Origin of the sequence: Rhodococcus sp. D-46 (genome assembly GCF_011290655.1) — a bacterium.
GTDB classification, from domain to species: domain Bacteria; phylum Actinomycetota; class Actinomycetes; order Mycobacteriales; family Mycobacteriaceae; genus Rhodococcus_F; species Rhodococcus_F qingshengii.
The window spans coordinates 1-44,180 of the sequence record NZ_JAANTF010000017.1 but is presented as its reverse complement, the minus strand read 5'-3'; the positions used below and the strand labels follow the sequence as shown (position 1 = coordinate 44,180).

At 60.8% G+C, this 44,180-nt stretch carries 40 protein-coding genes and 1 pseudogene; 23 read left to right on the top strand and 18 right to left on the bottom strand.

Translation table 11 applies throughout. The features are described from left to right. Positions 1–128 precede the first annotated feature (128 nt). The 3 genes from G9U53_RS31850 to G9U53_RS31840 form a co-directional block, all read right to left on the bottom strand. Positions 129–1,619 (bottom strand): hypothetical protein, encoded by a 1,491-nt coding sequence (locus G9U53_RS31850; RefSeq protein WP_165639917.1) that lies wholly within the window; start codon positions 1,617–1,619, stop codon positions 129–131. A 421-nt stretch (positions 1,620–2,040) separates the two neighbouring features. Further along, the gene (locus G9U53_RS31845; protein WP_165639916.1) at positions 2,041–3,873 is read right to left on the bottom strand and encodes a hypothetical protein; all 1,833 of its coding nucleotides are present in this window, start codon (positions 3,871–3,873) and stop codon (positions 2,041–2,043) included. Between the two features lie 321 nt (positions 3,874–4,194). Further along, positions 4,195–4,743: a hypothetical protein gene (locus G9U53_RS31840; protein WP_047269201.1), complete on the bottom strand. Its 549-nt coding sequence runs from the start codon at positions 4,741–4,743 to the stop codon at positions 4,195–4,197. 268 nt (positions 4,744–5,011) lie between these two features. Between G9U53_RS31840 and G9U53_RS31835 the strand changes: the two genes are divergently transcribed. From G9U53_RS31835 to G9U53_RS31770, 14 genes are all read left to right on the top strand, one after another. Further along, positions 5,012–5,590: a hypothetical protein gene (locus G9U53_RS31835; protein WP_165639915.1), complete on the top strand. Its 579-nt coding sequence runs from the start codon at positions 5,012–5,014 to the stop codon at positions 5,588–5,590. Positions 5,591–5,774: 184 nt separating this feature from the next. Further along, positions 5,775–7,490 (top strand): TraM recognition domain-containing protein, encoded by a 1,716-nt coding sequence (locus G9U53_RS34295; RefSeq protein WP_165639914.1) that lies wholly within the window; start codon positions 5,775–5,777, stop codon positions 7,488–7,490. A 763-nt stretch (positions 7,491–8,253) separates the two neighbouring features. Beyond that, positions 8,254–9,906 carry a conjugal transfer protein gene (locus tag G9U53_RS31825; protein WP_165639913.1) on the top strand — a complete coding sequence of 551 codons (1,653 nt, stop codon included), beginning with the start codon at positions 8,254–8,256 and terminating at the stop codon, positions 9,904–9,906. Between the two features lie 53 nt (positions 9,907–9,959). Beyond that, a complete protein-coding gene (locus G9U53_RS31820) occupies positions 9,960–10,277 on the top strand; it encodes a hypothetical protein (RefSeq protein WP_064113437.1) in 318 nt (105 codons plus the stop codon). A 42-nt stretch (positions 10,278–10,319) separates the two neighbouring features. After that, positions 10,320–10,883 (top strand): hypothetical protein, encoded by a 564-nt coding sequence (locus G9U53_RS31815; RefSeq protein WP_143542724.1) that lies wholly within the window; start codon positions 10,320–10,322, stop codon positions 10,881–10,883. Continuing rightward, positions 10,880–13,921 carry an ATP-binding protein gene (locus tag G9U53_RS31810; RefSeq protein ID WP_099698682.1) on the top strand — a complete coding sequence of 1,014 codons (3,042 nt, stop codon included), beginning with the start codon at positions 10,880–10,882 and terminating at the stop codon, positions 13,919–13,921. Before G9U53_RS31815 ends, G9U53_RS31810 begins: the two co-directional genes overlap by 4 nt. Positions 13,922–13,949: 28 nt before the next feature. Then, complete coding sequence (locus G9U53_RS31805) at positions 13,950–16,943, top strand: hypothetical protein (protein ID WP_099698683.1); 2,994 nt, start codon at positions 13,950–13,952, stop codon at positions 16,941–16,943. 12 nt (positions 16,944–16,955) lie between these two features. Beyond that, complete coding sequence (locus G9U53_RS31800) at positions 16,956–17,519, top strand: hypothetical protein (RefSeq protein WP_165639912.1); 564 nt, start codon at positions 16,956–16,958, stop codon at positions 17,517–17,519. 107 nt (positions 17,520–17,626) lie between these two features. Continuing rightward, on the top strand, positions 17,627–17,953 hold the full coding sequence (locus G9U53_RS31795; protein WP_165639911.1) for a hypothetical protein: 327 nt from the start codon (positions 17,627–17,629) through the stop codon (positions 17,951–17,953). A gap of 251 nt (positions 17,954–18,204) precedes the next feature. Further along, positions 18,205–18,588 carry a hypothetical protein gene (locus G9U53_RS31790; RefSeq protein ID WP_165639910.1) on the top strand — a complete coding sequence of 128 codons (384 nt, stop codon included), beginning with the start codon at positions 18,205–18,207 and terminating at the stop codon, positions 18,586–18,588. Positions 18,589–18,966: 378 nt separating this feature from the next. Then, the gene (locus G9U53_RS31785; protein WP_165639909.1) at positions 18,967–21,327 is read left to right on the top strand and encodes a peptidoglycan DD-metalloendopeptidase family protein; all 2,361 of its coding nucleotides are present in this window, start codon (positions 18,967–18,969) and stop codon (positions 21,325–21,327) included. Further along, complete coding sequence (locus G9U53_RS31780; protein ID WP_165639908.1) at positions 21,324–21,893, top strand: hypothetical protein; 570 nt, start codon at positions 21,324–21,326, stop codon at positions 21,891–21,893. The genes G9U53_RS31785 and G9U53_RS31780 overlap by 4 nt, the downstream gene beginning before the upstream one ends. 89 nt (positions 21,894–21,982) lie before the next feature. Beyond that, positions 21,983–22,387 (top strand): hypothetical protein, encoded by a 405-nt coding sequence (locus G9U53_RS31775; protein WP_165639907.1) that lies wholly within the window; start codon positions 21,983–21,985, stop codon positions 22,385–22,387. After that, positions 22,384–23,637 (top strand): nuclease-related domain-containing protein, encoded by a 1,254-nt coding sequence (locus tag G9U53_RS31770; RefSeq protein WP_165639906.1) that lies wholly within the window; start codon positions 22,384–22,386, stop codon positions 23,635–23,637. Before G9U53_RS31775 ends, G9U53_RS31770 begins: the two co-directional genes overlap by 4 nt. Here G9U53_RS31770 and G9U53_RS31765 read toward each other — a convergent pair. The 5 genes from G9U53_RS31765 to G9U53_RS31745 all read right to left on the bottom strand — a co-directional run bounded on the left by G9U53_RS31765 (position 23,616) and on the right by G9U53_RS31745 (position 28,626). Continuing rightward, positions 23,616–23,936, bottom strand: a complete 321-nt coding sequence (locus tag G9U53_RS31765; protein ID WP_165639905.1) for a hypothetical protein — start codon at positions 23,934–23,936, stop codon at positions 23,616–23,618. The genes G9U53_RS31770 and G9U53_RS31765 overlap by 22 nt on opposite strands. Positions 23,937–23,968: 32 nt before the next feature. Continuing rightward, entirely contained in the window at positions 23,969–24,889 is a 921-nt protein-coding gene (locus tag G9U53_RS31760; protein ID WP_207624759.1) for a hypothetical protein, read from the bottom strand. 13 nt (positions 24,890–24,902) lie between these two features. After that, positions 24,903–25,808, bottom strand: coding sequence for a hypothetical protein (locus tag G9U53_RS31755; protein ID WP_165639903.1), 906 nt, complete (start codon positions 25,806–25,808; stop codon positions 24,903–24,905). Positions 25,809–26,295: 487 nt separating this feature from the next. After that, positions 26,296–27,951, bottom strand: coding sequence for a DEAD/DEAH box helicase family protein (locus G9U53_RS31750; RefSeq protein WP_242692862.1), 1,656 nt, complete (start codon positions 27,949–27,951; stop codon positions 26,296–26,298). 63 nt (positions 27,952–28,014) lie between these two features. Further along, the gene (locus G9U53_RS31745) at positions 28,015–28,626 is read right to left on the bottom strand and encodes a hypothetical protein (protein ID WP_165639901.1); all 612 of its coding nucleotides are present in this window, start codon (positions 28,624–28,626) and stop codon (positions 28,015–28,017) included. Between the two features lie 219 nt (positions 28,627–28,845). Here G9U53_RS31745 and G9U53_RS31740 point away from each other — a divergent pair, with 219 nt between their 5' ends. From G9U53_RS31740 to G9U53_RS31715, 6 genes are all read left to right on the top strand, one after another. Beyond that, a complete protein-coding gene (locus tag G9U53_RS31740; RefSeq protein WP_165639900.1) occupies positions 28,846–29,775 on the top strand; it encodes a ribonuclease H family protein in 930 nt (309 codons plus the stop codon). Between the two features lie 173 nt (positions 29,776–29,948). Next, the gene (locus G9U53_RS31735) at positions 29,949–30,476 is read left to right on the top strand and encodes a hypothetical protein (protein WP_165639899.1); all 528 of its coding nucleotides are present in this window, start codon (positions 29,949–29,951) and stop codon (positions 30,474–30,476) included. Continuing rightward, positions 30,473–30,724 (top strand): hypothetical protein, encoded by a 252-nt coding sequence (locus G9U53_RS31730; RefSeq protein ID WP_165639898.1) that lies wholly within the window; start codon positions 30,473–30,475, stop codon positions 30,722–30,724. The genes G9U53_RS31735 and G9U53_RS31730 overlap by 4 nt, the downstream gene beginning before the upstream one ends. Before the next feature lie 44 nt (positions 30,725–30,768). After that, a complete protein-coding gene (locus G9U53_RS31725; protein ID WP_165639884.1) occupies positions 30,769–31,164 on the top strand; it encodes a hypothetical protein in 396 nt (131 codons plus the stop codon). Between the two features lie 2 nt (positions 31,165–31,166). Then, the gene (locus tag G9U53_RS31720) at positions 31,167–31,928 is read left to right on the top strand and encodes a hypothetical protein (RefSeq protein ID WP_165639897.1); all 762 of its coding nucleotides are present in this window, start codon (positions 31,167–31,169) and stop codon (positions 31,926–31,928) included. A gap of 223 nt (positions 31,929–32,151) precedes the next feature. Continuing rightward, positions 32,152–32,520: a hypothetical protein gene (locus tag G9U53_RS31715; RefSeq protein WP_165639896.1), complete on the top strand. Its 369-nt coding sequence runs from the start codon at positions 32,152–32,154 to the stop codon at positions 32,518–32,520. 937 nt (positions 32,521–33,457) lie between these two features. Here G9U53_RS31715 and G9U53_RS31710 read toward each other — a convergent pair. After that, the gene (locus G9U53_RS31710; protein WP_165639895.1) at positions 33,458–33,820 is read right to left on the bottom strand and encodes a hypothetical protein; all 363 of its coding nucleotides are present in this window, start codon (positions 33,818–33,820) and stop codon (positions 33,458–33,460) included. 157 nt (positions 33,821–33,977) lie between these two features. Between G9U53_RS31710 and G9U53_RS31705 the strand changes: the two genes are divergently transcribed. The 3 genes from G9U53_RS31705 to G9U53_RS31695 all read left to right on the top strand — a co-directional run bounded on the left by G9U53_RS31705 (position 33,978) and on the right by G9U53_RS31695 (position 35,502). Next, positions 33,978–34,580 (top strand): hypothetical protein, encoded by a 603-nt coding sequence (locus G9U53_RS31705; RefSeq protein ID WP_165639894.1) that lies wholly within the window; start codon positions 33,978–33,980, stop codon positions 34,578–34,580. After that, positions 34,570–34,911 carry a transcriptional regulator gene (locus tag G9U53_RS31700; RefSeq protein WP_242692861.1) on the top strand — a complete coding sequence of 114 codons (342 nt, stop codon included), beginning with the start codon at positions 34,570–34,572 and terminating at the stop codon, positions 34,909–34,911. Before G9U53_RS31705 ends, G9U53_RS31700 begins: the two co-directional genes overlap by 11 nt. A gap of 126 nt (positions 34,912–35,037) precedes the next feature. After that, positions 35,038–35,502 (top strand): hypothetical protein, encoded by a 465-nt coding sequence (locus tag G9U53_RS31695; RefSeq protein WP_165639892.1) that lies wholly within the window; start codon positions 35,038–35,040, stop codon positions 35,500–35,502. Between the two features lie 859 nt (positions 35,503–36,361). Here G9U53_RS31695 and G9U53_RS31690 read toward each other — a convergent pair. From G9U53_RS31690 to G9U53_RS31650, 9 genes and pseudogenes are all read right to left on the bottom strand, one after another. Then, positions 36,362–37,366 (bottom strand): tyrosine-type recombinase/integrase, encoded by a 1,005-nt coding sequence (locus G9U53_RS31690; protein ID WP_347570844.1) that lies wholly within the window; start codon positions 37,364–37,366, stop codon positions 36,362–36,364. 236 nt (positions 37,367–37,602) lie between these two features. Beyond that, the gene (locus G9U53_RS31685) at positions 37,603–37,851 is read right to left on the bottom strand and encodes a hypothetical protein (RefSeq protein ID WP_165639891.1); all 249 of its coding nucleotides are present in this window, start codon (positions 37,849–37,851) and stop codon (positions 37,603–37,605) included. A 174-nt stretch (positions 37,852–38,025) separates the two neighbouring features. Beyond that, entirely contained in the window at positions 38,026–38,715 is a 690-nt protein-coding gene (locus G9U53_RS31680) for a hypothetical protein (protein ID WP_165639890.1), read from the bottom strand. 318 nt (positions 38,716–39,033) lie between these two features. Further along, positions 39,034–39,954: a hypothetical protein gene (locus G9U53_RS31675; protein WP_165639889.1), complete on the bottom strand. Its 921-nt coding sequence runs from the start codon at positions 39,952–39,954 to the stop codon at positions 39,034–39,036. Next, positions 39,951–40,775 (bottom strand): hypothetical protein, encoded by an 825-nt coding sequence (locus G9U53_RS31670; RefSeq protein ID WP_165639888.1) that lies wholly within the window; start codon positions 40,773–40,775, stop codon positions 39,951–39,953. Before G9U53_RS31670 ends, G9U53_RS31675 begins: the two co-directional genes overlap by 4 nt. A gap of 109 nt (positions 40,776–40,884) precedes the next feature. After that, the gene (locus tag G9U53_RS31665; protein WP_165639887.1) at positions 40,885–41,691 is read right to left on the bottom strand and encodes a tetratricopeptide repeat protein; all 807 of its coding nucleotides are present in this window, start codon (positions 41,689–41,691) and stop codon (positions 40,885–40,887) included. Positions 41,692–41,705: 14 nt separating this feature from the next. Beyond that, positions 41,706–42,323, bottom strand: a complete 618-nt coding sequence (locus tag G9U53_RS31660) for a hypothetical protein (RefSeq protein ID WP_165639886.1) — start codon at positions 42,321–42,323, stop codon at positions 41,706–41,708. Positions 42,324–42,673: 350 nt separating this feature from the next. Then, positions 42,674–43,288, bottom strand: a complete 615-nt coding sequence (locus G9U53_RS31655) for a hypothetical protein (protein WP_165639885.1) — start codon at positions 43,286–43,288, stop codon at positions 42,674–42,676. Continuing rightward, a pseudogene (locus G9U53_RS31650) lies at positions 43,285–44,052 on the bottom strand (IS110 family transposase); the annotation flags it as partial. The pseudogene G9U53_RS31650 and the gene G9U53_RS31655, both read right to left, overlap by 4 nt. Between the last annotated feature and the right edge of the window lie 128 nt (positions 44,053–44,180).

The window sequence follows — 44,180 nt, the reverse complement described above, 5'->3', positions numbered from 1 at the left end:
CCGCGCCGACAGGTCCGTGCGCGGCAGGGCAACATCCAGTGAAACTGTCATACCCACACTATAGACAAGCGTGGCCTTCTGTCACAAGTGGCGACTTGTCTATCGATCAACGTGTCCGGTCAGTACACCTAGTTGCCGAATCCACTGATCAGATTGACGGCGAAATCGTAGGCATTATTCGCTGCTGTCGTGGCGATTTCGGAGAACTGTTCCAGCGCTGCATCCTGCAGTTCCCCCTTGACGTAATCGAGTGCCTGATCCCGCGCCACGAGGACCGCCGCACCGGAATAGGTACAGCGCGCTAGGTCTTGGAAAAGTAGTTCCAAGTTCCGCTCGTGACCTCCGCTTTCGGCGTGAAGATGGTCGAGATGCCCGTCCCGTATTCCCCTGGCATACAGTCGCGCAGCGGTGACGGCGTCTGCGATTCGGCTGGATTCGGTTGCGGTGGCCAACGGCAGTCGATTGGCGAATAGACCACCGAGGTAGGGAATCGTTGCACGTTCATGAGGTGTTGCGCTTGGCATGTCGTCTGGTGCCGAACGGTAGCCGGTGAGTTCCAGCGCGCGGGGGAGATGGTCGTCGACGTACTGTGCGGCACGAACCCAGTCAGTGTCGACGATCCGAATCATTTCCGACTCCAAGAACACGAACATGACGAAATAGTGAGGATCATCGATTAACCCGATAGAGATCGAGTCGAGTGCTTCAGCGAACAGCGGCCGATCTTTCAAAGTGAGTGCTGTGCTTGCGGCCCAGTATCGCATTGAGTATTTCGGGATTGCGGAATGCCGCTCTGCCATGCGGGCAGACTTCATAAACGCCGCATGAGCTTGCAGATGACGCCCAGCTCCGTGCAAATAGCTTGCCTCTGCGACGTAGCATTTTTCTGCCGCAGCGAAGTTGTCATTCGCCTCGAATAGCTTTCCGGCACGGTCGAACACGTCCGATGGTTCGATGCGCGGGGGATCTGAAACGACATTCGTCAAGAGACCTGCACCGAGGCTGTACAAGTATGGCGCGATCTGCAAATCAACTGGTTGAGAATCAGTCGAGGACGTCGTCGCTGGCCGAGCCAGATTTTCGATTTCTCGCGCGTACAGGACTGCTGTGTGCGCAGCCGCCACAATCTGATCGCCGCCTTGAGCATCGATCATCTCTCGCTCTGCGAGACGCAACAATTCCGATCCGCGCTCATACTGACCCGTTGCGAAAGCGATCGCGCTATTGGCTGCAACTTGGCGGGGCACGTACGCCACCTTCGGAACTGGTGTGCGCCGCATCAAGTAGATCGACACAGCATGTGCTCTTGAAGCCTCATCGAATCGACCTAGGTAAGTCGCACTTCGAGCTATTTCAACCCAGTTGCTGATTGCGTCGTAGTCGTTGGCCGGCGGATCTGCGAGCAGTACTGCGGCCATTCGGTAGCGAAAATTAAGCGAGTCTGCGACTCTGCCTTCCGCATAGACTTGCTCGATCCGAGCTTGAAGTCCACCAGCTGAATCAGTCTCTGCAGGTGTCGGACTCACACACGAATGGACATACGAGTTCAGATCGAACGGTCCATGAAACGGATCGCCGGGCGTACTTGGCCACAAGAATGGGCCTGTCTCTGTGCTCATTTGTTATCTCCCATGGACAGCTGCAGGCCTACACCGCTCGTTGAGTGGCTGAGTTTAACGGCCGTCGCAACCTCATCGGTGAGCTTTCGCCAAGTCGCCTAACCGATTCTTTACCCGGCTGAAGCGTCGGCGATGAGGCTAAGGGGGATTCGGCCGGCTAGACAGCAGCGGCCGTGCGACGCTGCTGTCGGCGTCCGCCTTTGCCGTCTGAACGGCGGCGTGCAGGTATCCGGTTCGCTCGCCGGCGTAAGGCTAGTTCGTGTTGTAGTCGCTCGTCCGACAGTTTTCCTGGGCCGTAGATTTTTGATCCGTTCGCGGTTGTGATCGTTGATGCCATCTTGTCTCTCCTTTCGATTTCTCTGTGTCTGCCCAACAGTACGAAGTCATGTTCGGGCCCGCGGCACTCATCCGCTGGTGGGTCTTACGGTGTGCTCGTAGTTGTGTGTGTCGAGGCCTTCGCGCCTTGTGTTTCTACAGCCGCGACTCGGCGCATTGCGGCTGACCAATCGCAGTGCCCGCCGCTGTAGGTCGGGAAGCGCCCGTACAGGTCTCGCACCGGAGAGGACGGTTTCGCCGTCGCTGGTGCTGCGCGCCATTCGATCTCGCTGCACCACCACGCCCAGACTTTCGACTCGCGGCGATACCTGGTCTGTCTACGTTCGAGCATCCCTGCGACACCCAGATAGCCTGCGACACCTGCATACACGCGCTCGCGGTTCACCGCCTGCCCGCGATGGATCAGACGATTCGCCGTCAGCACGGTCAGAACTCCCTCAAACACATCGATCGAAACGCCCGTCGTGTGTCGGAGCCGAGCCCGAGACAATTCCGGGGCAACGCTCAGGGTCCAGTGGACCATCGCGGCTACAGGTCCGAGCTTGTGGTGTTGCCAGACATCACGACCCAAGTGATTGAGGTATGCCCGGGACCGCTCGAGAGCGTGTTCCGGAGCAAGGGGCAGGGGGTGGGTAACCTTGTGTCCGACCTTCTGGACTGCAGGTATGACTAACCGGTATGCGGCGGCCTTCGGGCCTGAATGTGGACGGGTTCTTACGAGCCAGCCGGCATCTATGAGCTCCCAGACGGTGGCGGCGAGGATAGTTTTGGTGGTGGCGGCCGCGATTGCCCAGCGGCGTACGTCGAGTTCGAAGTCGTCGGTGCTGTCAGCTCGGTACATGAGGTCTGCGATCACTGCGAGTGCTGCCCAGCGGCGGAAGCCTTGTGCAGATCCACGGAAGAATGGCGTGTTCTCGGCGGTCGCCAGCGCGGCACGGACGTGTTTGCGTGCATGACTGAGGACGTCGGCCTTGGGAGTAGCTGGTGCGGCTGCTACAGCGTTCAGGGCGCGCTCCCACTGGTGTGCGATGTGATCGTGGGGGGTCTTCCGTGTTCTGCGGCCGCCATGTCCGGCGCCGCCAGATTCAGTGCGAAGGTGTTCGAGGCCGGGGAGTTGGTCGGTGAGCGCAGCAGCGGTGATGTCGTCGAGGGACCAGTGTGCGTGCGCGGCGGACAACATGATGGACCACGAGATTCGGGACGTGTCGGCGGATGCGGACGGGGCGGTGTGTGCGAGAGCCCGAATGTGTTCGGGGAGTGGTCGTGTGGTGCCGGGGATCATTCCGCGGGTGCAGTCGATTGTCCGCAGCCGTTTCGTCAAGGTGACGGAATCGCAATGGCGGTCTGTACGCGTGGAAGCTGGGATGGTGCCGCCCGCCCATGCGGTGAGGTTGTCGACGACGCTGGGGTCAGCGCCGGTGTCGGCCCATGCAAGTGCGTCGGCGGCGTTTCGGCCGGCAGTTCTCAGTGGCTGTGATGGCGCGCCGTAGCGGTGGGGTGATCCAGGTGCGCGCGCGCAACCGGATGTGGGGTTGAGGAGGCCGGAGGCGTCGAAGGTGTCTTTGTACTTCTGCGTGAACGCCGCTGCGAGTGAACGAACTTGTGTGGCAGTGACGGTCTCGGCGAGTCGGATCCACAGGTGCCGACTGTGGCGGCCGCCGGAGGCGCAGAGTAGGTGCGGGGTGTCGAGTTGGTGTAGTCGACGACTGACTTGTTCGGCGGCTCTGCGTGCAGCGCCGGGCTGGTTACCTTGCCTGTCGTCGAAGTCGAGGCACAGCAGCCGGAAGCGGCCGCGCGAGTCTGCGAGGTAGAGAGCCCACGGCACCTCCGGTGCCTGGGAAGGCATCCGGGTGGGGGCGTAGGTGTGTTCGCCGGCGGTGTCGACGCGGATGGTGAGGCGCGGCGACCAGCTGCGCACCGTGTCGAAAACGGTAGTAGCGAATGTGCAGTTGTCGGGGTCGGTAGGTGTGACCGACCCGCCCGAATTGGGCAGGGAAGTGGACGCACACCGGGGCGTGCTTGTACCCTGGACATCACGTAGCAAGTGAGTCCCTTCTGGTGGGAGGGACACCATGTCGGATCACCGAGCTCCAACTCGGCCGACCTAACTCGAATACTCGAAACCCCGTTCCTGCAAGAGCGGGGTTTCGTGCATGTCAGGGTGTGTTTTTGCCCTGAGATGCTTGATTCTGTGGTGCCCTAATATTGAGTTATTGGGGCGCCGTCATCGGCGCAGAGACTAGATAGCCAGCGCCAATACCCCCTGCTCTTCGAGACGGCGGGGAATCGAACTCTCACTCAGCATCTTGCGTGCGAGCTTCGGGTCGAGTGCGAGTTCGTACATGTCGGCGAGCGCACCGGTGAAGGCATCGCCCTCGCAGTTGCGTACGCCGATGGTCAGGAGCGTCGAGAACACGAGCATCATCGGGATCTTCCCGTGAGGGGAGAGCGCGGAGCGGATTTCTCGGGCGCGGGTTTCGACGGGGGTCGGAGCGCGGCCTGTGATGCTGGTGATGGCGTCATGGGCGCTCGGGTCGAACTGCACCTGGCCGTCGACAGTGGTGCGTGTCAGCGGTAGCAGTTCCCTGAAGACTTCGTCGAACTGGTCGATGTGTCGGGTGCCGATGAGCAGCATGGTGCCCACGACGTCACCGAACGGGGTCTTGGTGTTGTCGGCGATGGATCGGATCGACGAATCGACATCCGCGCGGACGCGGGTGGCAATAAACTGCCGGTCGCCCTTGGACGGTCGTCCGCGGCTACCGGCCGCGCTGCAATTTGCAGGCATGGCACGCCTCTCAGATGGTGGTTTCATCTCCGATGTCGGTGACTTTACATCACTGCCGACACCTTTCGGATAAGGCTATGGGTTGATTTCCGCTGCGGGCTGCAGCGACACACCATTATCTGAAAATGGTTCGTGAGAGTGCGGCACGAATTGCCCGGCCCCTCAACACAGGCGGACCAGCAGCGATGCGAATCCGCCAGGCACCGGAACCCCTCGTGGAATGATCGCGAAATCGGAGACACACCGCATTCGGGAGGTTCGCAAATTCATGGGTAAAACGATTGGCGCGGACAGTGATCGAGAGTCGGGGTCGAGTTCGAACGCACAGTCACGGTTGTTTGCAGCGGTGCTGGCCCTCGCAGCTCTCGCCGCGGTTCCCGGCGTTGTCGTGGCAATCGTGTTCGCAGTCTTGGCATTCGAGATCCGGCGTGTACGAGTCAAGATGTGGACGATATGGGCGGCGGTGACCTCCATCATCGGCATCGCCGCCGCTGGTTTCTCCCTGACTACCTGGTTGTACTGGTCGACGTCCTTCACCACCCGGATCTGGCTCCACAGGCCGGCCGCAAATCTACCGCCAGACAGTTCAGGGTTACTCGGTTGGTCGCGGGCAAATGCTGACATGAGCATCCTGCACGTCATCTGGACCCAGTTGTGGTTCGGCGTGCCAGTAGGTTTCGCGCTCGCCGCCGTCTTGATCGTGCTGTTCCGTAGCCGCCCACGCGCGCTAAGAGGCCGAATCGAAGGCGCGGAGCACTCCAACATGCGGCCCGTGGGGATCCTCGATCGTCGGCGCCGTGACATCGAACGAAACAAAGTTGCCTCCGGGCACTACCTGAGGGGCTGATATGTGGAAATCTCGCTTAGGGCCGGTTGTCGCAGTTGGCCTCGGACGGTACGGGCAGCCAGTACTTCGCCCCCTCAATAGTTTTAAGAACGCCACGCTTATCGTCGGCGGATCCCGCACGGGTAAGACCCGACTGGCGTCGTCGATCAGCGACCAGCAAGTTCGGACTTTTGGCGGTGGTTCGGTGACGATCGACTACAAAGGCGACGACGCGGTCGTAAAGGAGAAGGCCCGGCTCGCACAGCAGGAGGGCCGATCGTTCCTTCATTTCTCCCTGCTTCCACCCAATGGCAGCGGCGAGTACCCGCAACTGCATCCCTATGCGCCGCCAGTCCCCGCACGCTATGACGGATTGGCGCGAGGAAATGGGAAGTCCAAAGCCGAGATGTTTCTCAAATCCGTACCGCGAGACGGTGACGCCGCCGCCTACCTGAGGTCAGCGCAGGAGGTCAGCGAATTAGCTTGGAACATAGCAGCATTGACTGGTTTCGACAGGACTGTTGGCCAAGACGGCAAGACCCGCATCTCTTCGCTGGAAGTGCTGACGAAGATGCTGTCGACGGCGACCGACGGGGAGTTGGAGCGGCAAGCACAGGCACTCAGCGTCGGCACGGTGCTCAAGTACTACCCGCACCTGTCCGAACGTGATGCGGAGGTTCGGATCGACTCGCTTCGCGGACGGGTGCAGGCGGTCAGCGCGGAGTTGAAGAAATCAGGCAGCATTGTCGCGAAAGCCGTCTCTTCCACTCGCGAACTGGCCTCCACTTACGTCAATTCCTCGGCGTTCTATCCCGGAACCTTCGGCACCGGTCGAGCGCCTGCCGGTCAAATCGACCTGATTCGTGCGATTCTGCGCGGTGAAATCGTAGTTTTCAGTTTGCCCGCGCAGATCTATCCGGATTTCGCCGCCATGATGGGAACGATGATCCTGCTTGATCTGCAGAATGCGGTGGCGACCCTACGAGGTCGGCAGGCTGCGGTAGCCGCATTCCTCGGTGTACCTCTTGGCGGTGCCGACAGCACCCCGTGGCCACCGTTCGTCGTACAGATCGAAGAACTCGGCTCAGCAGCGAATCAAGCATCAGCGGAGGCCCTGATCAACCTGATCAACAAGAGCGCCGACGTCGGCATTCGTGTTGTCGTATCCACCCAGTCCCTGTCGGACATCCGCACGATCGATGATGGGAAGGGAGTGTGGTTGCAACGACTGTTGGGGCTGATCGCCAACCTGTTTGTACTGCAGATCGGAAGTCGCGACGATGACGAGGAGGTATCCGACTTCTCAGGGTCCGTCACCAAGCAGTACGCAACGAACGAGACATCAGTGTCGAACAATCGCTTTCGTTTGTTCACTGGGGCATCGGAATCGAAGAAGGTGCGTGGCGCCGAGCAACAGGAGAATCGCATCCCGGTCGGCACCGCACAAGCCTTGGACCGAGACCAGCGGGAAATGCTGTTCGTGACCAAAGATCCGAAACTGCAGTCCGTGCACACCACCGCGCCGGAAGGCCCGAACAACTGGTACGAGGTGCTGGAGATGGTGACAGTCCTGGAAGCAGCCCATGGCTACAACCCATTCGACGCTGATCCCGAAGTGATCCAACAGATGCGTGACGCTGCCCGCGAACTTGGCGCAGGGCTCAACGCCGAACTGGCAAAGCCGGATTCGCTTCTCTATCAGATCGTCGACAATTCCGATGCGAAGGTGGATGTAACACCGAAGGCCGCACCGACACCGTTCACGGCGGACGTTTCCGCTATTGGTGAGCCGCCACCGGAAGATCTCTACGCCGACCCTTACGATGCCGGCGCCACCTTTGACGTCTACGAAGATGTGCCACCCGCGCCCGACCCCGCTGGATGGGATGCCCTGATCGCATCTGACCCGCGAGATCGCTGACCTCGCGTTCTTTACCGAGTAGGGCCCGGGCCTTCGACGCTGGGCCCTACTGATCTCATACCATTCACGATTTCTCCGCCGGAAAGTCCTGCGCACCAGCAGTTGCGAGGATCGCCGTCTTTCCATGAGGCGTTGCCCGCTCAGTCTCACGTCTTCCGAAGCAATCCGGTCACTCCAGCGACAAGGATCGCGGTGAATATCCAGGAGGAAATCCGTAGGACCGGAAACCGCCAGGTCACGAGGACTGACGCCTGTGAGCTCGTTGTCCAATCAGGTCGCCAGTTCGAGTTCGATGCCGGAATGACGTTTGTCAGTGCAAAATTCACAGGATTGAAGCACGGGTAGTCCGGGTAGTTGGCGCAGTTCTCGTTTGCCGTGATCACATGCGGAAGTTCACTCCCTGGGTTGATCGCGTCGTATGCGCTTGCTTCAGCCCGCGCGTCCGCCGGGTTCGTCGGAACGAAATCTGCGCGGTTGAAGAATACGAGCGCGATGCCGAGAACGAGCGCGAAGAGAAGCCACGCCGGATCACCTCAAGCGCAGGCAGTCTGCCTCCTGCAGACAAGAACCGCAGGTCAAGGAATTCGGAATCGCGTGTTACCCGCAGCCGTCCCATCTGCATGAGGGATGGCAGTTACAAAATCCGGCGATGACCGGAACACCGTCCTCTATCGTTTCCAGCATCGGAGTTGCATCACAGACAGAGGGCTCAAATTCATGCCTTTACCTGCAGTGATGCCTCATCATGACGGAAGGGGCGAGTGTGTCGCAAGACGCCGAACTGGATGGCCGGCTCGCGGTTGTTCTGCCAGACGGGTTCAATCCCGCACGCGACGACAAGCGGATCCCGGTGCGTCGTATCTACGGCATGTACAACCCCGCACGAGATTCCATTCGGGCCAGTGTCGACCAGCTGCTCGGGAGAAGCCCTGAACCAGTTTCGCAGGATGAGATGCACCGACCGAGTATGGAGAAGGACCATGCCAGCGTTGTGGCACCCGTGCTCGAATCTGCAATCGCACCAAACCCGAACTGGGACTACGACGGTGACGAGTGCGTCTACAAGTGGATGCTCAATCACCGCGACGGAGTGTTCGTAGCGTCCGACGAGGCAGGAAACGAACTGCAGGACTCGGCCGGCAAACGAATCTTCGTCGACGACCTTGGCCGTCAGGTATCTGACCCGGATGCCGACACCGCTGTGGACAGCGCTGCCACCGGAGAGAACGCCGACAAGACCCCCACGAAGAAGCGCTGGTTCGGTAGGGGCTCCTCGCTGCTACCTCGAAGCAAAGGGAAAACAGACGAAATACCTGATCTGTACGACCAACACGGAGTTCAGCTCGTCGACTTCGACATCGCCAAAGTCGGCAAGTCCGGTGTCCTCGGAAGTCGATACCGCGGCCGGAAAGCTTTGGCACTCAGCAGCTCAGCCCTCGCGTTCGTTGCGGTTGTCGGTTTGATCATCGGTGTCACCGTCGGGCGTTCAGCGGTGCCGGCCGAAGGCGCAATCTCGCCCTCCGATGCTGCCGCATATCGACTCACCACCTTCCCCACCAACGCGGCGACAGCATTTGCACAGCAATACCTCACAGTGTGCTTGACCCACGGCGACGTCGAAGCTGTGAAAAAGCGAGAACAACTCCTAAAAGCGATGTCAACGCCGGGAACCGCACCCGGATGTGGATGGACATCAGGCGGCCTGCAGCAAGAACCCACCATGATCGCGTGGGACGGGACCGTAACTCCCATCACGGAATTCGCCACCGGTGAGGCCGCCTACCTGGGATTCATCGTTTCAATGGCGGATGGCCAATACCAAACCATGTCCGTTCCAGTCTGGGTGAAATCCGGCAAGACCGGCAACGACTTACGGATAGTCGGCGACGTCGGGGTGTCCGCCCCGATGCGCCTGGAAAACCCACCACCGGCGAAGGCGAAGCTGACCGAGGATATGCAACTCGCAGGCCAGGTGAAGGACTCTTTGTTGGCTCCGTTCTTCTCCGCATGGGGTGCCTCGAACGCCGGGCAGCTCAATCTCGTCCTCGCAGATACGGCCGGGCCGCGAGCACGAACCGGTCTGGGTGGTGTCGTGACGAAGCCGCAGATCGAGAAGGTGACGGTGAGATCACCGCGCGCCACCAACACCGCGTCGAATCAAGCGATCGTCTACCAAGACGGGGACATCGCAGTCGCCGAGGTCCGAGTCACATGGAATGTTCCAGCATCTGAGTCGATGCAGGCCAGTGGATACCGCGTCGACGTCGTCCGAAACTCGGGCAAGTGGCTAGTCACCGACATTCGCGCGGGTCTTGTCGACCGTGAGGGCGCAGCGAGTAGTGGATCCGGCCTGGGATCGGCGACCGATCTCGTGCCCGGCGCTGCCTCGACCCGAGGATCCAACGACGGCGAATAGGCCGGTCGTACAAACACTTCCGGTAGATGCCGGCAGAGGAGAAAGGAAGATCCATGAGAACACACAGCACCGTCCTGGTCGTGGCTGAGGGAGCCAGCGGAATCACCGATTCCATCGGAAATCTATCGACCATGTTGAAGGTCATCGGTGGCGCCCTGCTCGTGCTGATGATGATCGTCATCGCAATCATGATCGCCGTGGCATCCGCGAAAGAAGGCGGGTGGCGATCGAGCATTCAGAAGCTGCTTGGCGTGCTCGCCGCAGGCCTGGTCCTAGGCGGTGGGCCCCTGTTCATCGGATACATGGTCGAGGCCGGTGAGTCGGTGCCCGGAAACGGTGGCGGCGGAGCAGGCAACAGCCAAGTCGAGTGACATAGAAATCAAACCGGACAACAACGGCAGCGGAGGACGAATATGCCCGAAGGGCGGGAGGCGCTTGACCGCACACATGTGATGAATCACCGAAACCGCATGTGGCAGTTAGGTAAAGATATTTCCCTTGCGTCGATCGGCGGTGTCGACGGGCAGCTTGCAGCGGTATCTGGAGTAGTGGCCGTGGCAGCTGGCGCCATACTGCTGCCGATTGGGTTCGTCATCGGACAAACTCTTGTCACTGCTGTTGTGGGAGCGTTGGTCGTCTTCGCCGCGACTTATGTTTTGTCCCAATGGAAGTGGGGGAGTAGCCACGAATCACCTTTCCAGTTCGTTCGGCTGTCTTGGGCAAGGATCTTCAAGAATCCCGACCTGATTTCAGGCGGCACATCGAATAAGAACCCCGGAAAGTTGGAGTGGACCGCGGTCATCTGGCGTCCTGAATGGGCGCGAGTCAATCTCGACACACCCCTGCAACGGCCGGTCTATGACCCGAAACCCGTTGGTACCGGCGATTTCTTCCCGAAGCGGAAAGCGCGAGTCACCTTCGATCAATTACTCGAAACATCAAGTTCAACAAACTACGGTCAGGAGACGCGACCATGAAGATCCTCATCATCGTGGCGTTGGTCGGAGTCTGCCTCGCTGGCCTCAGCTATTGGGTCGCGAATCGATGGCTCACCAACAAGGGCGGCAAAAAGTCGAAGGCCCCCAAACGGGGTACGGATCGCCAGCGTCTTGGTGTGCGTTACGCAGAGGACGGCTTGTTCCTGATCGGTGACGGCATGTGGACAGGCGTGATTCTCCCTGGAAACAGTGACGACTTCACCTCAGGCACTCAGCAGGAATTCGCATTCGACCGATCCACCGATTTCTACAAACAACTCCTCATGTGGGTCGAAGCTGAACAAGGCCGCGACGCATCACTGATCTGCCACGAATTGGTCCGCTATCAGCCCGTCGACACCTCCCGTTGGGAAGACGAACTCGATCGAGCGATGTGGGATCCGTCGAAAATGTTTCAGACGTTGACGACCAAAAAAGTGGCCCCCCACATCTCCGAGACCACACCAGAACCACGGCGGGTCCTGATGATTCGGCTGGGAACTTTCTCAGGCCCGAGCATGTCTGATCCGATGACGCTGATCCTTGGGAAGGCAGACCACGTCGCCGAAGAGCACTTCCGGTCAAGTGATCTTGACCCATTTCGTGACGCTGTCGACACGTTGTTGGGACGGCTGTCTGCGTCCGGTGCCGAATTGGTCACGCGAGCTGATCTGGTTTGGCTCACTCGTAAACCCCTCTACGGACATTTTCAACCACCGACTGATCGCGACTATCAGTCCACACGACCCTGGCGTGCAGGATATTTCGATCAGATCGTCGATTTCGACGCGCACAATCTGACGGACTGCGTTGAAATCACAGAGCCCTTCCCTGAAACGGACGAGCCTCGGAAGAGTTACACGACGACCCTAGTAATCGCCGATGGAGACTCCGTCCTGCCGTTCCACTATCACCGCGCATGGGGACGTGCGCTGCGTGCGATGCCATTTCAGGTCGAGGTGAGCTGGCGCTACAAGCTCATGACATCAGAGGCCTGGAAGAAGCTTGCTAAACGTCGTATCGGACTCATCAAAGATGAAGCGACAGACCGCGGTGGCGCAGGCAAAATCGACGACGCCAAATTCTCCGAGGTGCTTGGCGACGCTTTGGACCTCGAACGCGAACTAGACATCGAACCTACACCCGCAATGATCGGGCAATTACGACTGACCATCTCGTGCCCCTCCCGAAAGGAACTCACCAAAGCCGTCCAGGACGTGCAAGCAGCATTCACCGACTTCACCCTGCACGTCCCGCTCAACATTCAGCATGCGCTTCTGCGCGAGCAGATCCCGGGTGACCCTGATCCGACCTACGTCGGCAAGGTCAACCTTTGCGACGACACGCTCGGATACGACCTCGGTACCCGGTGGACGAACCTCGAAGCGCTTGCACTGGCCAGGCTCGACTCGTCACCAAGCGTCGGGGACGCAGTGGAAGTGAGCCGCAACGGTCAGGTACTTGGGTGGCGCGGCGTCGCCATCGGGTACTGCATGGAGAACGGCGCAGTCGTGCACTTCGATCCCCACGTGCAGGTCGCACGTAACAACGGAGCAGGAATCGGCATCATCGGCGCATCCGGTGGCGGCAAATCTGCCCTCGCGCTGATGTTGTTCTTCTGGATGTCAGAGTCAGGCACTCAGGTGGTGGCCGCCGACCCGAAGAACGACATCGAAAGATTCTGCTACTACATCTCGTTCGGTCCGCAAGTTCTCGACCCCGACTTCGCCAACCACGCCCGCGCCGGCACTCTCGGCACTCCTGAGTCGAAGTTTCAGCCGATCAACCGAGAGTTCTGGGACGAAACTGACATTGTCGACCTCTTCGGCGGCCCGCGAGGAATGCTGTGCGCGTGGGCCTTGACCGACACCTACGAGGACGGTGAAGCGCTGGCCCGTGCGCAGCTCGAGTTGCTGATTCCTGATCGTTCGGATCGGGATCGCTTGGAGCAGGGCTTCTATGCGATGAAGGAGCACTACCGCAGTGCTGAGAGCAGCGGAGAGAGCTACATTCCGACCTTGACGGAACTGTCCGCGTCGCTATACGAAGAAATTGAGACCCTTTCCGAGGCCGCTGGCGAAGGCAATACGGACTGGTCGTCGCGGCTGCCGGCGAAACACGAGTTGTCACGCCTCCAAGGGTTGAAGTCGCGGCTGGAAGGTGCCTCCGTAAATCCCTACTCGCGTCTGCTGTTCGGCCAGGCAGACAGGTCTGTTGGCTTCCGAAGCATCAAGAAACGTCGCACTGTCATCACACTTTTCCGGTTCACACCGCCCGACCCGAAAAAGCCTGCTGCGGAGTGGAGCGATACTGAACGTGAGGCTGCAGCAGCCATTTTCACAGCCTTGCACCGGATCAACAACTTCTTCGGTGACGTAACGGAATCGGTCAGTCCGCATTCCAAGCGGCGGGGGCGTCGACCTCGGGCTCTGTTTATCGACGAGGCATACATCGTGACGTCGATTCAGGCTGGACGCGAACTGATCTCGAGGGCTCTGCGCCAGGGTCGGTCACTGAACTTTGTCGTCGTGTTCATCTCCCAGCAGGCCAAAGACATTCAAATGATCGAGCAGGCGATGACCGACGCTGCAGAGACTGATCAAAATCAGTTTTCAACGGTTTTCGTGTTCATGCAGAAGGGCACCGCGGAGGCCAAGTCGGCGTTGGCGCTGTTGCGAGAGCGTTCGGATTCAAACGAGGGGGAGTGGGACGCCCTGGCTAAAAGGTTGCTGCCCTTCACCAAGGGCGGCGACCTGGGTAACGGCGTGTGTGTGATGCGTGACGTCGACAATCGGGTGAGCGTCGTTCAGGTCGACCAGATGCTCGTCGAAATCGCGAACGCATCCGAGACGAACGCGACTATCTCAGCCCACGCGCAGTCGACTCCAATCTCGGCGGACGCGATGGACTGGTCCATCAACCCGCTTGCCCGCGACCACGTCCGAAGCGGTGTCAGTACAAAGGCGATCGCCGTCGCCGACGTCGACGACCACCACAGCTACGAGTTCGACGATTTCGCTGAACTCCTGAGCAACTAATCATGATCGACGAGCGACAGGATCACCCATGGTGACGTTGAGTACGGTGGCACAGGCGCCGGCAGCGGTCTATCCATTTTTTGCGCGATACGGCCGAATACTGGAAAAATGGGTGGTCCGCGCGTTGGCGACGCTGTTCACCGTGGCTGGGCTGCTCTCGATCGCAGGCACACGAGGCTTGGTCGCGTTCGCCATCGTCGGCGGCAGCGCTGTAGGCATCTGGTACGGCGCCAGGCGGCTACCTCAGGCGACCGGCGCTTTGTTGTCGACCCTGACATGGATCGGGTTGATCGGGTCGCTGGCTGTGGCAGTGGGCCCGGTGTACGCAATGGTGCATACCGATTTCCTCGTCCTGTACCCGATCAGCTTGCTGGCGGTTCTCGCCGTGACGTATGTGTTGCGCTCTCCGGGTGTGCACCGCGGATGGACCGTCGCAGTAGCGCACGGCACCTTGATGGCGACCTTCCCTCTGTCTGTGGTGTGGCCGAGCACGACAGTTTCGGGAACTGGCTTTCTGGCCGGCACATTCGGAGCTCTCGCGATCGTTCTCTGGCGCGACAGGAAAGGCACCCGGGTAAGGCCACAGCGCACAGGGGGCCGCCGGTGGGTCACTCGGATGGCCCGTGGGACGGCGTACGGCTTGATCTCGGTCGTTCTTTTCGGATCCATCGCTGTCGCGAATCCGATTCCAGCGGACGCCAGCCCGATCAGTTGGGTCTCGGACAAAATCGGTGGCGCCGCATCCGGCGCTATGTCTGACGTGGTGTGCTCGATCACGCGCCCTGACCTCGGCGGGCAAGGCATCGGGACGGGTCCTGAAGGGTTCTTGTCGAACCGCAACCTCGGCAAGGTCGAGAACCGGAATCGGGAGGTTCCAGACTTCGCCAAGGACGCAACACAATTCACCCGTGCTGCAACGGCCACCGATCATTCGATGGATTCGTACACTCTCTACGAGATCTCTGGGCTTCGAGGCGTCAAGTGGGTCAACTGGCAGTTGAACGCCGAAGGCGAAGAATCGTGCGCGATGATGCCTTGGATCTCCACGATGGTCGGGAATCTGATCATGCAGGGGAACGTGTACATCCTGCAGGCGACTATCGCCTTGAAAGAATATGCGCAGGCGAAGAACCCGATTCAGGGTGTGTACCAGAATGTTTCACCCGTTGTCTCTAATCTATACAACTACTTTTTCATCCCTATGGCTGGCGTGATGATTCTCATCGCCGCCATTTCGATGGCAGTGCGGGCAGCGAGTGCAGGCGGGGTGCGCCAAGGGATCCAAGACGCGGGCCTGACAGCAATGGTGGCGATGGTCGCGGGGGTCATGTACGGCGGTGTTGCGGTAGCTTCCTGGGCCAAACCGGACGGCAATGGCTTCTACATGATCGCCTCTCTCGGAGACCACATCGGAGGAACGCTCAGCAGCGCAATCGCCAACACCGTGTTCGGGACATTGGACCAGCAGGCACAGGGCCTGATGTGCCAGGCACCGCAGGCACTTCCGGGCGCGCAAGCAACCGACTCTGGTCACCGATTCACCTCCTGTGTTCTCGCAGAAACGTTGGTTTACCAGCCTTGGGCGGTAGGACAATTCGGCAAGGCCGGCGAGGAACCGATCACTCCCCCTGCCGAGCCGAACCGCTTCGGCAATCCCATCGCCCGTGAAGGGGCTATCAGTCGCAGCGGCGACGAAGACGGGTTGCCCTGCTACAACAACTACCGCGGCTGCAACGACATGCGGTCTTATCTGCTGGCCCAGACCGGCGGCCCGTCGATCGACCGGGCCCGGGCCGATTGCCTTGACGGCGATGACAGCTTCGAAGCCCTCAGCAGTTGCGATCCGACCTACGCCGCAGCCGCGAGCCTGAACAAGATATCGGGGTCTGACGGCAACGATCCCGTCGGGAAATCGAATCTCACCCCAGACGAGGCGGCGGCGGCGTTGTCAGCGTTCTCCGGCAGCGGCACTATGCCGCACGTCGCGAAAGCCATCTCGGCTCTCTTCGGGACCGTGATCGCTTCCATCGGAATCGCAGCGATGTCCCTGATTGCCCTCTGGTGGCACGTGATGTTGCTGGTGGCGTTCATCCTCGGGCCGATGAGACTGGTGTGGGCGGCGTTCCCGGGCAAGTCGAAAATGATGAAGAACTGGATAGACGACATCGTCTACGCACTGCTGATGGCCACCGTCTATTCCGTACTGTGCACGTTGATGGTGTTCATGCTCGGAATCATGTTCACCTCAAGCGTCGCTACAGGTTTCAAGCTGCTGTGGAGTGTCGCCGTTCTGGTGTGCATGTGGGTTGCGATGAAGAAGATCGAAGCTGCAGCCCGGCCAGAAGGTGCTGCACAAGTCGGTGCTGCCTCGACTGTTCAAGGTGCGACTCTCGGAGCGTTGAGCACCGCAGCGGTGATGTCCGCGGCCGCTCGCCGACGCGGCGGTTCGGGACGTGGAAAGCAAGCGGAGGGCGAGACAGACGAGACTGCGAGCCCGGCTCGCGCACAGCGGCGCCCCAATCGACCGTCCCCGTCGAGGCCGAATGCGTCCGGCCCCGGTAAAACGTCTCCGTCAGGCTCAGGCCAGTCGGGGAGCGCTACGAAGCCCGGCGGTGGGAAGGCTGCTGCGGCCGCGCAGGCGGCGGAATTCTTGTCACGGCCTGTCGTCCAAGGCGTCAAACGTGGCGCTGGACGCGCTGCGGCCGCCACTGGTGCTGCAGTCCGAAACAACCCGCTCGTCGCGGGTGCCGAGCAGCTGGGCGGACAGGTCGTGGGCGGCGTGCGAACAGCCGGCGGACGCATAGTCGATGCGGGCCGTGGTGTGGCACTGCGAACCTACGGCGGACAAATCCCATCGGCGACCAGAGATCGATGGCTTCAGCAGAGCGACGGGAACCTGGCAGGTGCCGGGTCCAGGGCTCGTGCGAGAGCAGTCCGAAGCGCACAAACCAGACAAGCACATGAGCAGGCCATGGCCGGATACCGGGAAGCAATGCTCGGCGCTCGAAACCGGAACGACTGAGAGTAGGCAGCGATGAACGAATACAACCCTGGTGACTCACGACTGCCCGGTAACGGCGCGATACCCGCAGATACCGAACTGCATGCCCGTATGGCTGCACTGCAGACCCGGCGAGAGGGGTTGACCGTAGCCGGAACGAACTTCGGCATCTTCTACGACGAGAGCGATCCGCGTGAGGCTGAACTGCAGGTGACTTTCGACGACGGCACCGCCCTCAGCCGTGTCGTGCTCGCGCTCGATCCTGCTGCCCTCGTGGAGCTCTCGGATCAAGTCCGAGAGGTATTGCAGGCGCAACGCTCCGCTATCGAGGCAGACCTTCCGCCGGGCTATGTTCTCGCTGTCGCCGGGCAGGACGCACCTGAGCCCTTGGACGCAGAACATCAGACCGAAGAGGACGAGGAGAACGACGACACTCGCAGCAAGTACGCCCGGGCATCCGATCCCATGAACCTGCGTGGACTCGTTCAGAATCTCCCTCCTATAGCCGGTGTGCCCAGCAGCCGGTGGCTACCGATGGTCATAGGCCTGGTCGTGATTGTCGTCGTGCTCGCCGCGCTCCTGGGCGGAGCTTTGTAGACGGCTGAAAACCGCTGCCACAGCGGTCTCATCGCGCGGTGGCGGGCATGAGGGGAGGTGACCGGAACCGCGACCGCCAGAATGAGGGCTATCGGAGGTGCGTACGAATGAACGATAGGCCGAAGAGCCCAGAGAAATCACTGACTTGGGGTCAGTACGGTCAGTTGCTTGCAGCGACGATCGCGACTTGGTTGTCCGCTGCGCCTGGCGGCATCGTGGTTGCTGCGCAGACTTTTTGGAGAAGTCGCCCTACCCGCGTAGTCGTGTTGGCGTTGATCGCTGGCATTGCACCCGCGTGGACATTCTCCTCCGATATCGCGCAGCACGCGAGCTACATCGTCGCATTGGCAGCAGCTGGATGGCTGGTCCTGACTCTGACAGCAGGCGGCGTTCGCGGGGCATTCAGCGTCACCCGACGACGGGGACGCCAATGAGTAGCGTCAAACGCGCGGCCGCGATTGCGTGTATGGGCGTGTTCCTTACAGCGTGCGGCGGCCAGGCTGCGGACCACCCGGAGTCGTCCGCATCGACCACCGCAACAATTCCTGGCTTCACCGCCAGCGCTGAGCCATCGGCGCCGCACGAGTATGAGCCGCCGTACGCACCACCGACAGCTATCCGTGGGAACTCCGTCGAAGCGGCAGAAGCGACTGCGCAACATTTCATCGTCGGGTGGACCACGTTCGTGCCCTGGGACTTCGAACCTGCTGATGACTGGTTCGCACGCTGGCAAGAAACAGCGTCGCCAGAATTTCTGGGACAGATGCAGACGTCGGTGAACCAGATTTGGTCCTGGACATGGAATGAGAAGCGTAAGGCGTTCGATTCTCGAGTCGAGCGCGTCGACAGCACCTCGATCAGTCCGGATGGAAAGTCTGCTGTCACAAGGGTGACGATCAGTCGCTTGATTCTCGGGATGGATCAGCGTGTTGACCAAAGAGAGGAGCAGATCCTCACCTACGACGTGCACATGGACCTGTCGCGTTCAGGAAAACCGAAAGTGACAGGTGCCGTCGAGATCCGGTCCGATTCTCCGCCGGCCGCTGCCACTGTTGGCGAGGGCAGGTAAGTGGCGGAAAACGGAGGAATCCGGAAGATCCCGTCCTCCGGCGGAGCACGGAAAATCGGAGCAAAAAAGGCGGCAGGTGCGGCCGGCCGTAGAACAGGTGGAACCGGAGGCAACCCGCGCGGAGTCGGGGGGAACACCACCGGGGACCGTGCAGCACCAGGGGCACAGAAGCGAGCCGCCGGCAGAACACCGCCACCACCTAACGCGGCAACACCGTCACCGTCGAACAGCGCACGGCGACCAGAAGTAGCAGGATCACCACCGATCAGGCCCTCCGGTCAACGAGGAAACATTGCCACACCCGCTGGCCGCGGCGGTAGCACTCCGCGACGTGGCCGTCAGGGAGACCGTGAACAGCCCAATGGACCCGCCGGGTCGATGAAGGCCGCCGCCGGCAAAGCGAAAGACACTGCAGGCAAAGCGGTCAACCGCTCAGTGGAGACCGCCCTCGCAGCATCGACCGGCGGCACTGCCTCGTTCCTGTATCGGATCATCCCGAAACCGACGGACAGCAAAGCGGAACGACAGAAGAAGACGCAGCGACTGGTTCTGTTCGGTGGAGGCGCCCTCGCGCTGATTTCGATGTGGATGATTCTGACCTTCATCGTCTCCATGTCGTTCCTCGGACTGCTGAGCGGTACCACCGCAGCGATGGGTGCCGCTGGCACAGCGCAGAACGGGTCATGCACCGATTTCTCAGTTCCTCGGGTCACCCAAGGCGGGCCCGGGGGAGCGGCCGGTGTCCTCGGGTTGCCACTCGACGAAAAGAACATGGTCGTCTCGAGTCCGTTCGGATATCGCGAAATCGGGGTCGGCACAAACAGTCACGACGGAGCCGATCTGGCAGCACCGGGTATCGAGGGCGCACCGATCTACTCGGTCGGTGATGGTGAGGTCCGCGAGGCCGGACCTGCGAGCGGATACGGAAACTGGATCGTGATCCGCCACAACGTCGGCGGTCAGATCGTCGACTCGCTCTATGGGCATATGTACGACGGGCATGTTTTCGTCAAACCAGGCGATCATGTCACCGCAGGGCAGCACATCGGGGACGTCGGCAGCGCAGGGTGGAGCACAGGCGCTCACCTCCACTTGGGTATGTACCCGGGTGGGTGGATGGCCGGACAAGGTGTCGACCCGATGCCGTGGTTGAAGAAGTTCCAGGACGGCGCCAGCGCGCAACCAAATGCCCCACCCCCGTCCGAATCCCAGCCGTCAACCGGGGCCCCCGATTCGAAAGCTTCGGAAGCTGATCTCGCCGCGATGCGGCCGTACCCCTTGGACGGCGGCGCACAACAAGAACAAACACTCAACAACGAACAACAGGCCAACGTAGCCGCGCTGATCTCGTCGGCACGCGAATCAGGATTGGACCCCGCCGGCCGTGCCGCGGTTATCGCCACAGCGCTCAGTGGCCAATCCACGAATTTCATATCGCAACCTCGCAACGGCAACGAACCGGTCGGCGTTTTTGCCGAACGCCCGCTTGGCGATTCGAAAATCGACAATCTGATCAATCCGAAGTACGCGGCCAAGCAGTTCTTCGGGAAGTTGAAGACTTACGGCGAAGCCCATCCGGATTGGGCAACTCAACCGATCGCTGACGTGATCATCGGTGTCATGCCCGAACGGGCAAGTCTGCGTGATCAGTTCGTGTCGTGGGAACAGGCCGCTGTCGACACCGTTGCCGCCCTGTGGACCAGCGCTGACGCACAGTCCGGAGCGACTTCCCGGCTTACCTCGGCCACAACGAACCCAAATTGTGCGTCAGGTGTTGTCAACATGGGGTTGGCACCTGGGCTGGTGCCACCCGAGTACGTCCAGATCATCACCGAAGCCGGATCGATCTGTGCTGATATACCGCCAGCCTTCATCGCCGCGATCATCGAGCAGGAATCCGGATGGAATCCGCTGGTCACCAGCGGCGGGGACGGCGTCAATTCCGGTGGCGCTCAGGGCATGACCCAGTTCATGCCGGACACATGGACGTCAATGGGGAAAGACTCAGGCCTGGATCGGAACGGCAAGAAAGAAGCCCCCAATGCGCCGGACCCATTCAACGCGTACGACTCGATTCTCTCTGCGGGGCACTACCTGTGCTACATCGCGGACCTCTTGAAACCCAAGATCGCCAGCGGTGAGATCCGCGGTGACCTGCTCGACTTGGCAGCCGCTGGATACAACGCGGGTGAGGGCGCAGTTATGCAATACGGGGGAGTGCCCCCCTACGGGCAGACCCAGGCGTATGTACCAAGCGTGCGCGCCAAGTACGAGAAGTACTCGCAAGCTGGTACTGCCCCAACTTCCGAAGTGCAGTTGGTCAACTTCACTGGTGGTTCCCAATTCGGCCGCAGCGTCGTCGAAGCCGCCATGACCCAGATGGGAAAGCCCTATGTGTGGGGTGGTGGCGACCCGAATGGTCCGACAATGGGTATTTCACATCCCGAGAACCCGGGCACGCCAGGGTTCGACTGCTCCGGACTCGTCGAGTTCGCTACCGCACGGGCATCGAACGGCAAAGCGACAGCGACCGGAAACACCTGGGCGCAGCTGTCACAAGGAAAGACAATCGACGTCAAGGACATTCAGCCTGGCGACGCTGTGTTTTCCAACGGAACCGGCCACGTCGCGATCTGGGTCGGGGACGGCAAAGTCATCGAGGCACCCACCTTCGGACAGAGCGTGTCCATCAACAACTTCGACCTGTCGAAAGCAGAAAACATTCGGAGGTACGGATGAGAAACCGACTACGCGTCGCTTCGGCAGCAGCACTGATCCTGATGTTTCCGATTCTCGGGGGATGCAGCAACGGGAGCACTTCAGATCCAGATGAGACCACAACAACAACCGTGGCTGCCACACCCACAGAGGAGTTGCCCCGGTCGCTGTCGCCTATCGACATCACGACGATCGACGTCCACGATCCCGATGCCGTCGCGGAGGCCGCGATCGCGGCCATGTACACGTATCTGCCTCGGGTGGATCTCAACCAGAATGCCGCCATGCTCCGCGCTGCCCCACTGCTCAACGAGAAGATGGCCGCCGGCGCATACAATTACGACCCACCGACGGGCCCTGGCCGCACCTGGGATCGTTGGGCGGACAGCAATACTCTCGTATCGGCGCAAGCGCAGGTCATACCTCAGCAGAGGCCCCCGGACGACACCTTCGCGTTGCGATATGTGACGGTGCAACAGACCACACGCACTCAATACAGCACGCAGAAACTGGCACCGATCTATCTGGTCGTTTCGCTGGAAAACACTCCCGATGGTTGGAGAGTGGCGCAGACCTTGCAGCGGTGACGGATCGGCGAACAAGCCGTGCCGCACTGGGATTGAGCCTTTCATACCGTGATGGATGTCAGCTCGCCCCGTGATCGGAAGGATCCACCATGAGCACTCGAACCGCATCCATCCTGCACAACGCTGCGGTCGACCAGGAAGGTCGCCACCTCGGGTTCTTCGGCTACCAGCCGGGGCAGCCAATGGTTGTCGTGTTCAATGCCGAGATCCCCACGGGCATAACGGCTATCCAAGCTCTCGGCTTGTTGTTCGACGAATTCAACGTCGGAGAGACTTCCAAAGCCGCCGTGGCGTACCGAAAGATCCACGGCCTGCGCTCGCTGTCAGTAGGGGACGTCGTCAAGATCGACGGACAATGGTTTTCATGCGACTCCATGGGCTGGTCGATACTCGAGTCGGAGCCACTGATCGTGGCGACTGCTGCGCCTCACGCTTGGAAGACGATGGAACCGTGGGGAGATACGGAACTCGACGGTTTAGCGTGGTCCGCATGAGTATCAGCAGACGCGCGCTTGACCGCACTGGGTCGACGAAAAGCGATCCTGTCGAGTCCGCTGCACGAAGCCTGCGCGGAATCGAGCGGGAACAACAACGATACCGCCGTAACCGCAGCGCAATTCGCGTCTCGGCGATTGTGTTGGGTGTGTGCGGTGCCGCTGCCGTGATCACAGGTTTCGTCGCCGACGCTGAGGTCGGAGCGTGGATTCTGACCGTCGCGGTCCTCGGCGCCGCCGGGTTGAACTACGCGGTGTCTTTGTACGGAGCCGCCGTCATGGTGGCGTCGATGGTCGCAGCGGCAGGCACCACCGTGGCAGTGGGGGTTCATTTCGGGATCGGTGTCGGACAGCTCGTCGCGGTCGGTGCTATCGCGGTGGCAACGTGGATCGTCGGCACGTCACGTAGGTTGCGGTTTCCTCGCACGCCCTCTGTCGTCGCCGCACAGTGGTGTGTTCCGGTGTGCGTTGCCATGGCTGGCGTACTCGGACATGCCGCCGCGATCAGTTTGGCTTTGGTTGGTACTGGTGCTGCCGCCGCTCTCAGCATCGACGTGGGGACGGTGATAGCTGCGCGGCGGGCATCGAAGCGATCTGGGATCCCGATGAATCCTGGAAGCAACTTGGCGCGGAATCTGATCGGGTTCGTCGAGCCCCCCTCTATGGATGCGCACAACTTGCAGGCCGGGATCAGCGCAGAGCAACAGACGGCCGCCGAACTCGCCCGTCTCGGCCCGGAATGGACCGTCCTACATTCGCGCTCGCTCCCAGGAACCAACGCTGACGTAGATCACGTGGTAATCGGCCCCCCAGGGGTTCTCGTAGTGGATTCGAAGCACCGCAATGGTGTCCTGACCTACAGCGGCGATGTCGGCCACACTCCGGAGCGCCGGCAGATCGACGAACTGTTCGGCGCAGCAACAGGTGAGCACAGCTGGACTCTGAACGGGCGGGACGCGACGTTCATCGCCGAATCGTCGGTGTTCGAAGCTGCGTGCATCGACGATCTACTGGCGATGCCGCCAGATCGATTGGTTACTCCGACTGTGCTCGCCGTTCATGGCGCGACGATGAACTTTGCCAGCGGGCCGATGGACGTCGCCACCGAAGACGGATTCCAAACGCAAGTGCAGATCGTTGCGGGCCCTCATATCGCAAGTTACCTGCGGTCGTTGCCGACGCTGGGTAGGCCAGCAGAGTTCATCGCGGACTTGGCGGTGGTTGTCGACTATCTGCTGCCGCCCAAGTAAGCCGCGGCTGATCCAACATTCGATGTCGCCCATGTCGCGATTTCGGGTTTGGGGCGGTGCGCAGGTAGCCGTCTGGACAGCAGTTCCAACTGGCGCGCGAGAACTGCGACGCCGACCGCGTAGAACGGCCATGCCACCCACATGCCCCCGTGCTGGTCGCTCCAGCCGAAATAAGTAAGAGCCAGCGGTGCGAGCGCTCCGGCGAGGTACATCAGGGATCGTGCAGCTCCTGAGTTCCAGACGCGTCGGATCAGCCATACGGTCATCGCCAACGCAATGAACCCGAGCACTACCTGCATGGCAGTTCCTTTCCGTTACGCCCCGGGATGGGCTAGCTGACGCTGCCCTTCGGCAACGTCGAAGTTCCGGCGCGGAAGTAGTCACTGATCGCCATTGTGAGATCTGCGGCGGGGCCGCTACTGCTGTCGGGGTCGCCGCCGCCGGTGATGTCCGTGCTGACAAAGTACGCGTCGAGTGCCGGGGCCTGATTGTTCAACTGACTCGGGGCGATCCGGGCGTACAACAGCCAGTCGTCTCCGACCACTCTCGTCGCGTTGATTTGGTCTTTCGTGCTGCCGGTCGTGGCGTTGACTTTGCGATATCCGGAGTCGGGTGCTTTACCGACAGTCGTCGACGGGTCGAGGAACGTCTTGCCAGTCGCCGCAATGACCTCTTCCGTGATCAGTCCGGCCTGGTCATAGGCGATGCGGGTAGGACTGCAGGGTGCGGCCGGGTTCAGTACATCGCTGTCGTTACAAGGCCTTTGAATGTCAAGGCCTGCCGGCGCTGGCTCGATCGGTGCAAGCCGCCCGAGGTCGTCAACAGTGGTGGACAGCGGGTTGTCAGCCGCAGGAAGTACTGTGACCGATACCGTGGGCACATTCCACGTCGAGCTTCCGGAGAGACTGAACGTGCAGCTGTTCAAGTTCCCGGGGCCAATCCCCTTGCTGGTCTCGACCTTCAGTGAACTGACGTCGTTGCCTGCCTTCTCGTACTGATATCTGATGATCTCGGTAACCGGGTCGGTGATGTCGCTGCTGCAGGCGTCTTTGCTTGCTGTCGTCGCGAGAGCTGCAAAGTCTGCAAGCGGTGCAGGAAGGCTCGGTGTGCCGGCATTCGACTGACTCGCACCTCCGGCCGACGAGGTTCCACTACCACCGGGGGTTTCTTCGGTGCTTCCACCGCAGGCGGACAGGACCACGGCCGTCACACCGAGGAGTGCGACGGTCAGGGAGGTTCTGGACATGGCCACGGGTGGAGCTCCTTCACTTGGTCGGTAGCAGTTCTAACAGCAAAAGCATCCCGGTGCAGTCGAGAGAGTCCGCGTGTTGGCCAGATCCTCCGGACGGGTTTACCCCGGCTTTGGTTGCCAATCTATCCGGGTTGATTTTGCCGGACGTCGATCGGATCGATGCGAGCATGCGTCGAGCGTCACGGCTACGTTCGCTTCTGCGGCGTTTCTGCTCGGTCGCTGTCCGCTTGTTCGCTGTCCGCTTGGGCGCAGTTTCCTTCGCTGTTCGCTTGGTCGCAGTTTCCTCAGTCGCTGGTGCCTTGGTCGCAGTTTGCGTGATGGGTGGCTTCCGGACGGGCCCAATAAAGCCGGCGAACGGTGCGTGAGCGGCGTAGTCGAGCGGATCAGGGAGCGGCTCGTATCCTTCGGACCGATCTGCGTAGTCGTGAAGGATCTCGTCGATAGGCCGAGGCGCAGCTGGCGTAGTGAAGGAGCCGCCCTCTGCAAGTTCCTGACGCACCGCAATGCGGTCCCCGTTCGACAGTGCCTGCCACGCCCTACCATCTTGAGCTGCTTCGATCACGTGCATGCGTGCGGCGGCAGTATTGGCAGCCTCAGCGCACTTGAAGTGCTCACGGGACCAGTGGTTCCATTCAGCAGGGTTGTCGCCGTTGATGTCCATTCTCACCTTCGCCCTGGCCATGTCGTATCGAGCGTCTCCGAGTTCTCGGTACGCCTCGACTGCCGCGGGGTGAGTTGGCCGGGCCGGCATGGCTGCGACTTGTTCTCGCCGGTACTCGTCCATCAGCCTGCCTTCGATGAGCCTCTTCGACAGCTTTGCCAGTTCTGGATCTTTCGGATCTGCTTCGACACGTCTGTTGATCTCCGATTCCAACTGAGCTCGGACCTCGTCCGTCGAATCGAGCTCGGTTTGCCTCATGATTAGCTCCCGCGCGGAGGACCGAACCTCTAATCCCAGAGCGTCCCGGTCCGCAGCGGATTTGTTCGTAGCCGCCGCATATCTGGCTTGGGCACGGGCAAGCGCGCTACGTTGCGCTGTCACGGCTGCGCCGCGGCACTTGGGGCAGCGGCGGCCCGGCTTGGCCTTACACATGACGCGTAGTCCTTCCGACGAGGTATCCGCATCATTGTTGCCTGGCCGGTTCCGGTGCTCCGAGGTTCGCGGCATGGTGCAGATATGCGAATGGCCCGCTATTGCGGGCCATCACGCCTATCGGAGATGCTCCACATCCATCAGGGGACGCGACGCGAGGGCAACCGTTGAAAGACGCCCGAATAAACGTCCCGGTACCGCACTCGCGATTTTCGGCCTCCCCAAAAGGGGAGGCAGCTTCATGATAGGCATGTAAGTCGTCAATCGACAACGTACCTGGATAAAAACCGACCACATGATGGCAATTTGTTCGCTATTCGAAAAAACTGTCAGGTAGCCAGTCCGCTCCGAACAGCTTCGAAATGGCCCCCAGTGCGCTGGTATCGCCATTCACACTCGTCGATGTCACTACCAATCTGTTGATCATCGTACGGGCTGCATCCTCTTCGACGGTGTCGGCTGAATAGATGACAGACCACGGGCAAACTTGCCCGTCACGGTGTGCTCGACCGATTGTCTGGCGCGCTGCGATCCCGGAATACCGCGGCTGATGAAAGAACCCAATCCTCGGAGTCGCGCTCGCTCGCGTCCCATCCACAAACATTTCCCGGGCTTGCAGATTAATTGCCGAAGTGGTGTTGAAAACCACGACAGGGTTGCGACCCACCTGGAACGACATCCGCTCAGTCTCGAGATCTCCACCACCAAAGATGCGAGAAACACCCAGCCCTTGTTCCTCGAGGAGATCGGCAACAGGAGCAGCAGCAGTAGTGGTCAGTTCGACAGCCACGAGCACCTGATATCCGCGTTCCACTGTCGCAGCCACCAACTCCGCAGTCTGGGGTGCCCGTAGCAGGCTCGCCTTCTGCCGAAACCGCATCAACGCGGCGCGACCGCGGGCCGTGTCCTGACCGGTACGAGCAAGTCGCATCTCGGCACGAAACTCTCCCCAATCCTGGTGGTATGACGCCCATTGCGCAGGTGTGAATTCCACAGGGAGCCCGTCAAGGGGAGCGGGCCCCCAAGGTGCATCGCGGTGCAGCAGCACTGGCGGGTTCGTGTCCTCCATCCAGCGGCGGACCCTCGTCACCGCCTGATTCTGTGTCGTCGTGGATTCCTTCGCGTCAGCGGTCCACTGCCACTTACCTTTCTCCCAACCCGGTTCGAGCGGCAAACCCATTTCGGCGAGCCTGGCGCCGAGGTCGGCCCACTGCTGTGGGCGCTCCCCGTGGATCTGAGCGAGCAGCGACGACAGATAAGTGTATTCGCCCGGGTGGTGTCCGGGTGTGGCTGTCACCGACAGTACAAATGGGGCCTGCTGTGGTGGTGAAGAGAGTTTGTTGATCCGCCGCATGTACTGCGTGCGTTGAGTTGTGATGTGTCGAAATTGCTGTGCCTCGTCGTTGATCACGACGGCGAATACTTGCTTCGGCTGTCCATTCTTTCCAAGGAGTTTCTTCAGCTGGTCAGGCGACATGATCAACCAGCGAAAGCCGCCATCTCCACCGAATGAAGCGATCGCATCACGCCAGGCACCGATTGTGATCTGCGCCGGTCGGTCCACCGTGATCAAGATCGTGTCGCCGCCGCCGAGATGGCAAATCGCCTTGGCGGCAAGCACTGCCGTACCAGTCTTTCCGCACCCCATATCGTCGCCGAGCAGTATGCCTCGGTAGCCACTCTTGTACGCGGTGGCGATCGCTTTGGCGCCGGAAATCTGCATGGCCGTAGGGGTCTTCGGGGCGGCCCTCGCGCCCGGCCCTCGCACACCGTTGATTTCGTCCTCGATCCACCGCGCGTAGCTGTACGGCTTGGATGCGTAGACCTGCAATCTTTCCGGCAAGGTCTCCCCGACATAGGCATGCGCGCGAATTCCCGGGTAGTAGTGAGCGCCGGGAGGTGTCGCTCGGTAGGGAACACCGTCGAGAACCCAGACCCTCTGCCCACGCGCGACGGAGGGCACTTCCATACGTTTCGCAGGCGGGGCCTTTCGAGGTCTACTACGTGCCCGTGTTCGTGGTGGCACGTTCGATCAGCCCCAGGGGTCTTCGGTGGCCACGGCTTCAGTCGATGACGCTGCAGGGGGAGCCGTAGGAGTCATCGCTTCTGCAGGAGCAGGTTTCGGTGGATTTGCAGGTGCGGGTGCAATCGTCGGCGCAGGTGCCGCCGGCGAATTCTGCTGCGGAACAACATTCTTCGGAGACGCCGTGTGCTGCGACTGATCGCTACGCGGTGCCGTCGGCTGCGCGCTCATGGGTGGATCCCGCAACTCCAGCAGCACACCCGAGCAGCGCAGTACCATCGCGGTATCCCACCGTTTCGCGACGTCGAACAGCGAATCGACTATCGGTCCCGGAGTATCAGCATTGTCAGCAGCTTCGCGCATCGCCCTAGCGAGAGAGCGAAGGTTGTCCGGGTCGGCGGCTACAACCGCACGTGCATCGTTGGGGTCGATCAGCCCGCACAGGTGCCTCTCGGTGTTGTTGGGGCCAGGTGCGACCTGTACTGCGTCTTTGATGTTCAGAGACAGCAGCCACGGCCCGGCGCAGGCACCCTCCGAAACCTCGTTCTCGACCTTTTTCGCCACCGTCGACATGAACAGTCGGCGGCTGTCGTCGGTGTAGCGCACGACCGATGCAGCCATTGTTGAAGCTCCCTACGTTGTCCGCGTGAGCGCGGTGATCACTGGTGTGATTGCCACTGTAGGAAGGCCGGTTCCGGTGTTCGGTGAAACACTGCGCACGCAACTACCACCCGTCAGCGGCCTGCCGCACGGTGTCGGGCCTTCATTCGCGGTGCCGCACGGCGGAAGGGCCCTTCGTACCGTCATTGCATCACCAACACGAGATCACAGATTGGAACGATGATGAATGCCCCTACGCCCCTGCAATTGCGTGCCGGCGGTGCCGTACCGCAGCTGAACAATCCACTGACCGCTGTAATCCGAGTCGTGAACCCGCACTACTCACTCGGTGTCGACCACAAGATCATCACCGGAATACTTGCCGACGCAGGCGACCCGCTCACCCAGAAAGCGATCTCATCCAGCAACGCTTCCGAAAGCTGGCGGGCCAGCGTCCTCGACATCTTCGCTGACCTCTACGAACGCGCGAACGCCGCGAATCGAGAACTGCTTGTGTACATCAGTGACCGGCACGTCCGCGACATGCTGATCGAGAGCGCAGCCTCATTCTCACAGGCGGTCTTCGCAACCAACCTCTACGACCAGCTCGGCTCCCGCCTCCGCCTGCTCTATGACGCCGCCGGCCAACTCGACGCTCGTACGGCACGAAATCTGGAAATGCGACGGCCGCTGGTCGTTTACACCGATGGCTCGGTCTCGGCGACCAGATTGGGCTGCGGAATGGGTGTGGCAACCGATACCGAACTGCACGCAACCTACAAGCCCGACGCACCCAACACTCCGATCGTCGCCGAGCTTCTCGCGATCGAGCTGGCTCTGAAAACCTTTGCCCAGAAGCACCTGGTGATTCGAACCGACAGTCGAGATGCGATCGGCCTAATTGGGCTGACGCCAACTGAACTCGACGCTCGCAATCGGTGCGGCGAACTGCACACAGATCGCTACATCTCATCGGTCGTACGACGAATCCACAATGCCTCCGCCGGCAGACAAGTCTCGTTCAAGTGGGTCAAGGGCCACGATGGGGATCGGCTCAACGAGGCTGCGGACCGCGCCGCCAAATGCGTGCGCAGATTCAACTCCTACAGCATCGGAAGTTCCGCGTTGACGCAGGTTCTAGACAACATTCGCCACGACATCGCAGCGTGAAAGGTATGGAGGTTATTGATTCATGACAGTAGACACGCTCGCATTTCAGGAAGTTCCATTTCCTGGCGCCAGCAAGAAGACCGTAGCCACTAGAATTCGACTAGCAGTCGGCCATAGGCGAGAGCCGTTGTGCCGCAGGTCTAGATTGAACATGAATACTCACAGGGGGGTCGATGACCAGCGATGAAAGTGAATTCAACACAGCACTCAACCGCGGGCGCGTCTATGACTGTGCCGCCCAGTTACGCACCGCCCCGCAGGGAACGCCGATTACCGATGCCATAGGCCGACATTGGATCCGCGGTTTCAACGACCCCACCGAACGCCGGGGGCGTCGCAGAAAAGCACCTCGGCTGATCTGGGTCGGGATCGGCGGCGATCAAGACCGGTGCCCGTCCTCCGAAATCCCTCTACCCGCCCGACATACCACCACCGAGGCCTTCTGGGCGCGCGATGGGCTACCCACGACCCTCCTTGAAACCTCTCAGACACCGTTCTCGATCGGCGCGATTGCCGGAGGCTGGGTCGGCGGCATTGTAGACAGTGCGCAGTGGGATCAGGCCAACACCGCTACCCGCGACTACTGGTTGGGGCTCGGGCTGAGCCCGTTTCCAGCCATACCCGTAGCCGGAGGAAGCGTCGGCGGCACTCCCGCTGCCTCACTGTGGGATACGACTCATGCACGCTCCCGCAATGTTTGACCATCACAGACCTCGGAAATCCCTTGGTCCGCAACGTCACCGTGATTGACGCGGCAGGTGGGTTCATCGGCACCTCTGATCGCGGAGACTTCACGCTGGTACAAGGTTCGCGCGCCGCAGCCGTACTCGACGAGGTACTCAGACACCCGACCCCGGTCGATCTGGTGCTCGACGAGCGCCGCGTAGTGATCGACATCCGTGTGGGCGGAGCACCTTTCAACACTGACCGCTCCACCACTCAACGCTGAAACGATCAGCTGCACATATCGGGCAAGGGAAGACAGGAGATGGCATGACGAAGCAGCTCTACACCGGTGTAGCGGTCGGGGCGATGGTGTTCGTTGCGGGCGTCGTGTTGACTGGGTTCGCTCTGAACGCGTGGACGGTCGTGTCGGGGATCTTCGCTATCTGTGCGGGTTTCATCGCTTGGATTTATGTCCGAGGTGATGTCGAGAGGACCGACCGCAGTGGTGAATTCAGGTTGTCGAAGGAACAGCGAAAGACCGTGAAGAGGCTCGACGCTAAGCGCAAATTTCAGGCCGCGATCCCGCCCGAGCAAAGGAAGATGAATCGGACACCACGGTTCAGTGAGAACTTCGGACCCATCGAAGGTGACGACGGTGAATGGTACTTCCCGAAATCTCCCATCCTCCCCGGCGATCCGCCTCCGCCCGAGGTGAAGGGATAGCCATGTCCCACAGGGAAAGTTCGGTTACCCCACAGATCCACGGCACCGCGCCGGTGAAGGACACCAGCAAACCCGGCTGGGTCGCCCGCACCATCTTCGGAACAATCGGCCTCGCGGCGGCAATCAGCTTCCTCACCATGGGCAGCACCCGGACAACCATCGCCGGCATGGGTTTGATCCTGGTGGCAGGTTTTCACTTCGTTGCAGCGTCCAAGCTCCGCCGGCAGGCAGCGAGACCGCGGACTGCGGCCGCAGCACCGGCAGTAGACCTGGGTTCCGCCGGTGCAGTTCCTGCCGCAACGCCGCCGGCGAGTGAACGAGCAGCCGCACAAATCCGGGAGGAGGCCCTCACCGAAATTGGCCGAGGCGACTGGGCATCCGCAAAAGCCGGGTTGCGGTGGTTCGTCGAGAACGCGACCGGCGAGCAGGACTGGCTGATTCTCGCCGAGGGGCTGCGCTTCCCGACCAATCTCGCCCCGAGGGAAATCGCAGCGGAGGCGTTGATCAAGCAATACGGCACCGAAGGTCTCTACGAATGCCTGCGCTACCTCGACAGTGACGGCCTTGAGGGAAACGCGTACTGGCACATCCAGTCCGTGTTCGAAGAGCTGTACCTCGTCGAGGACATTCCGATACGCGCCATGCTGCTCGAGATCAGTACTACCGCGAAGTACAACGATCAGAAGGCGCACGCTGACGAACTGTTGGGTAGGCACAACCTGTCAGCCGACGGGCAGGGCGTGCTAAAGAAAACTACGCAGTGAGCCGCGGAGGGCACCCGAGGGAATCCGCTGGGCACCATCCGAACTCAGCCCAAGCCGCAAGAAACTCCCTCCCGCTGGGTGGCGCACAGCCGAAGCCTCGTCAATGAAAGACATTCGAATCGCGCTGCATAACCGGGTAGTCGACAGCGGGGCCAGCGAAACGCAATAGCGGCCCACAGTTCACCTCCCAGCGGGCGCGCCGTGTGTTCGATACGCTGCGGTCATGCGGGTCGACGGCATCAGAGATGAGGCTGTAGCAGAGGCATGTGACGCTCTGCTGGAGTCACTCGACGTGCTGCTCGAACGCCTCGCCAATCGCGTCGAATCCGCGCCGGCACCCGGCAGCGCCGAATGGAAAAACCAGTGGAACGCACGAGAGTCCGCAGATGGACGCGAGCGACTCCGACGACACCTTCTGGTCAAAATCGCAATCGCCACCGCAGCACGCGTCGATCCCACCCACGACATCGAAATGGCCCGACAAGCCGGAATCCCAGAGGCCGACATCGCGCGCGCGTCCGGCCGGAAGACGCAGCGACGAGCACCACGAGGAAACGCAGGTCTCACACCCACCCAGACAACTCTCTGGTAGCGCAGATTCGTCGGTGGGATCGGTGAATGGCCGGGCGAAGCATTGCAGCCTTACCGGACCCTCGCTCTCGACGCATGACCGCACGACTTCGTGTGGGTTCCCGATCGCTTGAGGCGTTAGTCGCACAAATCAGTCAGAGATCTCCGACGAACTGGAGCCATGCCACTGCCGCACGAATCATGGCAGCAAACGATGGGCCGACAAACAACTCCAGATCCAACATCTCAACGTCCCCTACGGCATCTATCGGCAGTACCCACCAAGCCAGCATGGAGCGTTATCGAGAATTCCTTGCCTGATGTAGTCCGGAATGAGCCAGGCGGGCATGAGCCACCAGATCAGTGGATAGTCCATCATGATCCCTCTCGCCAGTCTCGCCGGGCATCCCGCACGTCGAAACCCTTAATGGTCTCGGCGTGGATACCCAGCACGTTCGGCGATCAGACGCCGAAAGAGGACCGTCAACAGCGGTTTCCACACCGACAACCTTAACGTTAGCCCGATAAACTTATGCTCGTGAATGACGATGATCGACAGAAGGCCCTTGAGGATGTCGAGGAACTTGCACGCCTCTTACACGCGCTCCGTGGACTATCCGATGAGGTCGAAGCGCTCCTTGCGGACGCGATGAAGATCGCTCGCAGCTCCGGACTTAGCCAGGCTCTTATCGCTGAGGCAGCCGCGTTGTCTCCTGGTCGCGTCAGTCAGGTGGTCAAGTCCGAGGGCGCGGTGGTGTCACGATCACATCTACACGACCGCGTAGTCAATATCAGCGAATGGCCAGGTGAGGCCCTGCACCCTTACAAAGCCTCGTTCACTGGACGCATGACAATGCCGCCCTACAGCAAGCGGCGCCCTGCCCCCGGCCAGTAACGATCGAATGAGAGATGACCTGATGTAGCGCACAACTATCCACAAGGTCTCAAGTAAAAGTTGGCTAGTCGATGTGCGGGCCAAGAGTTTGTTCCCCCGACTGCCATCTGTAGTGCAGAGCAACTCCAAAGCAGGCAGACGACGCGATGAGGAGACCGCCGGAGATACGGATGAAAAGCGCATCTTGAGTAATCAGCAGCGCGACCCCGACGACGCCTAATGCTGCACCCGCACAAACTCGGCCAAGAATCCAGGGTCGTGACCCAAAGCCACTTCGTACCGATGCGGGGTTTCTCTTTTCGCGCCACCAGGCGATCCAACCAACCACGACCAAAGTGATCCACAAGATCTGGATCCAGTGGCCACCAACAATGCCCTCCACCAGCAGGAAAAGCGCAGCCGCGGATACAACTGCCACTGCGCTCACTCGGAGATACTTGGATTGAAGCATGACTGAGCTTGAGGCTCGACCGCCTATGTCGTCAATGCCAGTCGATCTCACCCCTGGGGCGCTCCAGATCTCGTACGTGTCGGCCAAGTGTCAGGTAGTTGACAGAGGACACTCTGCGGCGCAGAGTAAAGAAATGACAAAGGCTGAGGATTCGAATTCGGCAGGCACTGATCAACTCGCGGCCCTCGCGATGTCAGTTCAACTCAGGCGTCGAGTGAACTCGACGAATCTCTTTGCCTACGGGTCGGGTTCGTTGCTCATAGGTCTTGTGTGGATATTCGGTGAGAGTGCGAGTCAGAACGGTTTCATCGCACTCGTGGTACCGCTGACTTTTGGAGGCCTCTGGGCTGTGACAGCGATGCGATCCTCGCGGCTCGGCGTACGCGGATACCGGATCGGGTATGGCGTGCTGTTCCTGTTATCGCTGGCCGCTACGGTCGCCGGACTGCTTGTCGCTTCATCGAATTTCGGTGCCCTGACGTTGCTCAGCGTGGGCTTTTTCTGGCTTGGCTGGCGCGAGAGAAGTCAGCTCGTTTGGGGAATGTCGGCGGTCGGATTCGTGCTTGGGCTGGTCACCTCCGCGGCTGCCGTGCGGCAGATTGTCGGAATTGTAGAGACGACACGGTCAATGCAGGTCTCGGCCTACATTACGACCGCATTTGCGGTGGTTGTGATCGCGACGGCAGTCTGGTCAATGCTGGATGAGAACCAAAGGCTCACTTCAATTGTCCGATAAAGGAACAGTAGGGGAGAGTCTCGACGAGGTCGTTCATCAGCGCACTCGACTGTCGATCCTGATGTTGTTGGGCGGTGGCGTGGAGGTCGATTTTTCGTTCCTCCGAACGTCACTCGATCTCACCGATGGAAACCTCGGGCGGCATCTGGACGTCTTGGCGGAGGCAGGAATCATCGCCGTGAGGAAGACGTACAACGGACGAAGGTCCCGATCTTGGATCCGCCTGACGGATTACGGGACGCTCAAACTCGGCCAGGAAGCGCGCATTCTGCGGTCGATTGCGGACCAGATCGACCAGGTCAGAGCACTAAATGGTGATGAAACATCCTAAGCCCCTGCAGATTTCGCCAGACTTTTGAACCTCTTTACCAATTCTCCGAAAACCGACCACGCGCGATGGTTTCGTTGTTATGGTCGTGATGTCCCGCCAGAGAACATCATTCGAAGGGAACAAACAATGCGCAGGTCACTTGCAGTTGTCTCGCTCACTGCCGCAATCGGTTTGATCGGTGGTCCGGCTCTCGCACAGCCGGCGGAAACGCCACCACCACCACCTGGTGTTGGCGCCCCGGCCCCGGGGATGTCAACACTCGAAGATCCTGTCATCCAGCCGTTCGGAACGACCTGTATCCAAAATTGCACTGGATATGTCGCGGCAAATATCGAAAACAAGTCCAGCCAGCAGTCCTTCACCTTCCGGGCGAACTTCAATTCTGTCGGCGGAGTCCAGAATCCGCGCCAGCAAGTACGGATGCTTGGCTTCCAAGGTCAAGTGATCGACGAACAGAACCAGTACGGCGGCGGGCGCCAGTACTCCGGCGTGTTCCGGATGGGTCGCTCTTACCTGACCCCCGTGGCATCGGTCTGTAACACGCTGTGGGAGGGCGGCGTTCAGCTCGGTACCGCATGCACCGGCGTTTGACCCTGCTAGCCGTGGCCGACTGAGATCGAAGTAACTGCTTTGGCGCCAAAGCATTTCACGAAGCACAACGAACAACGCATATACATCAACAACACCGAACTAGGCGGACCTGCATCAACGCCGTCGCAGGCGCTGGTCAGCAATAGCAGTGACCGAACCGTCTCGCTCTACTGCAAAACTTCCTGCCACAGCCTGTCGTCCGAAAAATCGGTACGAACAAGTAAGGACACGCCCACCGGTAACCGTTGATCCATACACACATCATACGGATCAATCAGGGTGTCAGCGGACTATTCCTCACCCGCGCAATACATTTCGCGGCAATCCTGGCGATCCATCTGCGCACCGATCGATGTTCAGCTCGCTGCATCGATGACCTGAGCGTTTTCCTACCGTCACGGCGAGCGCGTAAGCGGCGTGATCAACAGTTGTGGAAGGCGCCCTTTTCGGTTCACGAGGCCGGTACCTCGCGCAGGGGGGGAACTGCTCGAAGTCACGTGTCCATCAGCCCTCGTTTTTACTAAAGTGGGTACGAAACCAGTTGCGTCGAGGGGTCTCTCGGCTAGCAGCATCCGCCACCACTACGGTCAAAGATGCGTGGTTCGATCGCGGCCACGCAATCGGCAGATTCTTGTCCTAGCCACCGCGGCTCAACATCTAGTTGATCCCAGTCGATCGCGGCGGCACTAATCGGTGTCTGCTGATCAGTGTCGCCACCGGTCGCCGAATGCTTCCTGGCCGGTGTGTCTGGCTGCTCGGAGGGAGCTGCACACCCGATGTGCACGGGTAGGGCGGGGGATCGCGTCACCGGTGAATCGTACGGCCGCTCGACGTCGGAGTGGGTCGACGTGGACGAGTTCTACTCGAGCATCTTGTAGACGGGGTTCGCCGCTGCGGCGACGCGTGTCTCCTGCCCGGCTGCCGCGGTGTAGCGAGACGTCGTTTGAATCGACGAATGCCCGAGCATCTGCCGCAACTCGTAAACCGAGACACCTTGGTCCGCAAGACCGGTGGCGAAAGTGTGCCGCAACTGGTGCACCAGAGCTCCGCGCACCTTCTGGTCCTCAATACCGGCCCGGATGTACGCCCGTTTGGTGCGGTATTGCACCAGCGATCTCGACACGCGGGCACCGTCCGGGCCGACGAACAGGGGATCGGTCGCCCGGAAACGGGTCCACGGTGTGGAATCAGATCGTGCGCGTACGCGACCGGTGTGAGGAAAACGGATCGCCCGCGACGCGAGGTACTCACCGAGTACGTCGACCAGGCCAGCTTCGATCGTGACGGTGCGATCCTTGTCTCCCTTTCCTCGCACGCGTACCGCTTTCGCGCCGTTGGCGCCGTCCACATCGCGCAGATCTCGGATGTCGAGGCCGACGAGTTCGGCCAGCCGGCAGCCGGTCAGAAGGGAGGTGAGTACGATCGCCAGATCACGCTCCGGCCAGGCCCGAGCATGCGTATCCTCCGGATCACCCACTGCGGCCAACAATCTCACGACAGCCTGACCGTCGAACGACGACGGCTGCCGCTTGGACATCGCCGGCCGCCGAACCGTCGACATCGGGTTGGCTTCGAGGACATCCTCGGTACACCAGAAGCCGCACAACGTGTTCCACGTCGACCAGCAACGCCGCACGCTCGCCGGAGCGCGGGTTTCGGCGAACCGGGCGAACGCACGGCGCAAGTGATCCTTGTCGAGGACGGCTGTCGTCAGGCGCTCGATCGGAACGGCCACGTCGACGGCGAGGGCATCAGCGATGCCGACAAAATCGTGGCGGTAAGCCTCAGCGGTGTGGGTGGACATGGTTCCACCCTTGCGCCAGATCATGAAGGTATCGAACGCGACGTCGAGAGAGGTGGTCACAGTTCGGGGCCTCTCGTAGACAGCACGGGGAGTGGGGTCAGCCCCGCACTCATTTTGCTACATAATAGTGGTTATGTAGCAAAAATGTGACGGCTTGACGCTTGAGACGGCAAGTCGCCCGAGGCATCCGAGAATGCCCCAGGCAGTGGGCTGAGAGAATTCTCTTCGCAGAGCAGGTCTCGGATTCAACGAGATCGTCCCGGTGCCACGAAAGTTGGAACGTGTGGCGGGTTTCCCTACCGATTCGGTTGACTTGGGTACTCGGAATCCTTGGCATCCGCGGACTCGATCAGCATCTCACCGATCTTCCGTGCCGCTGATGGAAGGAACTCGAAGACCTGGCGTTCGAGGAAGCCTTCATTCGTGTCAGTCCGGTACAGCGACAGTTCGACGTCGATCTGCTTGCCAGTCTCTGACCCCGCGACGCCGACCTTCCATTGCCCGTCCGTGGTTGAGATCGGAACGGGGCCCGTGTATTCGCTCATGAGAAGACAACCTATCCCGCTCGTCAGACACTGGGCATACTGGTGTCCCCTCACACCGGCGGTGATTTGCTTGGGCCGGTGTCGAGCGGTCGGCATATCGGTACGAGACGCCTCCCCCCCGGCATTTGCAGGTGGGAGACTTAGGTGGTGAAGGAGCATCTTGGCCAAAAGTGATCACGACCGGTCGTCACCCAGAATTGAGTTGACGCCGTCAGCCCAGTCCTTGTCGGCGTATATCGAATCCACCAGCATGCCCATATTGAGTGCCCCGGACGCCGTGAGTTTCTCTGAATCACCGCCTGCGGGATCCGCCTCGCCTGGACCCCGAGGGACGCCAATTTTGATGAACTGCATCCGCCCGTTAGCGCGCATGATTCCTGCAGTGGTCGGGCGGCCGTTGAAATAACTGGTTCCGCGGTCGACGATCGCCTCGTCGGCCTGGTCTTCTTCCAGCGAGATCAGAGTATTCGACACCCAGTCGAGGCCGTGGCTACGGAACGCAGGATCGCGCTCTTTCTGGGCGAACGCGAACATTGCCTGAGTGTGTCTATCGGCGGCAGCACCCTCGTGCTTCTGCGCCCAACCGATACTCATGTCATGCATCACCCGGTCATAGGCGGCATCGACCCGGACGTGGTCACCTGACGAGAGGTATGTCAGCACAGACTCCTTCGGAGAAGCCGACGGGTCATCGGGATCGAATACCAACTGCCGGATGGTTGACCCTTTGACTTCGACAGTCTCCAAGCGGCGTCGCTCCAGTGGCAGCGCGCCATTCCGTCGAATCTCCTCGATGCCGCCCACACGCAGCGACAGCGCGATCGACCAGTCGAGGTACTGGCCATCACGCTGGCCGTAGCGCACGTGGAGTTCAGTATGGGCGTTGCCCTTCGAGGGGCCGAGTTTGCCGACGAACTCGTTGTACTGAAGACCGTTGGGCGTCCGATATCTGCCAGCCGATTGATTCTGCCCGCGGCGTTCGGACCTGTTTGCCATGACCTGGACTCTACTGAGACCCCCTTTGAGCGTCGCGAGCAGCGTCGCGAGGAAGGGGTGGTAGGCGGCTGCGGATATGGCAGGTGTGCGCAGTGTGGCAATCTTCGGAGAGATGGACGAACCAAGGACGGCCACGACAACCGATGCTCCTGCTGTCCATTAGGGCGCCCTGCAGCACAGAACATTTCAAGATGCGGAGGCGAGCCGTCGCCAGCGCTGGTGCAACGGCGGGATGGTGAATATCTCACGAAACGCGGGATCAGCCAGGTGCCGGCGACACTCCGGGTTCTCGTGCAACTGACGAAGCACCGCGAGGAACACATTGGGCTCCACCGCCAGTTTGTGCAACGCAAGTCGATAATTCCTCATCCTGCTGTATGCCCACGGCGGTCCCTGCACCTGCGCGCCGTCCCCGACCTGGAAGTCGACGACCGGCAATCGTGATGTGAAGATGCTGTGCCGTGTGACGATAGTGTCCGGGAGGATCGCCTCGATTTCGTTCCACCGCGCCCGCAACACCGATCGACGGTCCCAGATCAGGGCAGCGCGGCGTTCCTCCGCCACGATGCCCTCCGCGGTGAAGTGCACTGTGACCGTCACTTTCGTTATCGCGACGAGGATCAACCCCACCAGCGCCAACGCCGCGAAGGAGGCGGCCCACGCTGCCTCCTTCCGGCCATCGCCCTCCGGAATGGACGCCGAGGGCCAGCCCATCCACCACGCCCAGGCAAGCGCCGCGCAGCACACGAAACACCCTGACAGTCCGATGACTCCCGGAACAATGAGCATCCGGGGTTTGACGACGCTCACAGTCCCGGCGCCGTCGACGTGCACCCCGAGGTGCGGACGCCGCGCAAGGAAACGGAGTCCCGCCAACCGCCAGAACTGCGCCGACCCCACCGCCATCACCACGACAAGACCGAAATAGCTGACAGCCAACGCGCCCGTCGAGTCCGTCCGCGACAAGGACACCGCGACCGCAAGCGCAAACATCGCCGGGGTGCACGCCGTCAAGATCAGGGCGAACCCGGCAGCAAGCCAGTACACGTTCTGCGGCCACTGCGGCTCCCACACCGGACGGCAGGGGTGGGGCTCAGGGGTTGTCATGCTTCCGTACTGGCGGCGCGCGCGTGATGAACAATCTCCTCGATCAGCGTGCTCTCGGCACCTGTCCATCCGCCGCACTCGAGGTGCACGTAGCCGGTCTGGAACGGTGAGTCTTCGGTGATGATTCCCGGCCCGAGGCGAAAGAGCGGCGAACCGGGCGAGGTGTTCTCCACCCGGACATCGGGTTTGAGCATGATATCGATCGCGTACTGCCCGCGCGCAGCTCGTTGCACTGTCTGCACGTCACACCAGCGGAGGTAGCCGCGATAGGCGCGGCCGAGTTCCATCTGCATCCCGTCGTCATCGATCGATATGCGGAACGCGCCGAGGTACCGCAACGAGATGAAGGGGGTGACCGCGAGGGCGAACGCGCTCATCACCATCCACCAGTTGGTGTTGAAAGAACCGATCACCAGATCGGTTCGGCCGTTCGTAGTGTCGGCGCGGCTGGCGTAATTCAGGCCAATGCCGAGGAACAGCAATCCCAGACCGAGCATCGCCAACCACAGCCAACCCGCCGCCGCCCACTGCCGCGCTGCCGTGAGAGTGAACGTTCCGCCGCCGCCGACCACGCCGGACACATCTGCCGCTCTCGGACGCAGCGCCGCCACGGTCAACATGGAAACACCGGCTAAGATGCCGCACAGCGCACCGGTGATACCGAGTGCGTACGGGGCGGTGGATGTGGCCTCGTACATCACGATCGCCCCGACGCCGACGATAACGCACATGATCATCACGCCCAGGAAGGCGACGGAACCCCATCGCCGCTCCCACTGCGCATACAGCGCCTCCGGGAGATCCTCGTACGGATCAGTCATGGCGCGGCTCCTTCATCGGTCCCGAATGCGGTGGTCGGTGGGCGTGTAGCCCGGTTTGTCGTGTCGGTTCAGGGGCCGCTTGTTCCGGTCGGTGATTCGTGTAGCCCAGTCAGGGACGGGGGTAGCCCTTCTCCTTCAGCAACTGCTCAGCCCGCGCGTACCCGGCATCAGCCGAAGCTGTCATCCAACGCCGCCCCTTCTCCGTGTCCCCACTTGCCAGATACGACGCCGACAGCAGGTACATCGCTTCACCGCTACCCGCTGCGGCTGACTTCTCCAACCACACCCGCGCCCGGCCGTGCACACGCGCCTTGATGAAATGACCGCCCAAAAGGTTCGCCGCCCGGATGTGACCGGCGCTGGCAGCCCTCTCCAACCACGCGAGCCCGGTGCGTTGGTCGGTATCGAGAAGCTGGGCACCGACTTCGGTCATCGCGTCGACCTGACCCGCCTCGGCCGCTTTACGCACCCAGTCGAAACTTTCGTCGCGATGTCCGTCGACACTCAGATCGCGACCGTGCTTGTACATCGCGTCCGGATCACCTGCCTGTGCTGCGGTCCGGGTTACCTCGGGGTCGTCGCTGACCATCATCATCGGAAGTCGAAGGATCATGTCGTGAGCGCGCGTATCTCCGGCGTTGTTCGCTGCCTCGAACCACGTTCTCGCGGCGACGAAGTCATCTGCTCGCATCGAGATAAGTCCCATCCAGAACATGGAGATGGAGCTACCAGCCTCTGCTGCGCGGGTGAACCACACTGCGCCCCCGCCGAAATCGTCACGCGAACACATCACCCCAGCCACCGTAACCATGGCGCCGACGTCGCCCGCTTCGGCGCTGCGAGTCACCAAGTCGAGCTGCTCGTCAGTGAAAGCGGTGGTGTCCGGGAATGTCAGCTCACCGATCAAGTCGAACATGGTCGCCGCCCTTTTCAGAGAATCTTGATGGTGCTGTGAAGCTGTTCGACGTCGTCGATCAGTTGCTGGTCGGCCTCGTCCGATGTCGAGGTGGTCAAGACGACGATCGCCAATCCCTTACCGTCGGTGCGAGGGACTACTACGCCTGTCGACTTCGAGCGGCTCCAGACGCCTTCGAACAGTTCCTGGCGGGACTCGATGATCATGGCCTCGTATCCACCTACTGTGGTGGGCCGCGTTGACCTGTCGGCGCCCGAGGCCGGTGCGGTCATCGCATCGACTTCCATCTGCAGGAAATCGGCAGCGCTGAGACCAGGGTCAGGCGCGTTCTTCGCAGAGAATCCAGCGAAGTCCATCGATCCGAGCGCGGTAGCCGTCTTCGGCGTCTGGAAGGTGAGAATGTCGTCGGTACCGGGGAGAATCATCCCTCCCGGCGTCCAGCCGTCAGGTTTGAGGACAGACCATTTCGGTGGTCCGACTTCTTTTGGTTCGCTGACGAATTCGGTACCTCGGTAACTCTGTGTGTCCGACTCCGAGATAGCGGAGGACACGCTTTCGTTGCTGCTGCAGCCTGCCACGGCGGGAAGGAGCACTGTCGCAGCGAGCACCAACGCCGCGAGTGTTTTCTTCATCGTGGACTCCTCGTCGTGGCTGCACCACGCCGCGCATTGCGCAACGTGTAACCCGGATTGTCGGGTTCTGGACATCCAGTCAACGATATCCTGCAAACAAGTAGCAACCGGCACTCCTTACTTGAGAGTCAGATCACAAGAATCGGAGATTCGACAACGGTGAACGCGTCAGCGTTCTCGGGGATACGTTGCCTCTGAAGAACCCGCTCCCCACCCTGATGGCGATCGCTATGGAACCCCTCACGAACACCAGGTCGCCCCTCAAGATATCCCCGGCAAGTCCGTCAATCTGCGGCCATGCGGTGAGAGTCGTTCCGGCAGGGCAGCTCCCGCTTCAGCGCTACGAAGATCTATAACACCAGTCGTGAGCCTTTCGGTAGCGTGATTTCCCGTCGTTCGGTGGGCAGGCCCGCCGCGGCACGGATGCTGCGGATGTCATCGGCAGTCAACGGCGCGGACAGATCACGCTGGATGACCACGGTGCCGTCACGATACGGAAGGGCCTCCACGGTGGGCGGGAGCTGGGTTTCGTCGACGGGGAACTCTTGACCCAAATAGGTGCAGCTGCCGATCGTCGCACCGCCGGGCACGTAACTCTGAACCCGCGACTCAGCTCGCCGGTAGAGGACCGCTGTGGGGGCATCCCAGATATCAGTCAGCCCTTGAACGAGGTTCAATGCCAGTGTGATCCGAGATTCGTCGGCGAAAGTGCAGATGAAACTTCCCGTCCCCGAAGTGCCCCCGAAACCGGCCACCACGCGAATATCGCCGGCATTCGAGTACAGGCTTAGGTGTTGTGGGAGCGAGAGTGGATACATTCCACCGGTGGCGTCGCGTGATCGCCGCTTCTCGATCAATGTGGCTTCGATCGATTCTTCCGTCGGCGGCACCAGGATCTGCCGAACGTTCGAGGCGAGTATCTGCTCGACCGTCGCCTCGGGGGGTGTCCCTATTGTTTTCGTCAAGCGGCGGTCGCGGCGTTTGATCGGTAGGGTTCATGGTTCTTGAGCATGGCGTAGAGAACATCGCAGCGGCGTCTGGCTAGGCAGATGAGGGCGGCGTTGTGCTTCTTTCCTTCGGCTCGTTTTCGGTCGTAGTAGGTGCGGCTGGCGGTGTCGTGCAGCGCGGCGAACGCCGAGAGGAACAGGGCGCGTTTGAGTTTGCGATTACCTGATCGGGCGGGGTGTTCCCCTCGGATCGACGTCCCCGAGCGGTGGGTCACCGGTGCGATCCCGGCGTAGGCGGCGAGGTGAGCGGCTGAGGCGAATGCTGAACCGTCACCGACCTCGAGCAAGATCCGTGCGCCGGTCCTGACCCCGATGCCGGGCATGGAGGTCAGGACCCGGGAAAGAGGGTGGTCATCGAGCATCCTCTCCACGTCGTCGCTGATTGATTTGCGTTGCTGAAGAATGGTTTTCAATGAGTCGGCCAATTTCGGCAACACGATCTCGGCAGCTGTCGTTCCCGGAACGATGACGGTTTGTGTCTCGAGTGCGGCGTGGACGTCGGCGACCAATCGCGTACCCATGCGTGGTGCGTGTTTGGTGGCAATCGTGGTGATTTTGCGGGTGCCGGCGTCTCGTATTCCGGTCGGGCCACCGCATCGAGACAAGATCTCCAGCACTGCAGGGTGGGCAATTCGAGGGCCGAGGACGCGTTCCAAGGCTGGGTGAATACTGGTCAGCAAGCCACGGATTCGGTTGCTGATGCGGGTGGCTTCGCCTGCTAGATGTACTGACCGGACACGTTGATCGATAGACAAGTCGCCACTTGTGACAGAAGGCCACGCTTGTCTATAGTGTGGGTATGACAGTTTCACTGGATGTTGCCCTGCCGCGCACGGACCTGTCGGCGCGG

Bases quoted from the DNA above. Each gene is read 5' to 3' on its own strand.
- G9U53_RS31850 (WP_165639917.1), bottom strand. From the start codon at position 1,619: ATGAGCACAGAGACAGGCCCATTCTTGTGGCCAAGTACGCCCGGCGAT.
- G9U53_RS31840 (WP_047269201.1), bottom strand. From the start codon at position 4,743: ATGCCTGCAAATTGCAGCGCGGCCGGTAGCCGCGGACGACCGTCCAAG.
- G9U53_RS31835 (WP_165639915.1), top strand. From the start codon at position 5,012: ATGGGTAAAACGATTGGCGCGGACAGTGATCGAGAGTCGGGGTCGAGT.
- G9U53_RS31820 (WP_064113437.1), top strand. From the start codon at position 9,960: ATGAGAACACACAGCACCGTCCTGGTCGTGGCTGAGGGAGCCAGCGGA.
- G9U53_RS31815 (WP_143542724.1), top strand. From the start codon at position 10,320: ATGCCCGAAGGGCGGGAGGCGCTTGACCGCACACATGTGATGAATCAC.
- G9U53_RS31810 (WP_099698682.1), top strand. From the start codon at position 10,880: ATGAAGATCCTCATCATCGTGGCGTTGGTCGGAGTCTGCCTCGCTGGC.
- G9U53_RS31805 (WP_099698683.1), top strand. From the start codon at position 13,950: ATGGTGACGTTGAGTACGGTGGCACAGGCGCCGGCAGCGGTCTATCCA.
- G9U53_RS31800 (WP_165639912.1), top strand. From the start codon at position 16,956: ATGAACGAATACAACCCTGGTGACTCACGACTGCCCGGTAACGGCGCG.
- G9U53_RS31795 (WP_165639911.1), top strand. From the start codon at position 17,627: ATGAACGATAGGCCGAAGAGCCCAGAGAAATCACTGACTTGGGGTCAG.
- G9U53_RS31785 (WP_165639909.1), top strand. From the start codon at position 18,967: ATGAAGGCCGCCGCCGGCAAAGCGAAAGACACTGCAGGCAAAGCGGTC.
- G9U53_RS31780 (WP_165639908.1), top strand. From the start codon at position 21,324: ATGAGAAACCGACTACGCGTCGCTTCGGCAGCAGCACTGATCCTGATG.
- G9U53_RS31775 (WP_165639907.1), top strand. From the start codon at position 21,983: ATGAGCACTCGAACCGCATCCATCCTGCACAACGCTGCGGTCGACCAG.
- G9U53_RS31770 (WP_165639906.1), top strand. From the start codon at position 22,384: ATGAGTATCAGCAGACGCGCGCTTGACCGCACTGGGTCGACGAAAAGC.
- G9U53_RS31765 (WP_165639905.1), bottom strand. From the start codon at position 23,936: ATGCAGGTAGTGCTCGGGTTCATTGCGTTGGCGATGACCGTATGGCTG.
- G9U53_RS31755 (WP_165639903.1), bottom strand. From the start codon at position 25,808: ATGAGGCAAACCGAGCTCGATTCGACGGACGAGGTCCGAGCTCAGTTG.
- G9U53_RS31750 (WP_242692862.1), bottom strand. From the start codon at position 27,951: ATGGAAGTGCCCTCCGTCGCGCGTGGGCAGAGGGTCTGGGTTCTCGAC.
- G9U53_RS31745 (WP_165639901.1), bottom strand. From the start codon at position 28,626: ATGGCTGCATCGGTCGTGCGCTACACCGACGACAGCCGCCGACTGTTC.
- G9U53_RS31740 (WP_165639900.1), top strand. From the start codon at position 28,846: ATGATGAATGCCCCTACGCCCCTGCAATTGCGTGCCGGCGGTGCCGTA.
- G9U53_RS31735 (WP_165639899.1), top strand. From the start codon at position 29,949: ATGACCAGCGATGAAAGTGAATTCAACACAGCACTCAACCGCGGGCGC.
- G9U53_RS31725 (WP_165639884.1), top strand. From the start codon at position 30,769: ATGACGAAGCAGCTCTACACCGGTGTAGCGGTCGGGGCGATGGTGTTC.
- G9U53_RS31720 (WP_165639897.1), top strand. From the start codon at position 31,167: ATGTCCCACAGGGAAAGTTCGGTTACCCCACAGATCCACGGCACCGCG.
- G9U53_RS31715 (WP_165639896.1), top strand. From the start codon at position 32,152: ATGCGGGTCGACGGCATCAGAGATGAGGCTGTAGCAGAGGCATGTGAC.
- G9U53_RS31705 (WP_165639894.1), top strand. From the start codon at position 33,978: ATGACAAAGGCTGAGGATTCGAATTCGGCAGGCACTGATCAACTCGCG.
- G9U53_RS31695 (WP_165639892.1), top strand. From the start codon at position 35,038: ATGCGCAGGTCACTTGCAGTTGTCTCGCTCACTGCCGCAATCGGTTTG.
- G9U53_RS31685 (WP_165639891.1), bottom strand. From the start codon at position 37,851: ATGAGCGAATACACGGGCCCCGTTCCGATCTCAACCACGGACGGGCAA.
- G9U53_RS31675 (WP_165639889.1), bottom strand. From the start codon at position 39,954: ATGACAACCCCTGAGCCCCACCCCTGCCGTCCGGTGTGGGAGCCGCAG.
- G9U53_RS31670 (WP_165639888.1), bottom strand. From the start codon at position 40,775: ATGACTGATCCGTACGAGGATCTCCCGGAGGCGCTGTATGCGCAGTGG.
- G9U53_RS31665 (WP_165639887.1), bottom strand. From the start codon at position 41,691: ATGTTCGACTTGATCGGTGAGCTGACATTCCCGGACACCACCGCTTTC.
- G9U53_RS31660 (WP_165639886.1), bottom strand. From the start codon at position 42,323: ATGAAGAAAACACTCGCGGCGTTGGTGCTCGCTGCGACAGTGCTCCTT.